Below are 40,595 nucleotides of genomic sequence, written 5' to 3' on the forward strand. Positions count from 1 at the left end.
GAAGCCACGTCGTCAGATGGCTGCCCCTCAGCAGAGCTCGCATCAGATTCGAGGGCGTAGGCCTTGGCGGGATTCTCAGTTAAGCCGAAAAAGGATACGACAAGTAGCACTGCCATTGCAGCGCACACGAATCGGCCGAAAAAGCTGGCTCTCCTATTGGCAAACAGCGTGATGTCTTTCACGATCATCACCCGCTTCCTTCCCATTCCAGCACGTAGTTGTAGCTTGCCTCAGTTTACCAAATGTTGAGGCAAGCTTCAGCCCATCGCTGAGGAAAAAGCTAAATATAGCGATGGAACGCCCCGTTTGCTCCCCTTCCGGTGCCGTTACAAAACCTGGTGGCTAGCAGTTGGGACGGACACGACCTCGGTGCTTTCAGAGTGGCCGAGAACATGGTTCTCGTAATCGTCGATGTCCTCCGCCATGGAAAGGCGGCGGCGCACCACGGCAATGCCGTAGATGGCCGTAGCGATTATGCCGAGCAGCATCGCCCAGTGCGCCCAGCAGTGAGGCTCGTCGAAGGCTCCCATGGGGGTCTCATCATCGGCGATGGCAGATGCAGCGACGTCAGCACCATCGGTGGCGTTTCGCGACGTTGCTGCCGGAGCTGCAGCCTGCGGGACGGGGTCGTCCTCGATCACCTCTGTCGTGGAAGGAGCCGGGGCTTCAGCAGGAGTCGCTGCTGCAGCGGGCGCCACCGCAGGGGTCGCCGGTGTCGCGGCAGGCGTCGTAGCAGCCGAAGGTGCGGCGGGCACCGCTGGAGTCACCGCAGGAACCGTGGGCACGACAGGCTCGGTCGGGTTCGACGGCGTCGTCGGCGTGGTGGGGTTCGGCGGCACAACCGGCGTATCGGGCTCACCGGGTGTCGGAGGAGTCACAGGCCCGGCAGCACGATAGTAGCGCAGCACCAACGCCCCGCTGTTGCCTGCGGTCACTGTGAGAGACCCGCTACTGCCGGTCAACTCGTACTCGTTTCCGTTGTAAGCCGGCCGAGGCGCAATGTCAGACGCCTGAACCTGCGTGCCCACCGTAGCGGTCAGCGTTTCCGTCACAGCTCCGTCAAGCTCATTTCCCGTGTAGTACTCATGCACCACCTGATAGCTCCCCATAGGCGCGGGAGTAGGAGCAGCCACACTGCGGGAAAGGACGAGATCAAGGCCGACGTGCGCGCCGTCAGTGTTTCCAAAACGAGCATCTCTTCCATTGTTGATACGGTAGCTAAAGCTTCCAACACGGTCGCGCAGCTCTTCCTTGAGCGCCATTGTGTAAGTAAGCGTATGCTGAGTGAACGGCATGCCATTTAGATGCCAGACAATTTCGCCATTGTCGTATTCCAATTGGGTCTCGTTGGCCGGAAGACCATTAACCCGAAGGTTCCCAATTTCGAACTCTTCATCATTCACGGGGACAGTAACGATGTTGTCTCCGTAAGGGGCCGTGAATGCCTTGTTCATAGCCTCGCCGAAAGTGTCGGTGTTGGTAGATCTGAACAGATTGCCTTCGCCGCATACCGCCGTCATTTTTGCCTCGGCATTTGCTTCTTGAGTTTTGGTCGGAGAATGCAGCACACCATAAATCGGAACGTTGTAATCGTTGCGAATCTTTCCGGCAGCAATCGTACCGTTTTGGTCGCCGGATGTGTTTCTATTTGGGGCACCATCGGACAAAAAGATCACCACCGTGCTCCGGCCAGTATTGTCCTGGACCAGTTTCAGGGCCTTCCCCATTCCTAAACCATAGTCGGTATTCTCGTTAAGGGGCTCGAGCCCTGCAATATATGTTTGCGCAGCATTTACATCACTCATAAACCCTGACGATTTGGACGTAGCATTGTTCGCATGCTCTCCGCCAAAGGTCACGATTGCAACTTTGCAATCGTAGCCATCGTCGGGTTTAAGAAGCTGGCTGGTCATGTCCATCAGCTTGGACTGCATGTCGTAGAAACGAGCGTTGCTGTCTTCGGGATTACCCAACTGAGCCATAGATGCGGAAAGGTCGGCGACGAAGATATAGTCCATCTGCTTCTCGCCCGTATAATAGGCATCCACCTTGACGTCTGCTACACCTGCATCCACGTTATTCCATCGCGCCTGCTCCATGAGCTGAGTGCCGTTGTTGTAAGCACTCCAATTATCACTTCTATGAACATCTCCGACTTCCCACTCGTCTTCACGTTCCAATGTGGCAATGGCCTGTGCATCGTCTAGCTGGAACTTGCCGGCAAGAATGGCTTGGACACGAGCTGCAATGCTTTCGCTGCTGCCGATGAATCCCATCTTAGTTAAATCCGCAACAGTCAAGCCAGTAAGGTTTTCGCATCCGTAGAAGGCAAAGCCGCCAATGCGATCGGACACGTTTTGGAGACTGCTAATAGTCTCCAGATTCGAGCAGTACCAGAAAGCATAGTTGTCAATAACAGCAACGTTGGTTATGTTGGCAGTCTTCAGATTCGTGCAATTTGAGAATGCGTATTGACCAATAGTGTTGACATCGTCAATGCTGACGCTCTTCAGCCCAGTGCAATTCCAGAAGGCATTCTTTCCCACATGATCAATGTCTGTCATTTCAAGAGTTTCCAAAGCGGAGCACTTCGCAAACGCTTGAGCACCAATAGTGCCAACGCCAGTCAAAGAGACCGTCCTCAAAGAAGTACATGATGGAATGTCGCCATAAGATGAGAAGGCGCCATCACCCACAACACCAATATCTTCCAAGGTGACCTGCTCCAAACCCGTGCATCCGGTAAATGCAGATGTCCCAATGGCTATGACTTCTTTTATCGACAGCTCTTTTAGTCCAGAGCAACCATAGAATGCGGTTGCGCCTATCTCTACTCCGTCTGCTTTCAGCTCAGTCAAACCTGAGCAGCCCAAAAAGGCGGAAGTACCAACTTGCCCTACATTCCCAACCAAATTCAGCTCCGCGAGGGACGAGCAATTCATAAATGCTTGGAAGCCAATAGTGCCGACGTTGCTAAAGGTGAGAGTCTCTAAGTTCTTGTGACCGCTGAAAGCTTGGTCAGCAATCATACGCACATCGGTAAATGAAACAGAGCTAAGTGATGTCGTGCCATTGTAGACATTAAAGGCATTTTTTCCGATCGTATCAACCGCATTGATTCTAACTGTCTCTAAGCTCGCCGGATTATAAAAGGCATATTGATCAATTGTTTCAACTCCATCTATGTCAAGCGTTTTCAAAGACGTGCAACTGCGGAAGGAATACCCCACATGCTTGACATCCTTTATAGAAACACTCTCCATTTTAAATTCGGCGAAGGCCTCTTTTTCGATTGATCCAACGTTTTCCACTCTCACATGCTTAGCTACTGTTTTGTATTGTGCCACGTCGGCAGTGACTACTGCATCCATATTCTTCACAGTGAGCGTTTTGGTTTCCTCATCGAAATAGACACTGGGCTCAATTGGATCGCTTTCCTCCTGGACTTCCGCCTGCGAGCTGAAGCTATCAGTGATTATTTCCCCGTCCATAGAGAGAATATCGCTGGACTTAGTATTATCATCTCCCTCAGTTGCTCCGGCGACATCCGTGAACAGTGCAACGTTTAGGAACGAGAGCGACAGCAGCGCTGCCAGCGCTGTCGATACCACTTTGCCCTCTGCGGAATTCCGCGCATCTGCAAATCGCGCGATGGCTCGCATATACCACACCTTCCTACTCATGCGTATCTGCTATCTTCTCTTCACAGCCTTGCAGCTGCGCAGTTGGTTGTACGAAGATAGTTTATTCGAGTATACGATTTGGTGCTTTTTGACAATATGAGTGAAATAGTCAACTTCATATTCAAAAGCACATAGGGAATCAGTTTATGATCAGGTATTATTTCCCTCATGCGCTGGCTCTTCAAGTTGTCAATATCGCCTGAGCATGAATAAGAATTCTATGGTATCGCTATGGTATTGCTACGCTATATCAGCGGTAAACCGCCTAAACTGGTTTTCGTTCACATTCAATGAGCGGGCGACAACTTGGAAAGACGCATCAAGAAAGGGGAGCAACGCGGGGTAACGTACAATCTCTTGCGCACTTTGACAGCAGCATAGTCTAGATACCAAAAGGACACGGCCCCGGCCTTCGGTATGATTCGAGTGTCCAATTCAATCATGCTAGGAGGCAGAACCATGTCCGATCCCATCGTAACATTCGACGAGGATGCCGTGCGCGGCGAGCTCAGGGAGCTCGTAAGAAGAACAGTCGAGGAGGCCATGATCGAGATGCACCTGGCCGGCGTGTCCACCAGGAGGATAGAGGACGTCAGCGAGATTCTGTGGGGATCGTCCGTGTCGGCGGCCACGGTCTCCAACCTCAACGAGAAGGCGTTCGAATCCGTGGAAGAGTGGCGTTGCCGTCCGCTCGCGTGCGACTATCCCTACGTCTTCGTCGACGGCATCTATCTCAAGAGGAGCTGGGGCGGCTCCTTCGAGAGCGTGGCCGTGATGGTGGCCATCGGCGTCAACGACGACGGCTACCGCGAGGTCATAGGAGCCGCCGAGGGGTTCACGGAATCTGCTGAGTGCCGGCGGGAGTTCCTCTCGTGGCTCAAGGGCCGAGGCTTGTCAGGTGTTCGCATGATCACCGGCGACAAGGTCGCCGCCATGACGGGCGCCATCGCCGAGGTGTTCCCGGATGCCGCCTACCAGAGGTGCACCGTGCGCTTCTACCGCAACGTGCTGGCCAAGGTGCCCAAGTCCAGGCGCGCCAAGGCGGCCGCGATGCTCAAGGCCATCCACGCCCAGGAGTCGCTCGGCGCCAGCACGGAGAAGGCAGATGCCGTTGCGGCCTCGCTGGACGGCATGAAGCTGCGCGAGGCCGCCACGTGCGTGCGAGGCGGCGTCGCAGAGACCTTGACCTACACCAGGTTCCCGATGGGGCACTGGAGGCGCATCCGCACCAACAACGCCATCGAGCGCCTGAACCGCGAGATCAGGCGAAGAACGCGGGTGGTCGGCACCTTCCCCGACGGGAAATCGGCCCTCATGCTGGTGACCGCCAGGCTGAAGTACGTGGCCGACAGCGAGTGGGGGTCGAGGAGGTATCTGGACGTATCGCTGCTCGATGAGTGATCATGCCGAAGCGCATGGGGCGCTCACCCAAAGTGCGCAAGAATATTGACAGTACCTATGGTAATGACAGGATAAAGGAAGGCTATTCTATGTCATTTTTGACATAAACCGTTTTCTAAACGGCTGATTACAACCGATCAACGGCGCACGTCGGCACCGGCTATCGCCCCTGATTGCGATAGCCGGTGCCGCTTACCTTCTCTTCAATTGTTCGGCTGCGGATCCCTCTAAATCTCTCGCCGGCGGCGAGCCACGACGACCACTACGAGGGCCGTCAGGGCCACGGCGGCAATGCCGGCCACAGGTATCAAGTCGCCGGTTTGGGGAATGCTCCTCTCGCGCTCGACACGATCGACCACTTCGGCATCCAGCATGGTGTCGTACAACGTGATGGTGGTTCCGCTCAGTTCGGCATTGCCGTTCGATACACCCTTCGTGATGGTCACGGCACCGTAGTCATCGATGATGAACTCCACATCGTCAGCCACCTGATAATTCTCAGGCGCCTTCAGCTCACGTAGAATGTAGGCGGTGCCCACGTTCAGCACCTTCTCCAATTGCTTAGACGCCTTGCCCGATGTCCAGCGCACTACTTCGCGACCCGTATCCTTTTCGATGATGGCAAGCTCGGCGCCTTCCACCCATTCGTGGGTGCGCGTGTCCAGCTTGTTCACATCGAGCTGCGTGGCCTCGTCGTAGACACCGCCATCGCGATCGTAGGTGAGCAGCACGTTGCCGTCGGCGCTGTGGCCTGGCTGCTGGTTGTCGCCAGCGCGACTGTCGGCAGCTTGCGCGTCGGTGGCAGATGCTTGCTCGTCATTTTCGGTAGCCATTGCCGCAATCTCTGCCTGTCCCGCCATGGCACTTGCCGCATCGTCCTTCTTGTCGGCGTACTTCAGCGTATAGCCGTTGGGCGATGTCGCATCTTCCACCAGATAGAAGTAGGGGCTGCGGAACTCGCTGACGGTGTGGCCCGCCGGTGCGGCCACCTCCTTGAAGTAGTAGAGGTTGTTCGTGGTGAGGCTGACGTTCTTGTAGGTGATCCAGCCGCCTTCCTCGGACGTGGCCTCGGCCAGCATCACGTCACCCTGGGCGTTGTCGTTCACGGCGTACAGCGCGTAAGTGGCGCCCACCAGGCCCTCGTCGCGGTCGGTCACGCTGGTTTTGCGCACCTGCAGGTCCATGGCGCGGGTGCGGTTGGTGATGGTGGGATGCCAGTTGGTATCCAGCTTGCTCATGTCTCCGATGTTGGACGGCTGGTCGGCGTAGTCGAGGTACTGCTCGTCGTAGCGGACGTTCTTGCCGGCTTCCTTGTCCCACCAGCCGTAGTACATATCGGTGCACACTAGCTGGCCCGTGGTCTCGTCCTGCTCGATGACGGTGGTGAAGGTGATGATCTGGTCGCTGTACACGACGGACTGGTCCTTCATGCCGCCCTGCGAGGTGTCCTCAATCACACGGTAGTAATAGGTGCCCGGACGGCTGTACACCAGGCAGCTGGGGTTCTCCAGGTCGCCGGAGACATTGTTCGCCTTGTCGAAGTCGACCATGCCGAACTCGTCGTTGGCCGTGGCGGAAATCAGCTGGCCCTCGGTGTCGTCGTAGTTTTGCACCTCGATGAGCTTGAAGGCGAACTCGCCGGACTTGATAGCGCGACCTTCCAGCTTCTTGATGACCTTCGGGTCGACGTAGCACACCTGGTCGACGGGCTCGCCACTGGCCGCGTACACGCTGTAGTTTGCCGCCGCCACCATGTCGTAGGTGTCGGTGTTGTAGAAGACCGGGCGCGCCGTGGACGGGTTCAGCGGAGCGTTGATGTTGTCCGCATAGCCGACCATCGTTTCGGTGGCGACCAGTTTGCCCTTGTCGTTCTCGTCGAGGGTAACGGTCACTTTAACGACATAGGCCGTGGTGTCCTTCGAAGCGGCGTTGCCTGTTTCGGTGACCAGGTAGTAGTGATCACCGCGATCGTCGCGCGGCTGCTCGGTCGCGCCTTCAGTGGCCTCGCCATCAACCTGGTAGGTGATCGGGTCGAAGACGATTTCCTCACGACCGTCTTTAAGGGCATCGGCGGAAACGGACTTGGTTTTTTCCGTGCCATCCTTTTTGGGCGTCTTGCTGAGCGGTTCGTACAGCTTAGGCTCGCCCTGGAGCTCAACCAGAGAGAACTCGCAAGTGCTTGCCGAGCCGACACCGTAGAAGTACTTGTTCGCTTTGAACTGCCAAGATCCGTTCGGCGTGTAGCGGTTGGTAACCGTGATACTTTTGTCGGCGTTCTCTACTTCGACATCATTAACTTTGACGGATTGCACCGTCGGCGTGACCAGGAAAACGGTATGACCGTCCTGTTCCGTCCGCGTACCCGATGCGCTGAGGGTCACCTCGACCTTAGCATCAGGAATGGTTGCCATGAAGCCGTCGCTTGTCTTAGCTTCTCGGAGTGTGAATGTGAAAGTATTGTTGCTCGGATTTTCGAAAACCTGCTTTGCATAGGGATTGCTTTCTTCTGGACGGGTGTTGGCAATGGCGAGAGACAATGCGCCATTTTCTTTGTTTGTCTTGCCAGTCGCGATACGCTTGGCGTCTTCGGAAATTGGGTTACCCTCGTAAAGCTCAAAGTCAAACTGCTTACCATTGAGTTGGAGTTTATCCTCGAGCGTGCTAAGAATTTGTTTCGTCAAATTCAAATCGAATCCAGCGTACTTAATCGCAACGTTTTCGAAGACAACCTCAACCTTATCGGCATCAATCTGGGTCAGCTCTGTTTTTCCTGGCATTGCTTTCCAAATGGTCTTATCAGTGCTAACAGTTCGAGTGTCTTTATTTACCGTAACGTCGATCTTGAGCAGATAGGCAGCACCATCGTAATCGGCGCCTTCCGTGCTGCCCGGTATTTCAGCAATAGCATACCAATGGGTTTCATTGCTCCTTGGCGCATACTTAAACTTAAAGTTGGCTGTGCCGTTCCTTATTTCTTTTGCTGAGGAGTCAAGATTGATGGCAATCTTTTCTTCATCTGTGTCGCCGGCGGATTGGGCAATGCTATTCAGCTTGCCGCTCTCCCGCAGATTCATGCCCTCCGTATCAACGACGTTATCTATCTCGCTGATTTCTTTTTGTTTGAAAATGAATTCTCCCGCTGGAATACCATCGGAAATCTTGATGACCGGAATCGTCACTTCAGCTTGCGGATTCCAAATGTTGGTGACCGTAGAACCGGGTTCCTGGCCATTAGCTTGGATACGTACGCTTTCAATTTTCTTGACTTTATATGTAGTGATCGAAGTCTTATCTCCCGTATTGTCGAATTCCAAGGTTTCGCGCGTGAAGGAGACCTGTATAGTCACTGTAGCATCAGATGTGAGCGGCGACTGGATTCCGTTGCTGGTTGGCGCCTCGGACAGTTTGAGTGTTTTTGTGACTTTTGGGTATTCGTCAGAACTACTCTTCAGCGTGTTCTTTTCACTGTCAGTAAGCTCGATACCGCTGAAGGTAACTTTGCCGGTTGCATCGTTGGTCGCCGTATAAGTTTTCCCTTCATCGTCCGTTAGGGTAAAACTAAACTCCTTGTCTTTGAGTGAAATGTTTTGCTCCGTAAGAGCATTACTGAGTTGCTTCGTGAAATCAAACGTAAACGCATCGAATGCGTATTCGTTAAGCGCACCGAACACGAGAGCGCCATTGCACCCAATACCGCCTCCATGGGTAGTGCTCGTGTTTTTCTCAATGAATACCGTTCGATCGGCTTTGTAGGCGTCCTCTGTGGCGGTGCTCGTTAGACCTAACGATTGGTCGCGGGCATCAATGATTTCCCCCACTTTGAAGTTCACAGACCCACAAGTCATATCATTCGTCGTGATTAGTGTCTTTCCGCTAGGTACACTAGCATAATAGCCTTCCCAAGCAATACCATTAGGATGAGACCCCAAATCTGTACCCGAAATAAAGCTCACGAACGTGCAGTAATAATCCTGCGCCCATGGCGTAAAATTACTTTTAACTTCTGTGTCTGTTATAGCATTTTTGCCGCTCGCATAAACACCGGACTTAACTCTTACTGAGCCATAGGTTTTGTCTACGTCTTCCGGGGTTCCGAATGCCAGAAAATCACCGCAGGCAACTTTCTTTCCTGTTGTCTTTGCGGAATCATTTGTCAAAAACGAGAGATAGGTATTTCTTGCGCCTGGCGAATAACCTCCTTCTGCCTCGTTTTTGAATACTGCAACGCCTTTGCCGATAGTACCTATACCAATTTTGGCATGAGGACACCCTGATATACCGCCGCCAAGGCCTGCTGCTTTGTTCTGGGTAATATGAGAGCTGCCCATCTTTAAAGTAGTGCCCGCGTTAACGAAAAGGCCGCCGCCACCCCAATCGTAATCGGTTTTAGTGTGATTAGTGCTGATAAGACCAGCCCTTATTTCCGATCCGTTGGCGCCGGCAAAGAAAATGCCGCCACCTTCATGGGCACTCCTTTTTGTCTCGTCCTTCTCTGTATCGGTAAAGTTTTCTGTGAGTTCTTCATAGTTGGTCTCGTTGTTATAAACTTTTCCGCCATCCATAACGAATGTGCAGCTCTTGTCGATGAATACGCCACCACCAGTTAGGGCTTTGTTGCCCTCAATTAAGCCTGAATAGAAATTGAAAGTTGATCCAGTACCATTATTATCTCGTTGCGCCAGGACACCGCCGCCACAAAGTGACCATACTTTCTCATCGTTGCCCTGAGTGTTAAGTCTCGTACCAGTACCGTTCGTTATTTTGGGTCCCTGTGTGCCATAGTCAGCATATTTCTTTTCTGAGTCCTGTTTACCGATAGTCAGAGTGCTGCCTTCAACGTTGATGACGGAACCGTTGCCGGTACCCTTGATGGTGCCGGTACCGATGATGGTGAGCGTTGTGCCATTGGAAATCTTGATATCGCCATGTAGGTTGCCATTGACAGTGAGAGTATGTGTCATTCCATCGTTATAGAGTAGCGTTTCGTCAAGAGTTACCGTTGTTCCACGCGCTACTTCATGAGTAGGCGCATTATTCCACAGATCGGTCTTTCCCGGTGCAGCTTTCTGCGGACCCTTTCGTAGGCCAATGACTGCATCGTTAGCCTCAGGCTTGTCTTCGTTTACGGTAGCAGAGTCTTTCTCTATGACGACAGCTTCCTCTTCGGATGTGCCGATGCCTTCTTCACCCTCTTCGCCTTCCGTGGCCTCCTCTTCGGGCACGACGAGTTCTGTGGTGGGATCGGTTCCCTCGTCGGGGATGTCGTCCTTCGAACCGTAAGCGGTGTTGATTTGGGGAACGAGGGCTATGACTAGCAGGATCGATAGGGCGATTCCCAAGAACTTGATGATCGATTTGTTCTCCAGCAGCTTAATCATGGTGTCCTCCTTCCTTTACTCTTCGATGGGTTGCGCCGCAGACTGCTGTTCGCGTTTGCGGCGCCGCATCCACCAGATAAATATGGCTGCCCCGGCGAGGGCTGCAAGGCCGATTCCAACGGCCATGGCCACGGTGTTCATGCCGGCTCCTTCTTCAGTGCCGGACCCGAGCGGGGTTTCCTCATCTTGGATGGCTCGCTCGGTCGCAGTGTCCTGACCGTCGAGATTGGTCAGGGGGTTGTCATCGTCGTTGATGACGGTTTGGGCATCGCCCGCGCCCACGCCCGCGTCCACGCCGGCAGCAGCGGCGCCGTCAGCGGCCGGTGCTGCCACCGGAGTCGCCGTCATGGCCGCATCGGCCGGAGCTGTGGCAGGACGGTCGGTGTCGACAATCTGGGTGCGGCGGATGGTGATGTTCGCGCTCAGCTCGTCGTTCACATTGCGGTAGTAAATGGTGTAGGTGCGCGCCGGCGAGAAGTACGCATGGCGAATGGCTGTCTCCTGGCCCGCCAGACGCACGTAGGTTTCACCGCCCTGACTGAAGCGCTCCTCGCCCAGGATTTCCACGAAGTCATTGGTCTCCGGGTCGATGGTGATGGTTTCGCTGCGCAGGAGCTCGCTGTTGGCGATGTTCATGTACTGCACGGTAATGTCGTAGGTATCGCCCGGCAGGTAGTCCTCAGGCACATAGTAGACGTACTGCAGAACGTCGGTGCCCTTCTCCAAGTCTTCCCAAGCGTAGGTGATGGGATCCATGTTCCCCGACCACGGCACCAACCCGTCCTTGGGAGCCGGCGTGTAGGTGGCCGAGGTCTCGGGGGTCACCTTGTACTGCACGCGGTTGATGACATCGCCGGTGGCGCCGTTCACTTCCACAATGGTGAGCGCCACTTCCTTGGTGGCGTCCTGGGACAGGTACTTCGCCGTCACGGTGCGGCCGTTGGGGTAGCTGCCCGCTTCAAGGCCGACCACCGGGTTGTCCTTCACAGTTTCAATGGAAAGCGCGTCTATGGCCTCGTTGGCGCTGGCGGCATTCGTCTCGATAGTCCATGAGTCCAGCGTGTAAAAGTTCACGCCCCAGTTGTCCTTCGTGCGGTCGGTGGAAACGCTGTCGTCGGCGTACTTCAGCGCACTCATGGAGAACGTGTTGGGTAGCGTGTACTGATAGCCCTTGCCCTTCACGTCCACCGAATCGCTCCACAAAAGGTTGCCGTCCTCGTCCACATAGCGCACGGTGACCGGATAGGCGCCGGCTTCGGTGGACTTCACTTCCATGACGCGGATCTGCTTCGTCGACTGCTCGGGCGTCAGCAAGATCTCGCTGCCGTTCAGGCGCTGAATGACGCGGTAGTAGTGGCGCACTTCCTCGCCGTCCTGGTTCGTCGTGGTGGTGAAGAAGGACTTCTTCACGGCGACCGTCTTGCCGGGGCCGATGTTTTCCACGACCTCGGTCTCAACGATGTTGCCCTGCTCATCGACGTACTTTACAGCGCCGGAAATGGCATCGGCGGCCACTTGGCGGTAGGTCACCACGAAACGACCCTGGCCGCGCTCGCGGTCGGCTACCGGCTCGCCGGCGGCTGTGAGCTTCGCGCTTTCATAGGCGATAGGGGTCTCGCCGGTGATGTTCTTGTAATAGGTGGTACCGGCGCCAACGGTTTCCGCGTAGCTGTCCCAGCTGTCGTCGATAGTGCGGATGCCCAGAAGCTTCCAATCCTCGGACTGGTCGCTGTTCACCAGCTTCGCATAAATCGGCCAGATGGTGCCTTGGTACACGAGCGTGCCCTGACGCTTGGCGTCGTAGACCTTCACCTTGTAGTTCGGGAACTTCGACGGATTGCCGAAGGCCTCCTGCAGGTTCTGCGCGAAGTTGCCGGCTGGACCGGTGAGCTTCAAGGCGACCACTTGGGCGATGCGCTGGGAGGCGGCGCCGGCGTACTCGTCATTGTTGTTGGTTTCGATGTTCTGGCCTTCGACGATTTGGTAGGCGAAACGGGGCGCGATGATTTGACCGTTCTTCTCTACTTCAATATAGATGGTCTTGCCGGAGCCGCCGTCCACGCGGAAGAGGTCCCAATAGCCGTCCTTGCCGTTGACGGTCATGAAGTCGACACCGTGAACGTCGCCGCGCTTGACCTTGGCGGCTTCGGCGGCAGCTGCGGCAGCTTCGGCCTCGGCCTTGGCGGCATCTTCGGAGGCGGCGGCATCGTCGAGCACCGAGGAGGGCTGCTCGATGGCCGGGGTCTCCTCGTCGTCAGCATAGGCGTGATCGATGAACGTTGTCATGTTCAGAAACGGCAGCACCAACAGCAACGAGAGCAACGTTGCGACAACCTTGCCCTCTGTGGTGTTCCGAGCGTCCATGAACCGCGCTTGGATCCGCATACTCCGCACCTTCTCTCTCTCTTCTCTCCTACGGTGCCCTTACCAACTCTCTCCAGTTGATGTATCGCCTGCTCATAAGCGGAATTATTCTTACTCGTAGATAAATGGGCAGGGGAGTTCCATGGCACCGCGTCTAATATACATACTTCCCTAATTGATGAAAATGCCTGAAATGTCTACGTTTTCGGTCATCAATAAGTGTGATGCCGGAATATGATGTTTGAACTGGGGTTATACGATATCTACCTAAGATCTGGCAGTTTACCCTAGCAGAAGTTGACAGGGTAATGATAGGTTTTGAAGTTAGGACATAACAGTCTAATGACGACTTAGAAGATCATTAATCTATTACTTGGCTGTTACTAAATATGAGTTTAACCATCATCTTTACTGGTCGCCATAGACCGAAGAGCCGTCCCCACAATACAGAGAGCGGCGCCCATGAGCACAATCCACCCGAGCGTCAGCCTTCCCGCCGTCGACCCGAGCGAGATGAGAAACGAGCCGCCCATAGGCAAGGAGAACACGACTCGTCCGAGAACGTTTCGGAAGGGGACGGGGTGCATGTCGGCCTCGGCGTTGGCATCGCCTTTGGTGACCAATTCCTGACTGTCTTCGTCAATAGTGAGCACCCGATGAACGATGACGTCGTCGTTGCGCCAGAAGGCGGCCACGTCCCCTTCCCTAAGCTGGCTTCCGTCGATAGATTCGGCGTAGACCACCGATCCTACGGGAAGCGCCGGGGTCATGGACCCCGACACGATGGCGTAGGGCTGTACTCCCATGATGCGGGGCACGACCAGGACCAGAATGCCGAGAACAATGAGCAATCCCAGGATGAGCGAGCCTGTTACCGAGCAAATTTTCGCGATGAGGCGCAGTCGCCTAAGACGGCGTTCGACCGATTGGCTGAAGGCATCGGAGGTTATGTTCGCATCTTCCCTTTGCATTGCCCCTATTCTAGCGTTGCCGTCACCTTCCTCAGGGCGCGTGGCGGACGAACAGGGCTAGAACACGATTGCTCCAAGCTTTTAAACTTGCGGGGAGGCTGCGTCTTCCTTCTGCATCTTGCGCGCCCGCACTACAATGAACACGATCGTGGCGGCGATGACTGCAGCAGCAAGAGCCCAAGGCCACCACGATGCCGCTTGGGCATCTTGTTGGAGGCCGTCGTTGGCCGCACCTGCCAAGGCGTTCTCGTCGTCGTTGATAGTTTGGGGCTCGGGGGTAGCGAGCGGCGTGCCGTCGGCGGCGAGCACCTGGGTGCCGTCATCGGTTGTGAGGACTGGTGTCGCGGCGGAGCCTTCCGCAGCGGGACCATCCACGCCGGCAGTGGTTGTCTCGTCGGTGGCCCGCGCGGCGGCCTCGGGAGCCGTGCTGGCCACGGCGACCTCTTCCGTCGTGGGCGCCGTTGTGTACACCCCGGTGGCCGCGGAACCGTTCGGGACTACGACATCAACGCGGCCTGAGGGCTGTTGGACGGTGGACGCCCCCTCGGCGAGGCGGGTATAGCGGAACGTAACAACATTGTTGGCTTCGTCTTCCGAAAGGGTGAGCAACACGAGCGACGCATCGGGCACGTAGTTCTCAATATAAATGGGAGCTGTGGCCGGACGGTCGCCGATATCGCCGAAGAACGTTTGCGGTTCGCGCAGGGGCGCGCCGTCGGCATCAACGTAGTTCACCGTGTAGGACACGCGATTGGCCAGAATGCCGTAAGCCACCACGAAGTCGGTATCCTCCGAGATGCGCACGTCGGTGTTGACCAAGCTGCCATCGGCCGCTGACATCGCGTAAAGCACGGTATCGACGCCGGCAACATTGATGGGATTGCCGGCGGCATCAACCTCATCAGTGTTTTTGTCGGACCGAATATTGTCGAGGCCCGCCAAGCGGATGCCCTTAACGTAGTACTTGTCATTGGTCACGTGGTACTGCAGCGATGAGAAGTCGGCCGTGTCGTTGAGGGCCACGCCTCCATCGAGGGCCACCGATGCCGCGGCGTCCCCCTCCCCCAAACTCACCATGCCATTGTTTCCCGCGTACACGGTAACGCGATACGCTTCAGGGGTATACGGAGCGGCGGCGTAGGCGGGAACGGCCGCAACCGAAAGCGCCAGCGTGAGAGCGCACGCCATTGCGGCGGAGGCCATGCGGCGCTGTTTGTTCAGGTTCTTCATCGTGCGTCGTCCTCCTTGTTCTTTTGCCGACGCTTATTCACTAGGGCGACCACAAGCACTATCGCAGATACCGCAACCACCGCCATTACAAGACCAAGGGCGATGGTATCGCCTGTTTGGGAAAGGGGGTTGGTCGATTTCTGCGGTTCAGGGGCCGGTGTGGTTTGAGGCTGGCTCGGTTGCGAAGGTTCCGCTTCTTGCTGCGTGGCGTCACCGAGAGTGCCAGGCTTGTCGGTTGGCTCCGCAGCGAAGGAAAGCTGGATCTTGGCATCGGAATCGAAGTAGGTGTTGCCGTGAGTTTCTCCGTCGATGGCGACTTCGAGCGTCATAAGGGCTTTGGCCTCCGGGGCAAGCGTATCGAGGAAGAAATACTCGCCCGTGGCTTCAGTGGCATCGAAGAGACCCTCCGTGGAGGCTGCACCGCTGTTGGCAGACGACGAGTCGCCCGAGACCACCTCGTTGGTGATGATGACCTTGTCTTCGCCCTTAGGGCTCGTATAGGTGAGCTTGTAGCTGTACGAACCGCCGCTACGCAGCGATTTCTCCATGGATTCCAGCACTTGGTTCTTCATGTACCAGTCGGCGGCACCGTCGCAGTTCTCGAACATGGTCACGGTGAACTTCGCCGAATCACCCGGCTGCATGCCATTCAGCTCTTTCACGATATCGGTGGAGCCCTGATCGCTCATGGCGGTTCCCGTGAATTCCACCGTCCAGGCTTTTTCAATCGTCTGCGCGTAAGCGGGCGCGGCGAATCCGATGGCCGCCGCCAAACTTACGAAGAGGGCAATTGCGGCCCACAGCGCGGCCGCCTTTACCAAAGGGCCGCTTTTGCGCCGTTGAATTTGTTGCTGATGCAAGGCTTGCATAGGAAAGACCACCTCGCTAGTTTTCTTGCGACCAGTTGAGGCCCTGATCGGTAAAGACCGGCTGGGTCATATCGATGCCCCACGCACTCTTCGCGGCGTCGATGGCATTGTTCACTTGCACGGAATCGACCTGGGCTTCAAGCGCCAACCAGCAGCGGGAGTAATCTTCCTGGGCTTCTTCGATAGCAGGATCGATGCTGATGCCGGTCACCGCGGGCCATGCTGCAGCCTGCCCCTGGGGGAGCACCGTTTTGTAGTAGAACACCTCGCGCTCGGGCGTGCATTCCGCCTCGGAGCGCACCCAATAGCGCGCAGCGTCGTCATCGAACCGCAGCTGAATAAGGGCGGGGTTCAAACGATCGGTCTTCACGCGATTGTCGGGCTGTCCCTCAGCGGGCTTTTCGCCCTCTGCCCAGTACTTGCGCACCGTGAGACGAACGTATTCGTCCATATCGCTCGAGCGGTTCTGCACCGAGAGGCGCTCGTCGTACACCTCGCCGGGAATCATGAAGCGATCGACGTTGTTGGGATTTTCCGCGGTGGGGCGCTTCAGCAACGTTTCGGGGTTGGCAATAAGGCGCCCGTTTTCGGCCACCAGCTGATCGTTTTCCGTAAGAGCCACTCCAATGTGCGTCTGCTGGATTTCCGCTACGTAATCGCCGCTGAAATAGGTGAGGGCAGAACGAGCGGGACTCACGGCAATCATCATGAGGCAGGCAGCGAGGGCGGCAACGAGCACGATAAGTGCGATTCGCGTTTTCAGCGGAAGGTTCTTTACGAACTGAGCCATTACCTATTCACCGTCCTTTGAAGCGGAGCCAGCGGGAGAGGCTTCTTGCGAGGCGGCGTCGTCGGAAGCGACGGAGTTGGAAGCGGCGCCGTCAGACGCGGCGTCGTCGGAGGCGGCAGCTGCCGCCAGGAACTTCGGCCCGTCGGCAAACGTCCCCAAAAGACCCTCTTTTTCGTTGAAGTCCTGCGCAGAGGTACATTGCTGCACCACCACGATATCGAAGGGCTGATTGAACGTACTGCCTTCCGTCAGCGTCGCCTTTACGGTAAACGCCGGCGTTGCCTGCCCAGGAGCGAGCGGGTAGGGCCAGTAGAACCACCCTTCGCTGTTAGATGCCGGATCGCCCTTATCATCGCGCCCGACAACATTCTGCGTCCAAGAGGTCGCCTCACCGGCGAACTCCGGAGCAATGGTCACTCCGGCGCCTTCGGGAAAGTCGGGGTAGAACAACTTCACGCGCACCATGGCGTCCACCGTGCCCGTGTTCTTGACCGTAACGGTTTTCTGGCCGTTGTCGTCGGGGTATTCGTCAACCTCGGTGGTCGGGGTATCCGGGTCTTCCGGAGTGTCGGGGGCATCGGGGGTGTAGCTGAACGAGATCATGCCCTGGGCATGCTGCGTATCGGTATAGTAGGCATAAGCAGTACCGGCGGCAACGCCCAAGCTAAGAACGAGCGCGACGGCGAGAGTCGACGCGCCATAACGGGCGAGATGTTTTCTAGCCATGGCTACTCCTCCCCTTCGATAGGATGCACCGGCTCTTTGCGACTGGTGTAGTTTGCATCGGGCGTATACGTGAGCTTTCCGTCAGCGTAGGTGAAGTTGCCTTTATCATCTGCGATAGGCTTGTAGCTGTTGACGACACCAGTTTCGAAGGACTCGGTAATCCCCTGGTTCACGAAAGCAACCTCTATCGGCTTCGGTGCAGGCGACTTCGCCGTACTCGACTCCAGCGCGCCATCGGGATCGCCTGAATCTGCCTCACCTGGATCTTCCGCTTGATACTTCACAGCACCTTTCCAGCAATTCGATTGCGACGCGTCGAAGTTATCACCGGAATAGTAGAGTTCTTTCACTATGTAATAACCCTCGGGAAGATCGGTTAGGGTCTTTGTGTCCATACCGTCCGCTCCAAACGCGAACCCGACCGTGTTCCGATAGATGATCTGGCTTGGAAGCTCGTGGTTCATGGCGCTTTCATCGGTGTAACCCGTCACTTCGAACACTGCCGTCACCGTGCCCGCGCCTTCTTGAAAGTTCGACATCTCCTTGGTGATGGAAAGCGCCGCCTTCTTCGTGTCGGGCAGAACCGGCGTCCATGGCTCTTCGGGATTCGTGCCGATGGTGATCTTGTCGTTGCAGGCAATGCCGGCGCCGTGGGTGTTGGAGTAGTTGCCGTTGAAGAACAGCACGGCCTTAGCTTCCGCGGCGAGCTTTGCGTCAGGGCTGGGATGCGCCGTGAGGAACGTAAGGCGGTCGCCGTGAACCATGATAGGGCTATCTGTGGGCAGGCTGTCTTTCACTATCTTGTGCATGGGGTAAGATTGTTTATCCTTCTCCGTGCGCGTGAAAACGTCCGTTAGCGTGGCCCCCGTGTCGGGCACTGCATAGCCATAGGAATTGCTTGCATCGACGGTCAAGCTGAACTCAGTTTGCTCTGGGAGGCTGGAGGGCCATACCTCTGAAACTGCCTTGACGAGACAAGAGCCTGAACTCGTTCCATAATTCGGTGATTCCCCTAACCCAAGATCTTTAGCATCTTCGTACTTGAGAATCCATTTCGCTGAGCTAGGAATGTAATTTTTGCACTCGTCTAGTACATGAAGGGTGAATGTACCGCTGGCGTTTTTCAGAATGTTACCGCCTATCTTGACAGCTTCGTTGGATGCCAACTTGCCGTTAAACGTTGTTGTCACTTTGCCATATTCAACTCGTTTGAAATCGAGCTGCCCTACTGCGGCATAACCATCGGTGTAGCCTTCCCAGTTGTAGTAGCCGCCACCGAGCATCTGGCTGGACACCGTGCTTTCTTTCGCGCAGAAGAAATCAGCGGCGAGTTTCGTCGGGTCTATCTTGCCCTTCAAGCCGTAGCAAGAATCACCGTTAAAAGGCTTCTCGCCGGCATGAAGGTTCTGCTCGAGGAGCCACTGATCACCGTATTCGTTGGGATTTTCTGTCGCGCTTTTTCCCAGCGCCTTGTTGTCGTAGATGGCAGCCTCGGACGACAGCACGATGCCGTTGGTGCACAGCGCCACGCCGCCACCGAGACCCTTGGCCGTATTGTTCGTAACGAGAGGATAGTACACCGTCATTCCGGTCGTTGTGCCGTGGTCGGCCGAGGAGAGGAACAGGCCGCCTCCACCGTAGTCGTAGTAGGTGGCGGACATGTTGTTGGTGATGTAGCCCTGCTTGATGTAGCTTTCCTTCAACGTTGCCGCGTTAATGCCGCCGCCTTCGCTGGTACCGGCGTAGTTCGAGGAAATGAGGCAGTTATCAATTTTCAAGACGGGATACTTGTAATTCTGGACGCCTCCCACGGCAAAGATGCCGCCACCGCCATCGGAGGCGAAGTTCGCGGTAATGTTGCCGCCGTTGATAGTTGTTTCATCGAGGGTGAAGACGCCGCCACCGCCACCGCCGGCGTTTTTCCAAAATTCTGAACTGTTGTAGGCGGGGTGATTCTTTGCGGCGCGATTCGTTGGATGCACAGCGCTGCGATCGTTCTCGGAACGGTTGTTGGTAATGTAGGCATTCCCCTCAATGGCGAGCGTGCTTTTCGTGCCGTCGTCGGTTCGGCCCTTGATGTAAATGCCGCCGCCGTCGGCATAGGCGGTGTTGCCGGCAATGACAGCTTTCCCGCCAACCGTAACAGCGCAATTTCTGTCGGCGAAAATGCCGCCGCCATTGCACGAATCAGCATACTTGCCCTTTTCCACAGATGTGATTGGTTCCGACCCGGCTTTGTTGCCTGCAATAAGGGCATCCCCGCCGATGGAAATATTCGCCTGAGGCGAGCCCTGATCGCTGCGAACCCACATCGCGCCGCCGTTTTTCGCGGCATGGTTTCCGGCGATGACCGCGTTGCCGCCGATGTTGATGTTGATAGCGGCATTATTCGTGTTCTGGTTGTTTGCGCTGATGGCGGCTCCATGACCAATGGTGGTAGAGCCCACAATGAAGCCACCGGTCATTTCCAAGGTGCCGCCCTGGTTCATGTTCACCGCGTGGGCGTCGCCACCCGTCGCCGACAGCCGGCCACCCTCAATGTTCAAGGTAGAGGCCGGATTCGCAAGGAACACCACGCTGCTTGCTTTGTCGGCAGTGTCATTTGTCGAAGTGATAGAGCCCACGGTGCTCATGTCGATGCTATAGCCAACCTGGTATTCGTTGGTCGCCCCAACTTGCTGCACGTTTCTGTGGGATTCGGCGATGTAGTAAGTGAGCACATCGCCATTAAGAGTAGCCTCCTTGCCTACCGCCCCGCGAAAGATTCCGAGGTAGCCGGTTTTCAAATCCCCGGCATTACCTTCGTTGGGTTTGGGGAGAAGAGAGGGCCCGTTCGGCAAGGCCTTCCGAAGATCGGCATCTTTCGTTGTGAAATCGGTAATGGTGAAGGTGGCAGGGCTATTTTTTTCGCCGACGCTAAAGAGGTTGTCGGCAAGGTTCGTTTCGATCTTTCGACCGTTCAAATCCAGCGTCTTATTGCCGCGCACAACTACTGGCGTAGTGGCAACAATGGGCTCGTTCGAATCCCCCGAGATAACCACGGTCGCCTCAGCGGGCTCTGGCGCCGATAGGGCTTCGGCGATTTGCGCCCAGCTCTCCATGGGAACGGGGCCCTTCACCACCTTAACGATAATGATGGCCTCTTGCGCGGCAGCTTCCCTCAGCGCGGATTGAGGAATAGTGTAGTTGCCGCCCTCGTTAGAAGAGACGGTGACCTCGACGATGTTCTCGTCTTCGCTCGTGCCATCCGTATCGGAGAGAGGGGTTTCCGCTAAAGGAGTGCCGGCCTCTTCGACAACTTCCGCCTGGCTTGTTTGCTCGGCAGAAGCCGCAACAGGCGCTTCTCCGTCTTGATTGCGCTGCTGCAGCACGGCGGCCGTTTCGGGAATTGACTCGATGATCTGGATATTCTGGGCAATATTCGAATTCTCGCCCGTTGCCTCGTCGGCAGTTTCCTCGTCGGCAGTTGCCCCATTTTCTGAGCCCTCTTCGCTGGCAGTTGGGTCGGAAGGATCGGTCGCCGGGCGCTCCCCTGCCTGCTGTGAGTCGTCACCTTCGGCAGGTTCCGAAGATTCGTCATTGGAGGGGTTATTAGATTCGCCCTTAGAGGACGAATCTTCGGTAGTGACACTACCGAAGCGCTGGAAGTAAGACACTTGGAGAGAGTTCTGCCCTTGGCCTTCAATGGCGAACGTGAAATCTTTCGAAGCGGGAACAGTATATGTTCCGGAACCTTCGCTGGGCTCTGCATCCGTCTTAACGGTCAGGCCGTCATCGAGCTGGAACTGCACCTCGACTGTTGTGTCGTCGACAGCTTCCGCCTGACGCACGCCACCTGCAGCGAAGTTGCTGAACGAAGCAACAAGCGCCACGGCAACTATCGAGGCAATCGCCTTTTTTGCTGCCGAGAATCCATAGTCGCTCATCCGAGTCATCACTTTCATGCTTCACCGCCCTCTTATGTGGCAAGGCTTCTCTCTCCTTGCCTTTTCCTCTCTCATCAGCGCAGCTGTAACGTGAATCTATACCCAAACGCTCATTTTACGGCTGATAATTCCCTGTTGTCTAGCTGTTAATTGGTTTTTAATTACCTTCTTGCATAGATAAGCTTTTTTATCAGCTATAGCATACGCTTAGAGGGAGCGTGCGAGCCTATTTGGAAAGATGTTGACAGTCTTTTGGTAGTCTTTTGAGAGGGTATTTCCGCTTCTCATACCACCCGTAGGAGAGTTTTGCGGAATGCGGCGCCTATTCTCAGCAAGCTTGCGGGGTTTGGTACCCCGGGGCGCCGCGCTTCTGCCAGGGCAGAACTGCAAGCCCGCGCTTCTTTTGCGGGGCAAAACTGCAAGGCCGGGCGAAGGGCATTCTCGTTGAAAGAGCAGCAACCCATCGGGTTTGGAAATCGTCCTCTCACTCCGCCTTAATCTGGGTGCGGGTGATTTTGTCCCAGCGGCGATCTTTCTTACGGTAGCCCACCAAGGCCAGCATGCGCGTGACGGCCATGATGAAGCGCAGGATAGTCACCTCGAACAGCGACAGGCACAGCGCGCGCACCACATCGAGTTTCGACAGATGCAAGTCGCGAGTCTGCACGCGGGAGAAAAACGCTGTCAGCGACATGATGGCGCCGTAGACCGCATATATGAGGAAGAACAGAATCATGTAGGGCACGTTCACGAAGTTGAATGCCACGGCCAAAATCATCGTGAGGATGCCGAACAACTCGATGATGGGGGACAGCAGCTCGTACACGAGAAAATACGAGTAGGAAAGTGCGCCCACCAGGCCGTAGCGCAAGTTGGCGAACACGCGCCAGTGCTTGGTCATGCATTCGAACAGGCCGCGGTGCCAGCGCTTGCGCTGGTTGATGAGGTCGTGCAGACTCGCCGGGGCTTGACTCCAGCAAATGGCCTCGGGAGCGTACTTGATGAGGTAGTCGCGGCCGCTCGTGCGACAGAAGACGTGCAACTTCGTGACCAGTTCCATATCTTCGCCCACAGTATCGCGGTCGTACCCTCCGCAGGCGACGACCACATCCTTGCGGAATAGGCCAAAGGCGCCGGAGATGATGAGGTTGCCGTTGAACTGGTCGAACAGGATGCGCGCCGAGAGGAACGAGCGGTCGTATTCCAGCACCTGCATGGCGGGAATGGTCTGCTTGGGCAGCGAGTAGCTCGTAAGCCGACCGTCCTTCAGCTCCACGCCGTTGGAAAGACGCACCAAGCCACCGACGGCCACCACGTTCTCATATTCGATGACCGGGGCGATTATTTCGTGCAGCGAGTCGTACTGCAGTACAGAATCGGCGTCGATGCCAACAAAGTAGGGGTACTGGGAGAGGTTGATGCCCATGTTCAAGGCGTCGGCCTTGCCGCCGTTCTCTTTACGCACCAGCGTGATGGGCACCGAACCCGCCATGCCGTACCACACGCTTTTCACGGGGTTGCAAGGCACCTGCAGACGGATGGGGCGCTCTATCTCATGCAGATCGAAGGCGTCGATGACCTGTTGAGCCGTGTCATCGGTCGAGCCATCGTCCACCACAATGATTTCATAGAGGCTGTAGTCGAGCTTGAGCAGAGACGATACCGAGCTGACCACCGTGACGCTCTCGTTGTAGGCGGGCACGATGACGGAGACGGGCACGTAGCAGTCGGCCATGATTTGGTTCTTGTAATGGGTCTCGCGCTTGCGTCGGTAGAGAAACGACGAGCCCACCGTCACCGACAGGAACAGGAAGGTGGAGTACCCGATGAGGTACAAGATGAAGAAAACGCCGACGACGCTCAGGAACGTCTGTATCACCGCGGCCCCGGTAATCGTGGTCATGGGTTCATCCCCTCCAGTTCCCAGCGGTAGGCAATCATCTCGCGCGCATAGCGATCGTCGCCTTCCATCACGTCGGCCAGCTCCGCCTCGGGCACCGCACCCATATCGTACAGGCTCTTTGCCGCGTTAAACCGGACGTACCACAAAGGGCTGGAAAGCAGCCGCTTCAGCAGCGCCTTGGTCTCGTCGTCGGGGTAGGACACAAGGGAGGCCGTGGCCACCGAGATGCACTCCCATTCGCCAGCGTTCTCCTGGACAGCGAAGGCGCGCAGAGGCGCGGCGACGGCATCCCACGGGTTGGTCATGAAGTAGCGCATACAGGCGATACGCACCTCGTGGTTGGTTCGCTCGTCTTCCATCATGGCCAGAATGCGTTGCTTGTCTCCCCGATGACGCATGCGCAGGAAGTTGATGACGGCGCCCTGGGCTGCCGGCGACAAGCGATCCAGCTCGCAGGCAAGCGCGTCGGCCAGCATGTCCTTGTCGCCCGAGAAGCAGAGGATGGTCTCGGTGATAAGCTTCGGATGGTGAAAGTCGTCGGCGCCGTCCAGCACCTTTATCGCGCGAATCATCACTTCCACGTCCTCCAGCTGCGCGAGCGCTTCGAAGGCGTTCTGGCGCAGGAAGATGGAACCCTCCTCGGCGAAGTGGATGAGCGCGCTCACAATGGTTTGCGACGCGGGACGCGTGCGGTACCAGCGTTTCACGATGTAGGCATAATAGGCCTGGTTCAGCGGCTTCTTCTGTTGGTAGTACCGGGCGAGACGATCGAAAATGTCAGAGATGCCGAGAAGGTAGGCGGTGGCGTGCTCGTCATTGAGGGCGCTCATATGGCCCAAGGTGAGGTCGAAGGATTCCAAACCAGGCAAGCGACGCATGCTCTTCTCCAACTTGCGCTTGTGGCGCTCGGTGGGGAAGTCGGCGTTCAGGACGATTTCCTCGCTGAGAGCCAGGGCCATGCGCTGGGTTTTCTTCTTGAAGTTGTTGTCGCGGGTATGCTCGAAGGCGGCAAAGCCGAGATCGAAGAAGGCCATGGCCACCGACACGCCGATGTAAAAGAAGATGAGCCATTCTATTTGCATCGGCTACTCCCTCTCCGCTTCGACAGGATCAGCATCAGGGGCAGCCCCAGCAGAGGGAGCCGCAGCAGCAGCGGGCTCGGCAGCGGCCTCAACCTCGGCGGCAGTCCTTTCCGACTCCTCGTCCGTATCCCACAGCCCCTGTGGGTCTTTGCCCTGGGCCCACATCTGCTGCACAAGGTAATAGCTGGGCTTGAGCCGCTCATGATACGTCACTTGCGGGCCCCAGCTGCGCAGGGGCACATCGAACAGGGCGATGGTCTCCTTGCCCGTGCCCACGCCGATGCCCATGGTGTCTATTGTCTGGTTCTCAACACCGTAATGCTCGTAGTAGTCGGCGTGAATCTGCATCTCGGCCGGATTCGAGAAATTCAGCAGCTGCCAGGGGATCTTGATTTCCACGAAACCATCGCCGTAGCAGAAGTCGGCCAGGGAGTTGTATTCACCGTGGCTGGGGTTGGCGTCGCCGTAGGTGAGTTTCCCCGTCTCGTAGGTTTGGTAACGGAAGTTCTGATCGGCTGCGACACCCCCGTTCGCAGACGCATCCTGAGTGCCTCCGATAGCTGCCTCCAGCTGACCGTAATCACGCAGCGTCTGCAGAAGCAACTCGATGGGAACGAACTTGGGCGAGTCCTTGGCGGGCACTTCCACATAGGGATCCTCGCCTGTAATGGCATTCAGCGAAGTGGCCCGTAGCACCTCGTAGCGTTCCTGCACCAGAACACGGCTGTCATCGCGGCCGTTGATATCGATGAGAAAGTCGGCCTGGCGCGCGAACTGGGCGCTCGGCTCCTCGCAGCGGGCCGAGCCGGAAAGCTGGGTGGTGTCGATGGGCAGCAACAGACGCTCCCGCTCGCTCACATCGGCGCCGCTCACCATGAGATAGATGAACTTCTCGTCGTACTGCACCGACAGTTCGCGTCCCTCGGCCTTTCCAACCACATCGGCGGCATCCCATTCCTCCCGGTCGCCGTCCACGTAGCTGACGCAACGCTCTTCGCCGGGATCGAAGGACAGCAAGCCGAAGTACTGCTCGTTGGTCTGGTAGTCGCTCCAGTAGGGCGTCTTCAGCAGATCCACATTAGCCATGGTATTCCATGTGCGCTTGAACCATTCGTCCTGCCAGCTGAAGATGATGGCTCCTGCACATCCTGCATCCTTGATATTCTGCCAGGATCGGACGATGGCGCGCCCTTGGGCGGCCTCGTCTATAAAGCCCTGGTTGCGATGGGTGTTCGCGTCCCACTGCGCCATGCCACGACCGCTGGGCACGCCGAACTCGGCAATAACGACAGGCAGGCTGTGATGCTCCTCAATGAGCTTCAGATACGTGTAATAGGTGTTGACATTGCCCTGGGGGTCGCGCTGCTCGTAATACTCGGGCAAATGGCGTAGATAATCGGGATAGTACGGGTAAATATGATACGACGCGAACATGCCTGAGAGCACCTTGTTCGTAGCCTGAATATGCTCGACGTCGATGCTCGCGTACTTGGTGAAGAAGGCCTGCAGCGCCTCGGGATAGTCGAAAGGGTCAGTGGTGGGCCAGTTGCTGAATGCCACGAGGCGCTGCGCGGCCTAGCGATCGGTCTCGTAGCGGAGCACCTCGTTGCCCACCTGGGCGAGCATGGCCTCGAAAGGCGTGGCGTCGGCAGTTGTGGCAAGGTAGTCGCCTTTGAAGGAGGCGCGATCCTCCTGCATCATGTCGGTGTAGGCGACGGTGACCGCCTCCCATTCCACACCCAAAAGGTAGCCCGTAACCCAGGGCGATATGTCCTTGGTATAGAAGCCCGTGCCGGAGACGCGGCCCAACTCCACGAAGCGCTGGCCGTGGATGACATCGACCACCGTGCGAGCATCGGCTTTGAACTTCTCCAGGTAATCGTCGTCGAAGGCGTCGCGGTGGGAATTCTGGATGTAGTCGTCAACCCACACGCCATGCAGCAGGTATAGAGGATCGTCGTTGCCCTCGTTGAACTCGTAGAACGCCTCGTAGAAATCGGATCCCAGAAGCGTGTACACGCGGATGGTGTTGGCGCCCATAGCCTTGATTTGGCTGAACCAGCGCAGGTAGGTTTCCTTATCGATGGCGTAATCGGTGGCGAAGTGACCAGGAATGCCCGAGCCCATGTCGACACCGCGGATTTCGTAAGGCGACGAAGGTTGGGCGGGGTCCTCCATCAGATAAAGGTTCTTCCCCTCCTGGTGGGCCACCACTTCAATGGGCCGGTTCGCGTTCTGGGGCCACGGAAGGTAGAACCCGTGGAACAGATACGCATAGGCAAGTCCGATACCAAGGGCCAGCAAACAGCAGCACGCTATGATGTATCGCTTCACGGTTCCTCCCTTCTAATGGTTGTAGCGCTTAACGGCCGACTCGTGAGAGTATTGCCGGATATTCTCGATGTTGCGATCAAGCCAGGCCGCGCGGCCCAGCAGGCTGTCCTTCATCTGGGCGAGCGCTTCCTCGTAGGAACGCGGATTGCGCTCGTCGGGGACGAGTTTCATGTTGGCCTCTACGTTCGCGGGATCGTAGGAGTAGCCCCACCGCTGGTCGTTGCGCTCGCGTGCGGGGCCCAAGTAGTCCGCCGCGCCGCGGAGGTAACTTTCCAAACGCTCGTCCGACAGAATTGTTTCCCGCAGCTGCCGATAACGCTCGATCACTTGGTCGGTGAACTGCTCGTCTTTGGTCAGCATGAAGAACAGCGGGCGGTCGATCATGATGAAGCCGTTATCTGACAGATCGCGTTCCATATAGTTGTTGAAGGCGTTGTTGAAATCCCACAGCGGCCCAATGCAGAGCTTGCCACCGAAATCCTGGTAGAAGTACGCGGAGAACAGGCCGGCATCGCTGTTGAGAGCCAGCTCGTTGACAATGAAATAGTCGACGAACGTGTCGACGTCGATGGTGCTTTTGTAGCTGTACGGGTCGGTGTCGTAATCGAAGGAGTACAGCGCCTTTTCGAAGCGATTGAACTCGTCGCAGATCCACTGACGCTGATCCGGGGTGAGCACGTCCTCCGAGGGATAGACGATGTCGAGGGGAGAGGAGGTCTCCTTTATTGCCGTGAGGAAGTCGAAGGCGATACCCGAGTCCTTAGAGATCCAGTCGCGCTTGACGATGAAGCTGGTGGCTGGCGAGGAGGGGTCAGTCTTGCGGATATCGACCCGCTCGGGGTCGCGGCGGATGCTTTCCATCAGCAGATAGACGCCCTGATAGTCACCGTCGACAAACAGTTCGCACAGACGCACTTCGGGGGTGAAGGGCAAGATTTCGCCGAAAAGATTGAAGGCGACATAGTTGCGCAACAGCGTTTTGTCGAGGAAAGGGCCGTTGAGCACCCAGTTCGAGCCTGCGCCCATGTCGAGAAGATCCTCTGGCGCCGGTGTGAGACGGTCGTCTTCCGTGAACCGCAGCTGGTAGCTTTTCTTGTCGAAAACGCGGGAGGAATGGCCGCGGATATGCATCTCCGCCCGAGCTTCAACGGCCGACTCGTCGCTGAGCCGGACGGCACGAGGCTGCTCGTTGGAAGCGGCTCGCAATTGAAAGCGGACGGAAATGGACTCCTCTCCAGCGGCGCTGAGCGTTGTTTCTGCGATGCCCTGCTCATCGTGGGCCTCGACGCCCGCATCGTCCAGCACCGCATCGCCTGGGATGGGCTGACCGCCGGTGTCGATGGAGATCACGGGCAGGTGGCTAGCGAATTCGCGCGGGTCGGTTTCCAACTGGCTGGCCGCGCGTTGGTCAGCCTCCGGCAAATCAGCCAGAGCTTGGGCCTGCTCGTGCTGATGGTAGCGTGTCAGCTTCTCGGGGGGCTTGTCGGCGAGCACGGTCGCGCCCGCGCACACCACGAGCACGAGCGCCATCGTCGCCAATGATGCCACACGGTACTTCATTGCCGCGAACCCTAGCTGCCGATCTCGTCGTTCTGGGCGACGATGTTCACATATTCAATGCCGCCCAACGCGTAAAGGTCAGTGGTGATGGGGTTGTCGGCACGGCGCTGGCTCTTCAGCAGCACGCCGCGAGACAGCTCGTACATCAGCTCGATGGACTCGTCAGTGGTGTTCTTCACTCTCTCCACCGCGCGGCCACGGAAGTACTCGAACACGAGTCCTTCGATGGCGAGCTCCTGGGCGCGCGATGCGCGGATGACCAGCAAAGTGCGCACATCGTTGCGCACGCGACCGAGAATGAGCAGCACGACAAACACCGCAGCGCTGCCGATGCCAGCGGCCATGAACTGGCCTACGCCGCAGCAAATGCCGCAGATGATCGCCCAGAAGATGTAGGTGGTATCTCGTGCATCCTTGATGGCGGTGCGGAAGCGGACAATGGAGAGTGCGCCCACCATGCCGAGGGACAGTGCGATGTTGTTGCCGATAACAGTCATCACCGTGGCCGTGAGCACCGTGAGCGTGATGAGGTTGATGTTAAACTTCTGCGAGTAAATCGTGCCCGCATGGGACAGCCAATAGGAAAGAAAGATCACCAGGCCCAGCACCACGGAGACGGCCACGCGCAACAAGATATCCTCGGCCGATACGCCGACATTCGAAGTCTCGAAAAGCTGGTAGATCTGTTCTTTCATGCTGATTGTCTTCCCTTAGAACTGATAGGCCATAGTTGTGCTGCGTGCCAAGCAGTACTTGCTGACAGAGAGTTCGCTTTTGTCGGCGCCGTTGAGCAGCGTGCGGATGTAGCTGAGCAAAAAGCCGTCGAACTTCACTTCGAGAATCACGTTGAAGGAGTCGAATACCGGGCTGAGGCTGAGCTTCTCGCTAAAAAGGTCGAGGCAGGTTTCTGTAGCGCGGATATTGCGATCAAACGTGATACGGATTTTGTTCTCCTTGGCGATAAACGCCGTACGGTCGTATTCCACAATGGTTTTGGGCCGGTAGCCGTTGATGGCCATAAGGCCGTGCATTTCCGCCGCGAAAGGTTCAGATCGCTCGGCCAAAAATCCGTAGGATCCTTCCATGAGACGGCGCGCTTCGTGACGGCTGACGAACAGCGAGCGCTTCTGCTGCACCTCTCCCTGCTTCTGCTTCAATTCCAACAGAGCGAAATCGGCGTCGGGAGAATAGGTGCGCAGGCGAACTTTGCGGCGGGGGTCGAGGCCGAAGAGTTTTTCGGCATAATCTCGGTCATGAGGAGTATCGAAGTACAGCGAGCGCACGGGATAGCCCTGGGCTCCGTTATGCACATCTCCTTGCAGCACCGCCTCCAGCTGACTTTGCAATGTCTGCGCGGACGCCAAATCGAGAAGAAACTTCTTCTCTTTCCGATTGACGTTGCGCATTGCTGCTCTCCCTTGAAATTCTATTCGCCCATGCCGTAATCCGGCGTGAGTTTCCAAATGTTGGATTTGTTGACCTTACTAGTCTTTATAACAGAATGTCAACGCGATGCCTAGACTATTAGGAATGCTATTTGTGACACGAGGAAAGCCCTATGCGTCTTTTTCCACAATCGGCGCTATTTCTCTGCGTTGCCAGGTAAAAAGAAAAGGTCAGCGGCATTTCTAAGCGGCTGACCTGGTAATTCATGGTGGAGCGTAGGGGGATCGAACCCCTGACCTCAGGCTTGCAAAGCCCGCGCTCTCCCAGCTGAGCTAACGCCCCATGGCATGCACCCATGACCATCGCTTTGCTTATTCGGGATTTCGACAGTTTAAAAAATCGGCCGATTCTGGCCCGAAATATAATAAACGCTCCACCGGCTAACTCGGCTCACGGTGGAGCGTTTATCGCAAAGTAATGGTGGGCCCGAATGGATTTGAACCAGCGACCTCACGCTTATCAGGCGTGCGCTCTAACCAACTGAGCTACGGGCCCTTGAAAAAGTGCTTGACTATCTTAAGCCTGTTTCATAGGTGAGGTCAAGGAAAATTTTTCCGATTTCCAAAACGTACACGACACGCCGCGAACGGCACGAGTAGTATCCTTTTAATCAGAATATGAATTATTTCACCTTCCGTGACAGTATCCTCCCTTTCGATGTGCGAAAAGCGACTTATACAGACATTCGAAACTCCAGGATGCAAGAATTTTGACTTATACAGGCAAACCTGCTCCTTGTTTTATTTCGGAAATGCCTGTATAAGTCGCTTTTCGCGTCCTGGACTCAATGTTTTTGTCACCGGAAGATGGGCTTAAGCGGTTAAACATTCCAAAAGTTTAAATAAGCTTGGTTCAATAATGAGACAATAGACATCAAACATAGAAAGCTCAATCTGCAATCATGTTCTCATCGAACTAGAGTAAAGGACAAAGCATGGTTCCGTTGAAAGTGTTGACATTGGTGGTGGCGGGGCAGAACCAGCCGTCCGTGCTGGTGCTGCAACCCGTAGAGGAGACGCCAGCGGGGAAGGCGCGCATTGTGCCCATTTGGATTGGCCCCACCGAGGCGGCACAAATCGGGATGGCACTGGAGCATGTGAAGTTCGCGCGGCCCATGACCCATGACCTCATGCTAGATGCGCTCACCAATTTGGATGCGTGCGTCGATTCCATGGTGATTTACGGATCAAAGGGGCAGATGTTCTTCGCGCACCTGGTTCTTTCCCAGGGAGGACGACTCATCACCTTAGACGCCCGGCCGAGCGACGCCATTGCCCTGGCGCTTCGGCAAGATGCGCCGCTCTATATTGAAGAGACGGTACTTGACGCTTCTTCGTTCCCGTTTCTCTTCAAGGGTGAGAAGCAGACGGAAGAGGAACTGGCAGCGTTCAAGACATTCCTCGACCATATATCCCCCGAGGATTTCGGAGATATCGAACAGCTTTAGTTTTCTTTCATCTGTGATAATATAACTGAACCAGCAAAGTCCGTGTGCGGGCGGGGCCTACTACAAAGGAGGTTTCGCCTATGAATGAATTCCTGATTGCTTTGGCCGCCATGGCCAACGTGGTGACAGCTTTGCTATCACTGTGGCGGGAGTATAAGCACCAACGGATGGAGAGGATAGACAAGAGGGACTAGCAGCAACTAGTCCCTCAAGTTGTTAACCCGCTCCGCCCGCTCAACCGTTAACCAAACGACGGGCTTTGCTGGTGTTTCTACTATAGCACGTTTTCTAACGTTTTGCTACTCTTCCGTCTCTTCTCCCTCGTCGCCCAGATCGTCGTCGAGGTCGTCGATGGCGAGAGTGCCTTCCTCGCTCTCCTCCTCGAGCAGGCCCATCTGGTTCTCGTCGGCGGGTGCCGCCTTCTTGGCCTTCTTCTTGCCGGTGGAGGCGATGGCCACCGCGCACACCTTGTCCTTGTCGGCGACGTTCATCACCTTCACGCCCTGGGTGGAACGGCCGAGCTCGGAGATGCCCTTCACCGGGGTGCGCACAATGACGCCGTCCTCGGAGACAATCATGATCTCGTCATCGGGGCCGACGATCTTCATGACCGACAGCAGGCCCTTCTTGTGGGTCATCGTAATGGTGTAGACGCCCTGGCCGCCGCGATGATGCTCGGGGTATTCCTCTATCTTCGTGCGCTTGCCGTAGCCCTTTTCGGTGATGACGAACAGGTCAGTGCCGGGCTTGGCGATTTCCATGCCGAGCACGTGAGCGTCGGCCGGCACGTTCATGCCGCGCACGCCCATGGTGCCGCGGCCCATGGCGCGGGCCTCCGACTCATCCCACAGAATAGCCTTGCCTGCGCTGGATACCATGATGACCTTCTCGCCCTTGGCCACGCGTTTCACGGAGATGAGCTCGTCGCCGTCCTTCAGGTTGATGGCGATGAGGCCGTCGCGGCGCGTGCGGTCGTACTGATCCATGGAGGTCTTCTTCACGTTACCCTGAGCCGTGGCGAACATGAGGAACTCCTCGGCCGGGAAGTCCTTCGTGGCGATGACGGCCGAGATGGACTCGCCCTTCTCCAGCGGCAGCAGGTTCACGATGGCCGTGCCGCGGGCATGGCGGCCGGCCTCGGGGATCTCGTACACCTTCAGGCGGTAGACCTTGCCCTTGGTGGAGAAGAACAGCATGTAGGAGTGCGTGGAAGCCACAAACAGGTGCTCCACGAAGTCGGCGTCCTTCAAGTTCACGCCTTGCATGCCCTTGCCGCCGCGCTTCTGCTGGCGGTAGGTGCTCACGGGCAGGCGCTTGATGTAGCCGGCCTTGGTCATGGTGACGACCATGTTCTCTTCGGCGATGAGGTCCTCCACCTCGATATCCTTGGCCTCGCCGGTCAGGCGGGTACGGCGCGGGGTGTTGTACTTCTTCTTGATCTCTTGCAGCTCTTCCTTGATGACCTGCTTCAACAGGTTCTCGTCGGCAAGGATCTGCTTGTAGTAGGCGATCTTCTCGCGCAGCTCGGCCAACTCTTCCTCGATCTTGGTGCGCTCCAGGCCGGTCAGACGGCGCAGGCGCATTTCCAGGATGGCGTTGGTCTGCTTCTCGGAAAGGCCGAAGCGCTCGGTGAGGCGCGCGGCGGCTTCCTTGTCCGTCTCGGAGGAGCGGATGATGTGGATGACCTCGTCGATGTTATCGAGCGCGATGATGTAGCCCTCGAGGATGTGCTCGCGCTCCTCGGCCTTGGCCAGCTCGTAGCGGGTGCGACGGGTGACGACGTCTTTCTGGTGCTCGATATAGTAGAAGAGAATTTCCTTCAGCGAGAGCACGCGCGGGGTGCCGTTCACCAGGGCCAGCATATTGCAGCCGAAGCCCACCTGCAGCTGGGTGTGCTTGAACAGCTTGTTCAGCACCACCTGCGGGATGGCGTTGGACTTCAGATCGATGATGATGTCGATGCCCTTGCGGTCGGCGGCGTCGTGGATGTTGCTGATTTCGGGCAGCTTCTTGTCGCGCACCAGCTCGCCGAGCTTCTCCAGCAGGCGCTTGCGGTTCACCTGGTAGGGAATTTCCTTCACCACGATGGAAGCGCGGCCGTTCTTCTTTTCCTCGATCTCGCATTTCGCGCGGATGGTGAGGTTGCCGTGGCCGGTCTCGTAGGCGTCCAGAATGCCCTTCTTGCCCATGATGAGGCCGCCCGTGGGGAAGTCGGGGCCGGGCATGGCGGTGAGCAGGTCCTCCGTCGTGCAATCCGGGTTATCGATCATGAGGCAGGTGGCGTCGATGGCCTCGCCCAGGTTGTGGGGCGGGATGTTGGTGGCCATGCCGACGGCGATGCCGTTCGAACCGTTGACCAGCAGGTTCGGGAAGCGCGACGGCAGCACCGTAGGCTCCTGCAGCGACTCGTCGTAGTTGGGCTGGAAGTCGACCGTCTCCTTGTCCAGATCACGCAGAAGTTCCATAGCCGGCTTGTCGAGGCGCGCCTCGGTGTAACGCATGGCAGCGGCGGAGTCGCCGTCGATGGAGCCGAAGTTGCCGTGGCCGTCGATGAGAGGCAGGCGCAGGCTGAAGGGCTGGGCCAGGCGCACCATGGTGTCGTACACGGCGGAGTCGCCATGGGGATGGTACTTGCCGATCACGTCGCCGACGGTACGGGCCGACTTCATGTGCGGCTTGTTCGGCGTGTAGCCGGACTCGTTCATGGCGTACAGGATGCGGCGGTGCACCGGCTTCAGACCGTCGCGCACGTCGGGTAGGGCGCGGGAGACGATAACGGACATGGAATACTCGAGGAAGGAGGTCTGCATCTCCTTGCCGAGAAATGCCGCGCGCACGATGGTGCCCTCGCCGCCGTTGGCTCCCTCGATGATGGAGCCGTGGGGGTTTGGCATGTCGACCATCAGCGAGCGGGCGCGCTCCTCCTCGGAGATGAAGCCGGGCTCGTTGCCGTCCTCGTCGGCGTCTTCCACGTCTTCTTCTTCATCGAGGGTGGAGCTGGCGCTGGCGAGTTCCGCGTCGTCGTCGCCCTCGTCATCGGTGTTCACTTCCTCGGCCAGGTACAGGGCGTCCTCCTCGGCGGCCTCTACCTCGTCGCGGTCGTCGTCGAATTCGTCAAAGTTATCAGCCATTTAGCTCTCCTAAATATCCAGGAAGCGGACGTCGCGGGCGTGTTTCTGGATGAACTCCTTGCGAGGCTCCACCTGCTCGCCCATAAGCTCGCTCACCACGCGCTCGGCCTCCACGGCATCGTCGATGTTCACCTGCAAAAGCGTGCGGGTTGCCGGCTCCATGGTGGTCTCCCACAGCTGCTCGGGGTCCATCTCTCCGAGGCCCTTGTAGCGCTGAACATCGAACTTGCTGGGGTCGTCGTACTCGGCCAGGGTGGCGGACAGCGCCTTCTCGTCGTAAATGTAGCGCTCGACCTTCGGGCTGCGGGAATTCTTCTTTTTCAGACCGAAGATGGGCGGCTGGGCGATGTAGATGTAGCCGAGGTTGATGAGCTCGGGCATGTAACGGTAGAAGAACGTCAGCAACAGGCAGCGGATGTGCGCTCCATCGACGTCGGCATCGGTCATGATGATGATGCGATGGTAGCGGGCCTTCTCGGCGTCGAAGTCCTCGCCGATGTTGGTGCCGATGGCCGTAATGAGCGAGCTGATGGTGTCGGAAGACAGCGAACGATGGAGGCCGGCGCGCTCCACGTTCAAAATCTTGCCGCGCAGGGGCAGAATGGCTTGGAACTTGCGGTCGCGGGCCTGCTTGGCCGAACCACCTGCGGAATCGCCCTCTACAATGAAGATTTCGGACTGCGAGGCGTCCTTGCTGGCGCAGTCGGCCAGCTTGCCGGGCATGCTGAACGAATCGAGCACGTTCTTGCGGCGGGTCATCTCGCGGGCCTTGCGGGCGGCCTCGCGGGCCTTCAGGGCCTGGGTGGCCTTGCCAATGATGCGCTTGGCCGGCGTGGGGTTTTCCTCCAGGTACTCGCCGAGGCCCTGGGCCACGGCGTTCTGCACCAGCGGGCGGATCTCCGTGTTGCCGAGCTTCGTCTTCGTCTGGCCCTCGAACTGCGGATCGTGCAGCTTCACGGAGATGATGGCGGCCAGACCCTCGCGGGCGTCCTCGCCGGAGAGGTTCGGATCCTTCTCCTTCAGAAGGCCCTTCGAGCGGGCGTAATCGTTGATGGTACGCGTGATGGCCTGCTTGAAGCCGTCCATGTGCGTGCCACCTTCATGGGTGTTGATGTTGTTGGCGAAGGCCATGACGGAGTTCGTGGAATAGGAGCTAGACCACTGCAGGGCCACTTCCACGGTGCCGTCGGCGTTTTCGGCCTCGAAGTAGATGGGCTTGTTCAGGGTCTCTTTGCCGTCATTCAAGAACTTCACGAAGTCGACGATGCCGCCCATGGCCTGGAAGACCTCGACGCGCGGATTGCCGTCGGCGTCGGTGATGCGCTCGTCGGTGAGGATAATTTTCAAGCCGCGGTTCAGGAAGGCCATCTCGCGGAAACGGGCGGCCAGGGTGTCGTAGTCGTACACCGTGGTCTCGGTGAAGATGTCGGGGTCGGGCCAGAAGGTGACCGTGGTGCCCGTGTGCTTGGCTTTGCCGATCTCATGCAGCTTAGTCTTGGTCTTGCCGTGGTCGAAATCGATCTCGTATTCTACGCCATCGCGGCGCACCTGCACTTCCACCTTTGTGGAAAGGGCGTTCACAACGGAAACGCCCACGCCGTGCAGACCGCCAGAGACCTTATAGCCCTCGCCACCAAATTTGCCGCCGGCATGCAGAATGGTGAGTACGACCTCGACCGTGGGAATCTTCTCCTTGGGGTGCTTGTCCACGGGAATGCCGCGGCCGTTGTCCTCACAGGAGATGGAATTGTCGGGGTGGATGGTCACCTTGATGGTATCACAGTACCCGGCCAGGGCCTCGTCCACAGCGTTGTCAACCACCTCATAGACCAGGTGGTGCAGACCGCGGGGGCCGGTGGAGCCGATATACATGCCTGGGCGTTTGCGAACAGCTTCAAGTCCTTCTAGAACTTGAATGTCAGAACCGTCGTAGTGATCTGGTTTGTTTGCCACTGACACTCCTTCGCTCTCGGAACAAAAGAACGCGCCCAGATGAGGGCGCCGAATGAGCGTCAATTATAGCATGGTGAAATCGTATTTCGACTGAAAGTCGCGGAACGGGGCTGTTATGAGGCTGTTTGAGGGCCTATGTTGCGGTTCGGTGAAGACTTTGCCATGAATTATGGAAAACAGGGCTTAAATCAAGCGAGAAATGCACTGAGTTAATACTTTGGGGACTCGAATGGGACGATCCTACGGTTTTGGCGTGTCACACCAACGGCAAGTGGATAACATTGCTCTTGTTCAACATGGCCTCATTAAAGTAATCGATGTTCGCTGTGGTGATAAAGGTCTGGCTACCACCTTCCATAGCGGTTACCAGCGCATCGCGCCGTCGGCCGTCCAGCTCGCTCATCACATCATCAAGAAGGAGCACCGGCTTCTGGTCGATGAGCTCCTCGATGACGGCAGCTTCAGCCAACTTATACGAGAGCACAATGGAGCGCTGCTGCCCCTGGCTTCCGTAAATTGAGGCGTTTTCCCCATCGAGGGTGAATACGATTTCATCGCTATGGGGCCCCACCACTGCCCGGCCGCGGCGTCGCTCTTCCTCCGCGCGCTCATGAAGCGCGCGGGCCAACGCCTCGCGGGCTTCGTCGCGGGTAAGGGATTCAACCGTTTCCCCCAGCGTTCCTTTTCCCCACGAAGGAACATAGACCGCGTTCAAGCAATCGCGTCCTTGAGAAATCTCCTGGTACTTTGCAATCAGATGAGGGAGCAACCGCTCGAACAACGCGATGCGGTAGATCGTGAGCTGAGCCCCCACGGTGACAACCATCTCATTGATGGCCTCCACAAGAGCGTCATCGGCCTCTTCTTTGAGAAGGCGATTCTTGTGACGAATCACCTTCTCGTAATCACGCCGTACCGTGTAGTAGCTTTTATTCACCTGAGCGCCCAACGTGTCCAACGAGGACCGCCGCCCGCTGTTCGGCCCTTTTACCAAGTCGAGGTCGTCAGGCGTAAAAACGACCGACGGAATGAGTCCCTTCAAATCGATCGGCCGTTTCGCCTTCCCGTTGAGCCGATACTTGCGCGTACGACCATCAAACGTGAGATCGATATCAAGACGCCGATTGCCGTCAGTTGCCTGCATGGATACGCGACTATGCTCCTCACCGTGGCGAATCAGCTGATCGGCCGTACCATGTCGGAACGACGTGAGCGCCGTAAGCAGCTGGATGGCCTCGATGAGGTTCGTTTTGCCGACAGCGTTCTCCCCCACAAGTACGGTGATATCCCCAAGCTCGCTTAGAGCCGCATCCTCGTAGTTGCGGAAATTCCGCAAAGAGAGGCTTTCGATACGCAGGGTCATTTAGGAGATGCGCACGGGCATGACGAGGTAGAGGAAGTTTTCCGGCTCGAGCGCGCGGAAGATGCCCGGCTTTAAAGCCGATTGCACTTCCAGGTACACCTCGTCGGTGGCAATAGACCCGAGACCATCCAGCACATAGGCATAGTTGAAAGCGATTTCCACATCTTCGCCCTCGATAGCGCAGGAGATGATTTCCTGCGCGCTGCCCACATCCTGGGATGCTGCGGAAATCTGCACCGTTTGGGAGGCGTTGTTCAAATCGAAGCGCACGGGCGAGGAAGTAGAGCCAAGCAGAGAGGCGCGGCGAACACTGGCCACGAGCTTATCCACCTCGATGGTAGCGCGAGTGGCGTAGCCGTCGGGGAGCAGCTGCTTGTAATTGGGGAAGTTGCCTTCAATGCGGCGGTTGATAAACACCGTGTCCTCGCAGGTCACGACGATCTGATTGTCGGCCAGGGCCAGAGACACCGGCGACTCCGTTTTCGGCAGTGACGCGATTTCCGACAGGAAGCTACCCGAGATGACCGCATGGAACTCATCGGCCGAGGAGTTCGGCAGAGGGGCGTCGGTGATGGCGAGGCGATAGGAGTCGGTGGCCACCATGCGCAGCACGCCGGCCTCCAGGGTGATGAGGACGCCCGTGAGAATAGCGCGGGACTCATCCTTGGATACGACGCGAGAAACACGCTTGACCATAGTGGAAAACTGATGGAAGGGAATTTCTATCTTCTGATGAACGTCCACGCGGGGAAAACCGGGGAAATCCTCAGCGTTCAAAGCACGGATAGAGAACGAAGACGTGTCGCAGGTGACGAAAGCCTGCTCGTCAGTGGCCTCGACATGGACCGCAGCATCGGGAAGGTTCTTCACAACCTCCGAGAACAGCTTACCGGGTACCACCGTGCGGCCTTCCTCCTCAACGAGCGCGGCCACGGAGTATTGAATGGAGAGCTCCAAGTCGGTGGCTTGGAGGATAATTTTGTCGCCGGCGGCCTCGATGAGGATACCGGACAAGACAGGGAGCGTCGATCGAGTGGAAACCCCTTTGAGGACAATGGACAGGGCGTTGGCGAGCTCGGTGCGATTGATACTGAATTTCAAGGGATGCCTCTCTTCGTAATGGCCTGAGCTGAAACAGAAGATATCGTGCGGGTATTATAACGCCGGAAAACAGGGAAACAGAGAGGCCGAGCAGAGTTGTCTGTCTAATGGTTGATTAGTTTTACACCCTTTTCTTGCTCCGTTGGTGGAAAAAGTGGATAACTTCCTCTTTTCCCAGCGCAAGCAGTGGATAACCATCCTTTTCACTGGGTGGATATCGAAGGTAAAGATGGTTGACAGTTTTAGCCAACAATTCACCATCGATTTTTCCTTTCAAAAACATTGCTCTGAGCTGGGATTTTGTAAATTATGTCAGGGTAATTCTCTTTAAACGCACCTATGTTCGAACAAGATCGTAGTTGACAGGATTTTTCTTCTCAAAGGGATAGGAAGTGGCTGAGAAGGGTTATCGAGAGCCTCTGTCAAGGTTTTTGGGCAAAGTTTTTCACTTTTTCCTCTTTGAATGACAGCCGTTAGGAATTCTCGAATTCCGAGTTTTCCACTTTTACTGAATATTTAGTTGATAAGTCGGAATTCTTCGGAAAATCGCAGGTAGTTCAATTTCAGTTTTCCACTTTTACTGAACAAATAGTGAATTACTCACCACCGGTTATGAAATGCGCAGGTAGATACCTTGTAAAATGATGAAACACGTTACAATATCCTGAAAAATTCTTGAAACAACGAATTGAACGACGAACAAAACGGAATGATCTTGGAAACCATGGAACAACATACTTCTCTTCACGACGAAGCTCCCCAGGGGGCTTCCTTCGACTATTCCTTCGTCGACACCGTGGGGCGTATCGCTCTCTACGATGACCTGCGCAGCGCACCACGGGTTGTGGAGATAAAGCCCGCTGACACGGCGGCTTATATCGAGGCGCTCGCCTCCACGGTTTACGAACAGTCCCACGGTGCAGGGGGGATCATCCCTTACACCGTCATTCGGGAGGTTTCCGAAAATTTCATCCACGCGCGCTTCAAAGAGGTAGTGGTCTCCATTCTCGACAAAGGGAACACCATCCGCTTCGCCGATCATGGCCCCGGCATCCCCTCGAAAGAAAAGGCCCAAATGCCAGGGTTTTCTTCTGCCGTCGAGCCGATGAAAAACTATATTCGGGGCGTCGGGTCGGGCCTCCCCATTGTGCGGGAGTACCTCGAATCGTCCCATGGCACCATTACCATCGAGGACAATCTGGGAACCGGCGCCGTCGTCACCGTCAGTTTGGTGCGTGAAGAAGACGATCCCCTGGACGACTGGGACGAAACCGACGTGCTGGGCAGCAAGGGAGAGTACGCCCCGAGCTCGTCCTACGCTTCGGAAACCGCCGCGGTCCATCAACCCTACGGAGCGCCCCTCACAGCTGGCGCCGAACCCTACCCCTCCAACCCAGCCGGCATCTATTCCTCCGTGGGCTCATCCAGCGCGCCAGGAGCGGCTCCCTACCCACCCGCCTACGCGCCGCAAGGCTACAGCACGGTACCCGCGCCCCCAGCTCCCGTACCGGCCCCCTCTTACGGAGCCCCTTACCAGGGATATCCGAGCTATGGAGCCTACGGCGCCGCCCCAACGGCCTATCCGACCTACGGAGCAGCACCGGCACCAGCGGCGTATCCGGGTTACCCGGGCGCCGTCATGCCGGCGCCCGCCCTCTCCGAACGCGAGCGAATATTCCTGAAACTTCTCCTTAAGGAAGGAACCCTCCGGAACAAGGATTTCAGCGACCTGACCGAGACGCCGGCCTCCACCACCAACACCACCCTCAACCGGCTGCGAGAGGCAGGTTTGGTGGAAATGGTCGGGAAGCAGCGGGCCCTCACCCCTTACGGCCGTCAGATCGCACAGGGTCTCTAAGACCCAAGCCTTGCCAATTTGCTAGAATTGCCCTGAAAGCGGAGAGCCACGGCAAAAAACGCCGGCGGAAGGATGATGT

General features: G+C 56.8%; 24 protein-coding genes and 2 tRNA genes (1 of these 26 only partly in view). 3 read left to right on the top strand and 23 right to left on the bottom strand.

What is annotated here, in order from left to right:
• Positions 1-188, bottom strand: partial view of a hypothetical protein gene (locus tag AEQU_RS12070; protein WP_051353452.1) — the 5' portion only. The gene continues 1,435 nt to the left of window position 1, outside the view; the window shows 188 of its 1,623 coding nt (coding positions 1-188); its start codon is at positions 186-188; the stop codon falls past the left edge of the window.
• A 138-nt stretch (positions 189-326) separates the two neighbouring features.
• Positions 327-3,662 (bottom strand): leucine-rich repeat protein, encoded by a 3,336-nt coding sequence (locus AEQU_RS11510; protein WP_022741780.1) that lies wholly within the window; start codon positions 3,660-3,662, stop codon positions 327-329.
• Positions 3,663-4,142: 480 nt separating this feature from the next.
• Here AEQU_RS11510 and AEQU_RS11515 point away from each other — a divergent pair, with 480 nt between their 5' ends.
• Positions 4,143-5,084, top strand: a complete 942-nt coding sequence (locus tag AEQU_RS11515; protein WP_022741781.1) for an IS256 family transposase — start codon at positions 4,143-4,145, stop codon at positions 5,082-5,084.
• A 227-nt stretch (positions 5,085-5,311) separates the two neighbouring features.
• Here AEQU_RS11515 and AEQU_RS12405 read toward each other — a convergent pair whose 3' ends face one another.
• From AEQU_RS12405 to AEQU_RS11600, 17 genes are all read right to left on the bottom strand, one after another.
• Positions 5,312-10,462 carry a SpaA isopeptide-forming pilin-related protein gene (locus AEQU_RS12405; protein ID WP_022741782.1) on the bottom strand — a complete coding sequence of 1,717 codons (5,151 nt, stop codon included), beginning with the start codon at positions 10,460-10,462 and terminating at the stop codon, positions 5,312-5,314.
• Between the two features lie 15 nt (positions 10,463-10,477).
• The gene (locus AEQU_RS11530) at positions 10,478-12,847 is read right to left on the bottom strand and encodes a MucBP domain-containing protein (RefSeq protein WP_041714725.1); all 2,370 of its coding nucleotides are present in this window, start codon (positions 12,845-12,847) and stop codon (positions 10,478-10,480) included.
• A 374-nt stretch (positions 12,848-13,221) separates the two neighbouring features.
• The gene (locus AEQU_RS11535) at positions 13,222-13,797 is read right to left on the bottom strand and encodes a signal peptidase I (protein ID WP_022741784.1); all 576 of its coding nucleotides are present in this window, start codon (positions 13,795-13,797) and stop codon (positions 13,222-13,224) included.
• An 81-nt stretch (positions 13,798-13,878) separates the two neighbouring features.
• A complete protein-coding gene (locus tag AEQU_RS11540) occupies positions 13,879-15,027 on the bottom strand; it encodes a MucBP domain-containing protein (protein ID WP_022741785.1) in 1,149 nt (382 codons plus the stop codon).
• Positions 15,024-15,908, bottom strand: coding sequence for a hypothetical protein (locus AEQU_RS11545; protein WP_022741786.1), 885 nt, complete (start codon positions 15,906-15,908; stop codon positions 15,024-15,026). Before AEQU_RS11545 ends, AEQU_RS11540 begins: the two co-directional genes overlap by 4 nt.
• 4 nt (positions 15,909-15,912) lie before the next feature.
• Entirely contained in the window at positions 15,913-16,686 is a 774-nt protein-coding gene (locus AEQU_RS11550; RefSeq protein WP_022741787.1) for a hypothetical protein, read from the bottom strand.
• 3 nt (positions 16,687-16,689) lie between these two features.
• Positions 16,690-17,412 carry a hypothetical protein gene (locus tag AEQU_RS11555; protein WP_022741788.1) on the bottom strand — a complete coding sequence of 241 codons (723 nt, stop codon included), beginning with the start codon at positions 17,410-17,412 and terminating at the stop codon, positions 16,690-16,692.
• A gap of 2 nt (positions 17,413-17,414) precedes the next feature.
• Positions 17,415-21,356, bottom strand: a complete 3,942-nt coding sequence (locus AEQU_RS11560) for a hypothetical protein (protein WP_022741789.1) — start codon at positions 21,354-21,356, stop codon at positions 17,415-17,417.
• 466 nt (positions 21,357-21,822) lie between these two features.
• Positions 21,823-23,241, bottom strand: coding sequence for a glycosyltransferase family 2 protein (locus AEQU_RS11565; RefSeq protein ID WP_022741790.1), 1,419 nt, complete (start codon positions 23,239-23,241; stop codon positions 21,823-21,825).
• The gene (locus AEQU_RS11570) at positions 23,238-24,323 is read right to left on the bottom strand and encodes a hypothetical protein (RefSeq protein ID WP_022741791.1); all 1,086 of its coding nucleotides are present in this window, start codon (positions 24,321-24,323) and stop codon (positions 23,238-23,240) included. The genes AEQU_RS11565 and AEQU_RS11570 overlap by 4 nt, the downstream gene beginning before the upstream one ends.
• 3 nt (positions 24,324-24,326) lie before the next feature.
• Positions 24,327-25,883 carry a hypothetical protein gene (locus AEQU_RS12555; protein ID WP_022741792.1) on the bottom strand — a complete coding sequence of 519 codons (1,557 nt, stop codon included), beginning with the start codon at positions 25,881-25,883 and terminating at the stop codon, positions 24,327-24,329.
• A gap of 15 nt (positions 25,884-25,898) precedes the next feature.
• Positions 25,899-26,657, bottom strand: coding sequence for a hypothetical protein (locus AEQU_RS12560; RefSeq protein WP_022741793.1), 759 nt, complete (start codon positions 26,655-26,657; stop codon positions 25,899-25,901).
• 12 nt (positions 26,658-26,669) lie between these two features.
• Positions 26,670-28,217 (bottom strand): CotH kinase family protein, encoded by a 1,548-nt coding sequence (locus tag AEQU_RS11580; protein ID WP_022741794.1) that lies wholly within the window; start codon positions 28,215-28,217, stop codon positions 26,670-26,672.
• 11 nt (positions 28,218-28,228) lie between these two features.
• Positions 28,229-28,912: a DUF4956 domain-containing protein gene (locus AEQU_RS11585; protein ID WP_022741795.1), complete on the bottom strand. Its 684-nt coding sequence runs from the start codon at positions 28,910-28,912 to the stop codon at positions 28,229-28,231.
• A 15-nt stretch (positions 28,913-28,927) separates the two neighbouring features.
• Positions 28,928-29,623, bottom strand: coding sequence for a polyphosphate polymerase domain-containing protein (locus AEQU_RS11590; RefSeq protein ID WP_022741796.1), 696 nt, complete (start codon positions 29,621-29,623; stop codon positions 28,928-28,930).
• A gap of 246 nt (positions 29,624-29,869) precedes the next feature.
• Positions 29,870-29,945: transfer RNA gene (locus AEQU_RS11595), tRNA-Ala, on the bottom strand.
• A 136-nt stretch (positions 29,946-30,081) separates the two neighbouring features.
• Positions 30,082-30,158, bottom strand: a tRNA-Ile gene (locus AEQU_RS11600).
• Positions 30,159-30,597: 439 nt separating this feature from the next.
• Here AEQU_RS11600 and AEQU_RS11605 point away from each other — a divergent pair.
• Positions 30,598-31,110: a bifunctional nuclease family protein gene (locus tag AEQU_RS11605; RefSeq protein ID WP_022741797.1), complete on the top strand. Its 513-nt coding sequence runs from the start codon at positions 30,598-30,600 to the stop codon at positions 31,108-31,110.
• A gap of 299 nt (positions 31,111-31,409) precedes the next feature.
• Here the strand turns inward: AEQU_RS11605 and gyrA are convergent, their stop codons facing one another.
• From gyrA to dnaN, 4 genes are all read right to left on the bottom strand, one after another.
• Positions 31,410-34,004: a DNA gyrase subunit A gene (gene gyrA, locus AEQU_RS11610; protein WP_204019928.1), complete on the bottom strand. Its 2,595-nt coding sequence runs from the start codon at positions 34,002-34,004 to the stop codon at positions 31,410-31,412.
• Between the two features lie 246 nt (positions 34,005-34,250).
• Positions 34,251-36,194 (bottom strand): DNA topoisomerase (ATP-hydrolyzing) subunit B, encoded by a 1,944-nt coding sequence (gene gyrB / locus AEQU_RS11615; RefSeq protein ID WP_022741799.1) that lies wholly within the window; start codon positions 36,192-36,194, stop codon positions 34,251-34,253.
• Between the two features lie 256 nt (positions 36,195-36,450).
• A complete protein-coding gene (gene recF / locus AEQU_RS11620) occupies positions 36,451-37,557 on the bottom strand; it encodes a DNA replication/repair protein RecF (protein ID WP_022741800.1) in 1,107 nt (368 codons plus the stop codon).
• Positions 37,558-38,658 (bottom strand): DNA polymerase III subunit beta, encoded by a 1,101-nt coding sequence (dnaN, locus tag AEQU_RS11625; protein ID WP_022741801.1) that lies wholly within the window; start codon positions 38,656-38,658, stop codon positions 37,558-37,560. It lies immediately after the preceding gene.
• Positions 38,659-39,382: 724 nt separating this feature from the next.
• Between dnaN and AEQU_RS12790 the strand changes: the two genes are divergently transcribed.
• The gene (locus tag AEQU_RS12790; RefSeq protein WP_084280975.1) at positions 39,383-40,516 is read left to right on the top strand and encodes an ATP-binding protein; all 1,134 of its coding nucleotides are present in this window, start codon (positions 39,383-39,385) and stop codon (positions 40,514-40,516) included.
• Positions 40,517-40,595: the final 79 nt, after the last annotated feature.

The organism is Adlercreutzia equolifaciens DSM 19450 (genome assembly GCF_000478885.1).
Lineage (GTDB): Bacteria > Actinomycetota > Coriobacteriia > Coriobacteriales > Eggerthellaceae > Adlercreutzia > Adlercreutzia equolifaciens.

Bases quoted from the DNA above. Each gene is read 5' to 3' on its own strand.
- recF (WP_022741800.1), bottom strand. From the start codon at position 37,557: ATGACCCTGCGTATCGAAAGCCTCTCTTTGCGGAATTTCCGCAACTAC.
- AEQU_RS12405 (WP_022741782.1), bottom strand. From the start codon at position 10,462: ATGATTAAGCTGCTGGAGAACAAATCGATCATCAAGTTCTTGGGAATC.
- AEQU_RS11550 (WP_022741787.1), bottom strand. From the start codon at position 16,686: ATGGCTCAGTTCGTAAAGAACCTTCCGCTGAAAACGCGAATCGCACTT.
- AEQU_RS11570 (WP_022741791.1), bottom strand. From the start codon at position 24,323: ATGCAAATAGAATGGCTCATCTTCTTTTACATCGGCGTGTCGGTGGCC.
- AEQU_RS11540 (WP_022741785.1), bottom strand. From the start codon at position 15,027: ATGAAGAACCTGAACAAACAGCGCCGCATGGCCTCCGCCGCAATGGCG.
- AEQU_RS11535 (WP_022741784.1), bottom strand. From the start codon at position 13,797: ATGCAAAGGGAAGATGCGAACATAACCTCCGATGCCTTCAGCCAATCG.
- AEQU_RS11585 (WP_022741795.1), bottom strand. From the start codon at position 28,912: ATGAAAGAACAGATCTACCAGCTTTTCGAGACTTCGAATGTCGGCGTA.
- AEQU_RS11510 (WP_022741780.1), bottom strand. From the start codon at position 3,662: ATGCGAGCCATCGCGCGATTTGCAGATGCGCGGAATTCCGCAGAGGGC.
- AEQU_RS11515 (WP_022741781.1), top strand. From the start codon at position 4,143: ATGTCCGATCCCATCGTAACATTCGACGAGGATGCCGTGCGCGGCGAG.
- AEQU_RS11590 (WP_022741796.1), bottom strand. From the start codon at position 29,623: ATGCGCAACGTCAATCGGAAAGAGAAGAAGTTTCTTCTCGATTTGGCG.
- AEQU_RS12790 (WP_084280975.1), top strand. From the start codon at position 39,383: ATGGAACAACATACTTCTCTTCACGACGAAGCTCCCCAGGGGGCTTCC.
- AEQU_RS11565 (WP_022741790.1), bottom strand. From the start codon at position 23,241: ATGACCACGATTACCGGGGCCGCGGTGATACAGACGTTCCTGAGCGTC.
- AEQU_RS11560 (WP_022741789.1), bottom strand. From the start codon at position 21,356: ATGAAAGTGATGACTCGGATGAGCGACTATGGATTCTCGGCAGCAAAA.
- AEQU_RS11530 (WP_041714725.1), bottom strand. From the start codon at position 12,847: ATGCGGATCCAAGCGCGGTTCATGGACGCTCGGAACACCACAGAGGGC.
- AEQU_RS11555 (WP_022741788.1), bottom strand. From the start codon at position 17,412: ATGGCTAGAAAACATCTCGCCCGTTATGGCGCGTCGACTCTCGCCGTC.
- AEQU_RS11605 (WP_022741797.1), top strand. From the start codon at position 30,598: ATGGTTCCGTTGAAAGTGTTGACATTGGTGGTGGCGGGGCAGAACCAG.
- gyrA (WP_204019928.1), bottom strand. From the start codon at position 34,004: ATGCCAAACCCCCACGGCTCCATCATCGAGGGAGCCAACGGCGGCGAG.
- AEQU_RS11580 (WP_022741794.1), bottom strand. From the start codon at position 28,217: ATGAAGTACCGTGTGGCATCATTGGCGACGATGGCGCTCGTGCTCGTG.